Consider the following 57,671-nt stretch of genomic DNA (forward strand, 5'->3'; position numbering starts at 1 on the left):
ACGTCGCCCATTCAAGCGAAGCGCCGAAGCCCCAGGGGTCGTCGACCATGACCTTCTGGTTGCTGCGCCAGGTGATGTACACGTTCCAGAAGAACGGGATCATGGACGCGCCCAGCAGGAAGGACGCGTACGTGGAGAACTGGTTCATCCAGGTGAAGTTGTCCTGCGGCATGTAGTCCGCGTAGCGGCGGGGCATGCCCATGACACCCAGCCAGTGCTGGATCAGGAAGGTTCCGTGGAAGCCCAGGAACAGCATCCAGAAGTGGATCTTGCCCAGACGCTCGTTGAGCATCTTGCCGGTCCATTTCGGCCACCAGAAGTAGAAGCCGGCGAACATGGCGAACACGACGGTACCGAAGACGACGTAGTGGAAGTGCGCCACCACGAAGTAGGTGTCCGAGACGTGGAAGTCCAGCGGCGGCGACGCCAGGATGATGCCGGTGAGGCCACCGAAGAGGAACGTCACCAGGAAGCCGATGCTCCAGAGCATCGGGGTTTCAAAGGTGATGGAACCCCGCCACATGGTGCCGATCCAGTTGAAGAACTTCACGCCGGTGGGGACCGCAATCAACATCGTCATGAACGAGAAGAACGGCAGCAGGACCGAACCGGTGACGTACATGTGGTGGGCCCAGACGGTCACGGACAGGGCGGCGATGGCGATCGTGGCGTACACCAGACCCTTGTAACCGAAGATGGGCTTGCGGCTGAAGACCGGGAAGATCTCCGAGACGATGCCGAAGAACGGCAGCGCGATGATGTAAACCTCGGGGTGGCCGAAGAACCAGAAGAGGTGCTGCCAGAGCACGGCGCCGCCGTTTTCCGGGTCGAAGATGTGCGCACCGAAGCGGCGGTCCGCGCCGAGGGCGAACAGGGCTGCGGCGAGCGGCGGGAAAGCCATCAGCACCAGGATGGAGGTGACCAGGGCGTTCCAGGTGAAGATCGGCATCCGCCACATGGTCATGCCGGGGGCGCGCATGCAGATGATGGTGGTGATGAAGTTGACGGCGCCAAGAATGGTGCCGAAACCGGACAGCGCCAGGCCGAAGACCCAGAGGTCACCGCCGATGCCCGGGCTGAAGGTGGTGTTGGACAGCGGCGCGTAGGCGAACCAGCCGAACGACGCTGCGCCCTGCGGCGTGATGAAGCCGGAGACGGCGATGGTGGAGCCGAAGAGGAAGAACCAGAAGGCCAGTGCGTTCAGCCGCGGGAAGGCGACGTCGGGGGCACCGATCTGCAACGGCATCATCACGTTCGTGAAGCCGGCGAACAGCGGCGTCGCAAACATCAGCAGCATGACCGTGCCGTGCATGGTGAAGAGCTGGTTGTACTGTTCCTTGGTCTGCAGGATCTGCATCCCCGGTTCGAACAGCTCCGCCCGGATCAGCAAGGCCATCACGCCGCCGAGGCAGAAGAAAATGAAGGACGCGATCAGGTACATGAACCCGATGGTCTTGTGGTCGGTTGAGGTGATCCAGTTGACGACGATGCGTCCCTTGGACCGTGGTACTACGGGAGTCTCAAGGATCCCGGAGGGCTGAGAGTAGGTCGTTGCCACGTCGCGCTCCCCTTACTTTGTCTCGGTCGGGGCCGGGTTGCGGTCGTACTCTTCGCCGAGCAGCCCGGTGTTGCCGGCCTGGCGCAGTTGGTCCATGTGGGACGTGAACTCCGACTCGGAGACAACCTTCACGCGGAACAACATTTCGGAGTGGTACTCACCACAAAGTTCGGCGCATTTGCCGTCGTAGGTTCCCTCCTTGGTGGGGGTGAACCGGATGTAGTTGGTCTTGCCGGGGATCATGTCACGCTTCTGCAGGAAGGCGGGAACCCAGAAGGAGTGGATCACGTCGCGGGAGTTCAGCTCCAGGTCCACCGACTTGTTGACCGGCAGGTACAGCGTGGGCATTTTCTCCAGGTCCACGTCGTTGCCGGTGAGGTGGGTCTGGACGCCGGCCTCGTGGACGTCGCCGGTGACGACGTCGCCCTTCTTGTAGTTGAAGTCCCAGGCCCACTGCTTGCCGCGGACGTCGACGACGACATCGGCGGGCTGGTCGCGGTTGTCGATCGCCTGCTGGTCACGGTCGGTGAAGTAGAAGAACACCATGACCATAAACACGGGGATCGTCAGGTAGAAGACCTCGAGGGGCAGGTTGAAGCTGTTCTGGCGGGGGAAGCCAACGGTGCCCCTCCGCCGCCGGTAGGCAACGATGCACCAGATCATCAGGCCCCAGGTAATGACACCCACGGCCAGGGCGGCAATCCATGAGTTGACCCAGAGGTCCATGATGCGGTCAGTGTGGTTGGTGGTGCCACGCTCAGTGGGCAGCCACCCTTTCTGTACCTCTGGTGAACATCCAGTCAATGCCAACGCGCCGGCTAGTGCCAAGCCAGTGATCGTAGTGATCTGTTTGCGTCGGCTGCCGGTTCGGTTCTGCGAACTCACAGACGGCCCTTCCTACTTGTTGCTGTCGCCCGGCCGCCGTAGCGTTCCGGGCACACTAAAAGTTTTACTACTCGGTGTAGAGCTTACCGCTCCCCGCGAGTTTTCGCCCACATGTCCGCGCCGTGGGTCGCCGGTGTCTTTCAGGCTCCGGCAGACCTCCCCTGGACGGCACTAAGGCCGGGCTGGCGGCCCGGCCTTAGTCCTAGTGGAAGGAGTCCCCGCAGGCACAGGATCCGCCCGCGTTCGGGTTGTCGATCGTGAAGCCCTGCTTCGAGATGGTGTCCTCGAAGTCGATGCTGGCGCCGCTCAGATACGGGACGCTCATCTTGTCGACAACGACTTCGACGCCGTCGTAGTCGCGGACGGCGTCGCCCTCCAGCAGCCTCTCGTCGAAGTACAGCTGGTAGATCAGCCCGGAGCAGCCGCCGGGCTGCACGGCCACGCGGAGCCGAAGGTCGGTGCGGCCTTCCTGTTCCAGCAGGCTGCGGACCTTGCCGGCGGCGACGTCGGTCAGCTGGACCTCGTGGCTGGCCAGCTCCTGATCCGCCTGCACGGTGGTGTCGGCGCTGTGTTCATTGGTTGTAGTGCTCATGGCCTACCTTCTGACGACGGTCGTGGCGGCCCCGCCTGAGCGGCGCCTGCCCCTACTTATACGGTGTGGGCTATAGCTACATGCTACGTCGATCCGCGGTGTAGCTCTAACTCCTGACGTAACCGTCCAGGCAGCCTGGGTGTTCCCCGGGAGAGCGGGGTTGCACCGCAGCTCAGCCCAGGCCCTCCGCGTTCAGCCGGGCCAGCAAGAACGCCTCGGCGATGATCGCGTTCCGGAAGTCGCCCAGGTGCAGCGACTCGTTGGCGCTGTGCGCCCGGGAATCCGGGTCCTCCACCCCGGTGACGAGGATCTGCACGTCCGGGTACAGCTCGGTCAGGTCCGCGATGAACGGGATGGAACCGCCGATCCCGGTCTCGACGGCCGGCACGCCCCAGGCCTCGCCGAGGGCCCGGAGTGCCAGCCTGGCGGCCGCGGACGTCGTATCCGTCAGGAAGGCGTTACCCGACTCGCCCGGGGTGAACACCACCTCCGCGCCGAAGGGGGCGTGTGATTCCACGTGCCGCCGGACCGCTTCCATGGCCTGCGCCGGATCCTGGCCCGGCGCAAGCCGCAGGCTGAACTTGGCCCGGGCGCGCGGCAACAGGGTGTTCGACGCGACGTCCACCGCGGGGGCGTCAAACCCGATAATGGACAGCGCCGGCTTGGTCCAGAGGCGCGAGGCGATGGAACCGGTGCCCGCGAGCCGGACGCCGTCGAGTACGGAAGCATCCGCCCGGTACTCCTCCTCGGTCATGTCCACGGTGGCGTCGTCGCGTCCGACCAGCCCCTCGATTGCGACACTCCCCTGTTCATCGTGCAAGGTGGCGATGAGGCGTGCCAGCAGCGTCGGCGCGTCCAGCACGGGACCGCCGAACATGCCGGAGTGGACGGCGTGGTCGAGGACCTTGACCTCGATCGTGCCGTCCACAAGACCGCGCAGGCTGGTGGTGAGGGCCGGGACGCCCACCTTCCAGTTGGAGGAGTCGGCAACAACGATCACGTCGGAGCGCAGCAGTTCCTGGTGGGTTTCGAGGAAGGAACGGAAAGTGGGTGAGCCGGCCTCTTCCTCGCCCTCAAAGAAGAAGGTGACGCCGAGGCCCAACTCGTCCCCCAACACGCGGGAGACGGCGGAGTAGGCGGCGATGTGGGCCATAATGCCGGCCTTGTCATCCGCGGCGCCGCGGCCGTACAGACGCCCTTCACGCTCGACGGCGGTGAACGGCTCGGTCTCCCAGAGCGCCAGGTCGCCCGTCGGCTGGACGTCGTGGTGGGCGTAGAGCAGGATGGTGGGCTTGCCGGGGCCGGCCGGACGCCGGGCCACGACCGCGGGGCCGCCCGGGGTGCCGTCCTCCTTGTCGCAGCGGAGGATCCGGACGTCCTCGAAGCCGGCGGCCCGGACCAGCCCGGCTACGGCGTCCGCGCTGGCGTCCAGCGGGGCGGGATCGAAGCTGGGCCAGGCGATCCCGGGGATGGCGACGAGGTGTTTCAGCTGTTCCACGGTGGCATCGAAGGATTCGGTGACGGCGTGGCGGAGGGCGGCGGTGTCGATCGTGTCGGTGCCGGCGGCCGGGGCCTGCGGGATCCCTGCAGAAGAAGAAGTCATGGCCAAAACCCTACCGGTGTCCTCTCCCACGGCAAACAGCCTGCCGCGGCTGTCCGGGCGCCCGGGACCGCGTGCCGGGCGCGCTTCGACCGGGCCCTCCCCCGGCGCGGCCGCCGGCTCCCGGAGCCGGTGTACCGTGCGTCGTACCCGCTCCGCCGCAGGGTATTCTATATGGGTGTTTGGACGTAAAAAGGAAGCGCCGGCGGCGCAAGACATAGTTGACCAGCAGGTGGCCGAGGCGACAGCCCGGGCTGTCGCGATCGGCAAGGGCGCGCCCACGCCCAAGCGCAGCACCCAGGTCGCCGCACGGAAACGGCCGCTGGTTCCGGAGGACCGGAAGGCCTCCAAGGCCGCGGAACGGACCGCCATCGCCGACCAGCGGCTGAAGATGCGCCGCGCCATGGACACCGGGGACGAGAAGTTCCTGCCGCTGCGGGACAAGGGGCCGCAGAAGCGCTTCGCCCGCGACTATGTTGACGCCCGGGTCAGCCTGGGCGAATTCCTGATGTTCGGTGCCCTCGTCTTTGTCGTGATTTCCCTGGTGGTTCCGGCGGGCAGCGACCTGATGATCTATGTGCTGGGCGGTTTCTGGGTGATGTTCCTGGCGGTCTTCGTCGACGTTTTCATCCTGTCGCGGAAGCTCAAGAAGCGGTTGGCGGAGAAGTTCGGCGAGGTGGAGCGGGGCACCGTCTGGTACGGGTCCATGCGTTCCCTCCAGTTCCGCCGCCTGCGGATGCCCAAGCCCCAGGTCAAGCGCGGCGAGTTCCCGGCCTGAGATCGGCCCGAAGTACGGCCCCCGGCAGTTCAGCTGCCGGGGGCTTTCTGTGTCAGCGGCGGGCGGGGTGTTTGGCGAGCTGGCGGTTGATCCGGGCGGCCCAGAACGGGCCCTCGTAGAGGAAAGCGGTGTAGCCCTGCACCAGGGTGGCGCCGGCCTCCAGCCGTTCCCGTACGTCCTGGGCCGATTCCACTCCGCCCACCGACACCAGCGTGATCGCGCCGCCGGTCGCGCGGGACAGCCGTGCCAGCACATCCAGGGACCGCTTCTTCAGCGGTGCACCGGACAGGCCGCCGGCGCCGCAGGCTTCGACCTGCGCCGCGGCCGAGGCCAGTCCGGTCCGCGACACGGTGGTGTTCGTGGCGATGATTCCGTCCAGCCGCAGGTCAAGGGCCAGCCGGGCGACGTCGTCAATATCCTCGTCGCTGAGGTCCGGGGCGATTTTCACCAGCAGCGGCACGTGCCGTCCGGCCGCGGCGTCCGCGGCTTCCCCGACGGCGGCCAGCAGCGGACGCAGGGTTCCGACGTCCTGCAGCAGGCGGAGCCCGGGGGTGTTGGGTGAGCTGACGTTGACCACCAGGTAGTCCGCGGCCGGGGCCAGGCTGCGGGCGCTGATCAGATAATCCGCGGCCGCGTCCTCGAGTTCCACCACCTTGCTCTTGCCGATATTCACCCCGATCACCGGCCGGACACCCGGGTAGCGCCGCTGCAGCGCGGCGCGGGCCGCACGCAGCCGTGGGGCCACCGCCGCCGCCCCGTCGTTGTTGAAGCCCATCCGGTTGATCACGGCCCGGTCTTCGATCAGCCGGAACAGCCGGGGCGCCGGGTTGCCCGGCTGGGCCTGGCCGGTGATCGTGCCGACCTCCACGTGGCCGAAGCCCAGGTCCGTTAACGCTTCGATGCCGTGGCCCTCCTTGTCGAAGCCTGCGGCGAGCCCGAACGGCGACGGAAAGGTCAGGCCGAACGCCTCGGTGCGCAGGGCCGGCGATGGAGCGGTAAACCGGTGGAGCACCCGGCCGGCGCCGCAGCGGCCGGCCAGCCGGATGGCCCGGAAGCCAATTTTGTGGGCGCGCTCGGCGTCCATCCAGGAGAAGGCCAGCCGGAAGAAGGTGGGGTACACGCGCATGGTCCCTAGTTTTCCGGTTCAGGCCGCACAAACCAAAACGTGCGTCCTGCCAGGCCCGCCGACACCGGTCGGTATCCGTTCCGCCCCGGCAGCCGGGCGTTAGCATGAAGCCATGATCAGCGACGACGCGGACCCAGGCATCCGACCGGCGGCACCCGAACAGCGGCTGGCGGCGGACGTGGTCGTCGTCGGGGCCGGCCTGGCCGGGCTGGTGGCCGCGGCCGAGGCCTATGCGGCCGGGCGGCGCGTGGCGGTGCTGGACCAGGAGCCGGAAGCCTCGGCCGGCGGCCAGGCGCACTGGTCCTTTGGCGGGCTCTTCCTGGTCAACAGCCCGGAGCAGCGCCGGCTGGGCGTCCGCGACAGCGCGGACCTTGCCCTGTCCGACTGGCTGGCCTCTGCCGGGTTCGACCGGACCGAGGACAGCCACGCGCGGCAGTGGGCGGAGGCGTACGTGGACTTTGCGGCCGGTGAGAAGCGCGCCTGGCTCGCCGCCCTCGGCGTCCGGCTGTTCCCGCTCGTCCAGTGGGCCGAGCGGGGCGGCTATGGTCCCGACGGGCACGGCAACACCGTGCCGCGGTTCCACGTTGCCTGGGGCACCGGCCCGGCGCTGGTGGCTCCCTTCCTGGCGAAACTTCGGGAGGGCGTGGCGGCGGGCCGGGTGTCGCTGCACTTCCGGCACCGTGCGACCGAATTGACGACGTCGGCCGGCCGGGTGACGGGGGTGCGCGGCCACGTGCTGGTGGACAGCCGGGCTGCGCGCGGCGAAGAGTCGTCCCGGGCCGCCAGCGGCGCCTTCGAAGCCACTGCCGGGGCGGTGATCGTGACCAGCGGAGGCATCGGCGGGAACCACGGGGCGGTCCGTCGTCAATGGCCCGACGGCGCCGCGCCGGCGTACCTGCTGAGCGGTGTGCCGGCGTCGGTGGACGGCGAGTTCCTGGCCGCCGTCGCAGGTGCCGGCGGCCGCCTGATCAACGGCGACCGGATGTGGCACTACCCGGAAGGCATCCACAACCACAGCCCGGTCTGGCCACGGCACGGCATCCGGATCCTGCCCGGCCCCTCGGCCCTGTGGCTTGACGCCACCGGGACGATGCTGCCCCCGCCCCTCTTTCCCGGTTTCGACTCGCTCGGCGCCCTCCGGCACATCCTTGGCACCGGCCACAGCCACTCCTGGTTCGTGCTGAACAAGACCATCGCGCTCAAGGAATTCGCGCTCTCGGGCTCGGAGCAGAATCCGGACCTGACCGGCAAGGACATTCGACTGCTGGCTTCGCGGCTCAGACCCTCCGCTGATAGCCCGCTGCAACGGTTCCTGGACCGGGGCGTGGATTTCCTGCAGGCCGGCAATCCCCGGGAACTTGCCGGGAAAATGAACGGCCTCACCGGCACGCCGCTGATCGACGCCGCCGCGCTGGACGAGCTGGTCCGGGCACGGGACCGGCAGTTCGGCAGCGGCCTGGGTAAAGACCCGCAACTCGCGGCGATCCGGGCCGCCCGCCGCTTCGCGACGGACCGGATCATGCGGGTTGCGCCGCCGCACCGGTTGCTGGACCCCCGGCACGGTCCCCTGCTGGCTGTCCGCCTGTCCGTGCTCACCCGCAAGAGCCTCGGCGGCATCCAGACCGACCTGCGCTCGCGGGTGTTGGATGAAGCCGGCTCCCCGCTGCCTGGCCTGTTCGCCGCCGGAGAGGCGGCCGGCTTTGGCGGCGGCGGCATGCACGGTTACCGGGCCCTGGAGGGTACCTTCCTGGGCGGCTGCCTGTTCTCCGGCCGCACGGCAGGCCGCGCCGCCGCGGCAGCCCTGTAGCGGCACCGCGTTGGAGACCAACCGGGACCAGGCGGCGGCGCAGCCGCAATGGCAGGCCGACATCCTGGGCAATGACTTTGCGGCATGCGTCTTTCAGGCAGCCGGCGCCGACGGCGTCGAACGGACCGCCACCCTGGTCCGGCACGTCCCGGCCGCGGGGGCCGGTGCGGCACCGCGGCGCGCGGTCCTGTTCCTGCATGGGTGGAGCGATTACTTCTTCAACCAGGAGCTCGCCGCATTCTGGGCCGCGCAGGGTTTCGGGTTCTTCGCCCTGGACCTGCACCACCACGGCCGGAGCCAGCGGCCCGGCACGCGCGGCGGCTACGTGGCTGACCTGGCGGATTACGACGCCGAAATCAACCACGCGCTGCGTATCATCGGGTCCCTGGCCGCCGAGGGGGCCGCTCCCCCGCCGGTGACGGTGATGGGGCATTCCACCGGCGGCCTGATAGCCGCACTATGGGCCAGCCGGCACCCCGGGAGCGCCGCACAACTGGTCCTGGACAGCCCGTGGCTCGAGATGCACGGCAGCCCGGCCGTCCGTCTGGCGGCGCACGCCATGGTGGGGCCGTGGGCGCGGTGGCGTCCCGAAGCGGTGATCCCGCTTCCGGAGCGCGCCTTCTACTGGCGCAGCATCAGCAGCGCCGCAGAAGGAGAATGGGCCCTGGACGAGAACTACCGGCCGCCGAAAGCCTTTCCGGTCCGGGCCGGCTGGCTCCGCGCAGTCCTCGCCGGCCAGGCCCAGGTGGCGCGCGGACTCGAATTGGAGCTGCCGGTCCTGGTGATGATCTCCACTGCCAGCGCCAACGGCCTGGTCTGGCAGGAATCGATGCGGCGCACGGACGCGGTCCTGGACGTCAACACGATAGCCCTACGGGCACTGAACCTGGGGCGGACGGTCACCGTTGAACGCATCGACGGCGCCCTGCACGACGTCTTCCTCTCGGCCCCCGAGGTGCGCGCCGACGCCTATGCCCGGCTGGCCCGCTGGATCCGTGGGTACTGCTGACGACGGCGGCCGATAGGCCGGATCAGGCCTGGGCTGTCGGGGCTGCGGCGTCCACCGCACCGCCGTAGCGGCGGTCCCGCCGGGCGTAGATCTCCACCGCCTCCCAGAGGGTGCGGCGGTCCACATCAGGCCAGAGGGTATCCAGGAAGACGAATTCGGCGTAGGCCGACTGCCAGAGCATGAAGTTGGAAAGCCGCTGTTCGCCGGAACTGCGCAGGAACAGGTCCACGTCGGGCAGGTCGGGTTCATCCAGGTACTTCTGGATGGTCCGCTCGGTGATGGCGCCGGGCTTCAGCCGGCCGGCCGCCACCTCCTCGGCGATGGCGGACACCGCATCCGCAAGCTCCGCCCGGCCGCCGTAGTTGACGCACATGTTCAGGGTGCAGGTGGAATTGCCGCGGGTGTACTCCTCAGCCTCTTCGAGTTCCCGGATCACGGACCCCCACAGCCGCGGCCGCCTGCCGGACCACCGGATCCGGACGCCCCAGTCGTCCAGCTGGTTGCGCTGCCGGCGCAGCACGTCCTTGTTGAACCCCATCAGGAAGCGCACCTCCTCCGGCGAACGGCGCCAGTTCTCGGTGGAGAAGGCGTAGACGCTGACATGCTCGATGCCGAGCTCGATGGCCCCGGCCATCACGTCGAGCAGCGCCGGTTCGCCAGCCTTGTGCCCCTCAATCCTGGGCAGCCCGCGCTGGTTGGCCCAGCGGCCATTGCCGTCCATCACGATCGCCACGTGCCGGGGAATGAACTCCGCCGGGATGGCCGGCGGCACGGCACCGGAGGGGTGCGGGTATGGCGCCCGCACGGGGGTGGTGCGCTGCCGGACCGGATTCTTCGTTTTGCCCAAGGCCACAGTTACGTTCGCTCCACATGCTTGAGGGATTTCAGGACTCGTTCGAGGTGCCATTGCAGGTAGCTGGCCACCAGGCCGGCCGCCTCCCGGCGGTGGATCGGTTGGGAGGCGTCTGCCGCCGGCCAGTTGCCGGTCAGCAGCGCGCCCAGCAGCAGCACCGTCTCCGCCGCGGGCGCAGGCGAACCCGGCGGCCGGCACTCCGGGCAGACCATGCCGCCCAGCGGGGCGGAGAAGGCGGTGTGCGGGCCCGGGGCGCCGCAGCGGGCACAGACAGTGAAGCTCGGCGCCCAGCCGCCGGTGGCCAGGGCACGGAGCAGGTAGGAGTCCAGGATCAGCTCCGGGGCGTGGTCGCCGCGGCTCAGCGAGGCCAAGGCCCCCACCAGCAGGTTGTACTGGGCGGTACCGGCTTCGCCGTCGACGTCGGTGAGCTTTTCCGCCGTCTCGGTCATGGCGGCGGCGACGGTGTAACGGCCGTAGTCGGCGGCAATCCTGGAACCATACGCGCCCTTGGCGACGGCCTGGGTGACCACATCCAGGGTGCGGCCGGAGATCAGCTGCAGGTCCGCGACCATGAAGGGTTCCAGCCGGGCACCGAAGCGGCTGCTGGTGCGCCGGACGCCTTTGGCGACGGCCCGCACCTGCCCGTGGTGCTTGGTGAGCAGGGTGATGATGCGGTCCGCTTCGCCGAGCTTGTGGGTGCGCAGCACCACACCGTCGTCGCGGTAGGCGCGGGCAGCAAAGGAGGAAGGTTGGGCCACAGCTAATCTTCGCACTGACTGGCGGGAAAGGGTGCCACCGGGAAACCCCCCGCTGCGCCGCCGGTGATCCGGCAGCGCAGCGGGGGGCGGCGGGACCGCTTAGGCGCGGGCGTCCCGGATGGCGCGGTTGACGGCCGAAATGACGGCCTTGAGCGAGGCCATGGAGGTGTTGGCGTCGATGCCGACGCCCCACAGCACCCGCTCCCCCACGGCGCATTCGACGTAGGCGGCCGCCTGGGCGCTGCCGCCCTCGGACAGGGCGTGCTCGCTGTAATCCAGCACCCGCACATCCACGCCGTCCTCGCCGAGGATGCTCAAGAGTGCGGCGATTGGGCCGTTGCCGGTCCCGGTGCGGCGCACCTGCTTGCCGTCGACCTTGAGCGAGGCGGTCAGGGTCATCACGCCGTCCTCGTCGGATTCAGTGCTGACCGCGCCGAGCGCGTACCGGCCCCACTGGGCTTCGGCTGCGGCGGAGGGCAGGTACTCGTCCTGGAAGAGCTGCCACAGCTGGGCGCCGCTGACTTCGCCCCCCACGGTGTCCGTGCGGCGCTGGATGACGCCGGAGAACTCGATCTGCGCGCGCCGCGGCAGGTCCAGGTTGTGTTCGTTCTTCAGCAGGTAGGCCACGCCGCCCTTGCCGGACTGCGAGTTGACCCGGATCACGGCCTCGTAGCTGCGGCCGAGGTCCTTGGGGTCTACCGGCAGGTAGGGGACCTGCCATTCGTAGTCCGCCACGTCCTTGCCGGCGGCCGCGGCGTCCTTCTCCAGCGCTTCCAGGCCCTTTTTGATCGCGTCCTGGTGCGATCCGGAGAACGCGGTGAACACCAGGTCCCCGCCGTAGGGTGAGCGTTCCGCCACGGGCAGCTGGTTGCAGTACTCGACCGTGCGGCGGACCTCGTCGATGTCGGAGAAGTCGATCATCGGGTCGACGCCCTGCACGAACATGTTCAGGCCCAGGGTGACCAGGTCCACGTTGCCGGTCCGTTCGCCGTTGCCGAAGAGGCAGCCCTCGATCCGGTCCGCCCCGGCCAGGTAGCCCAGTTCCGCCGCTGCGACGCCGGTGCCGCGGTCGTTGTGCGGGTGCAGGGACAGGATGATGCCCTCCCGCGGGTGCAGGTGCCGGCTCATCCACTCGATGGAGTCGGCGTAGACGTTCGGGGTCGCCATTTCGACGGTGGCCGGCAGGTTGATGATCACCTGGCGGTCGGCGGAGGCTTCGAAGACGTCGGCAATGGCGTTGCAGACGCGGACGGCGTAGCTAAGTTCGGTGCCGGTGAAGGATTCCGGCGAGTACTCGTAGGTGATGTGCGTGTCCTGGAGGGTTTCCTCGTACTTCTTGCACAGCCGGGCACCCTGCAGGGCGATGTCGAGGATGCCGTCTTCGTCCTGGTTGAACACGACGCGGCGCTGCAGGACGGAGGTGGAGTTGTACAGGTGGACGATGGCCTGCTTGGCACCGACCAGCGATTCGTAGGTCCGCTCGATCAGGTGTTCCCGGGCCTGGGTCAGGACCTGGATGGTGACATCGTCCGGGATGTGCTGGCCCTCGATGAGCTGGCGGACGAAGTCAAAGTCCGTCTGCGACGCGGACGGGAAGCCGACCTCGATCTCCTTGTAGCCCATCCGGACCAGCAGGTCGAACATCTTCATTTTGCGGGCCGGGCTCATCGGGTCGATCAGTGCCTGGTTGCCGTCCCGGAGGTCAACCGCGCACCACCGCGGTGCCTTGGTGATGACCTTGTCCGGCCAGGTGCGGTCCGGCAGTTCGACCGTGATCAGGTCCTGGAAGGGGACGTAGCGGTGGACCGGCATTCCTGAGGGCTGCTGTGCGTTTCGCATGACAATCGGGGCCTTTTCTCTGATTCCTGGTGAAGGGAGGCCGGGCAACACTAACTCCGCAGCGAGGGTTGGCCTAGCGCTGGATCGCGTCCGAGGCCTCGCTGCGGCAGCTAAGAAGAAGCAGTTCTGCGCGCACAATTTCACACTAACACGGGTGCGTAAGATGAAGGGGCCATACCTCCGCACCGTCCACCATTCAGACGCTGTACCGGTCCCAGGCCGAGTACGGCTCCCCTTTCGAAGGAGCAGCAGTGCCGCTTTCCGGGATCGACCAGTCCACTATCGACGCCGGTGTCCGCCCCCAGGACGACCTTTACCGGCACTTCAACGGCGGCTGGCTGAAGTCCACGGCAATTCCGGATGACCGGCCGCTCGAAGGTGCCTTCACGGCCTTGCGTGACGGCGCCGAGCTGGCCGTTCAGGAGATTATCCTGGCGGCATCGGCCCGGGGCGAGGAAGCCGGCGGCGTCGAACGCAAGATCGGCGAGCTGTACAACAGCTTCATGGACGAGGCCGCCGTGGAGGCCAAAGGCGCCGAACCGATCCGGGACCGCCTCGCGGAGGTTTTCGCGACGGCTTCGGTCGCCGACCTCGTCCGGCTCACCGGACGGCTGTTCCGCGCCGACGTTTCGGGCCTCTTTTACCTCTACCCGGCTCCGGATGCGGGAAACCCGGACCGGGTCCTCCTCTACACCGGCCAGGGGGGCCTGGGCCTGCCGGACGAGTCCTATTACCGCGAGGAGAAGTTCGCACCCATCGTTCAGGCCTACCGCCGGCACGTTGCGACCATGTTCGGTCTGGCCGGCGTGGCCGACGCCGCTGCCGCTGCGGACCGGGTGGTGGAGCTGGAAACCGCCCTGGCGGCGCATCACTGGGACAAGGTCACGCTGCGTGATCCGCAGAAGACGTACAACCTGAAATCGGCCGAGGACGCCGCGCAGCTGTTCCCCCTGCTCTCGGACTGGTTCGACGCCGCGGGCGTAGCCCCGGACAAGCGGGCCGAGCTCGTGGTCAGCACCCCGGATTTCTTCGCCGGCGCCTCGTCCCTGCTGGAAACCGTCCCGCTGGCGAGCTGGCAGGAATGGCTCGCGCTGCGTGTGATCAGCGCGGCGGCCCCCTACCTTTCCGCGGCGTTCGTCGACGCCAACTTCGCCTTTTACGGCACCACCCTTAGCGGCACGCCGCGCAACCGGGACCGCTGGAAGCGCGGCGTCGCCGTCGTGGAGGCCGCCCTGGGCGAGGCGGTGGGACAGCTCTACGTGGCCAAGCATTTCCCTGAGGACCACAAAGAGTCGATGCGCGTCCTGGTGGCGAACCTGATCGAGGCGTACCGCAAATCCATCACTGGCCTTGCCTGGATGAGCGAGGTCACCAAAGCGGAGGCGCTCAAGAAGCTGGACTCCTTCCGGGCCAAGATCGGCTACCCGGACAAGTGGATCGACTACTCCGCCGTCGTCATCGACGCGGACGACCTGCTCGGAAACGTAGAGCGGGCGCACAACGCGGACGTCGACCGGCATCTCGACGAAGTGGGCCAGCCGGTGGACCGCCAGAAGTGGCTGATGACGCCGCAAACCGTCAACGCCTACTACCACCCGCTATTGAACGAGATCGTGTTCCCGGCCGCCATCCTGCAGCCGCCGTTCTTCACCGCCGGGGCCGACGACGCCGTCAATTACGGCGGGATCGGGGCAGTGATCGGCCACGAGATCGGTCACGGCTTCGACGACCAGGGCTCCCAGTACGACGGCAGCGGCCTGCTCCGGAACTGGTGGACCGAGGCGGACCGGGCCGCCTTTGAGGCGCTGACCTCCCGGCTGGTGGCTCAGTTCGAGGCGCTCTCCCCCGCGGAGGCACCCGGCCAGCACGTCAACGGCCGGCTGACCCTGGGTGAGAACATCGGCGACCTGGGTGGTCTCGCGATCGCCTACCAGGCCTACCAGCTCAGCCTTGGCGGCCAGGAGCCTCCGGTGCTGGACGGCCTTACCGGTGCCCAGCGCTTCTTCGCCTCCTGGGCCGCGGTCTGGCGGCAGGTGATCCGGAGCGAGGAAGCGGCGCGTCGGCTCGCCACGGATCCGCACTCGCCCAACGAGTTCCGCACCAACGGCATCGCCAAGAACCTGGACGCTTTCCACACCGCCTTCGGCACCACCGAAAGGGACGGCATGTGGCTGCCGCCGGAGGAGCGGGTCAGCATCTGGTAGCGGCGGCCCCGCCGGCCGCTAACGGCTGATCATCGCGGGGTTCGCCTGCTGGCAGACGGTGTCCCCGGCGGTCTGGTTGACGATGTCGGGGGGCAGCGTGGTGGCGGCGCCCGGCTGCTGGGCGCTGCCGGTGTAGTCGCTGCCCAGGTAAACCTGGACGCCGTTCACCCCGGCGGCGGGAAGCACCTGCGAGGACGGAACGCCCAGCAGCGTGGCCACATCGGCGGCGACGTCGGCGTAATTGGCGCCGTAATAGATGGCCGTGGTCGCCGTGGCGCGCGCTGTCAGCTGGCCTGTCTTGCTGAAGCCGGCTGCCTTCAGCGCGGCGAGGAGTTCCGTGGCGCGTGCCGGGTCACCCGAGCCGTTGGCCACCGTGACGGGCTGCAGCGCCCTGTCGTAGGCGGGCGCGGAGGGTGTCTCGCTGGCGGCGGGCCCGGCGCTGGCTGTCGGCGTATCCGTGGCCGACGGCGATGGTGACGCGCCGGGGTCCGTCAGGTCAACGTCCTTCCGCATCGCCGCGAACAGCTGCGAGGCTGCCGGCTCGGCCAGTTGGAGCCGGTTCGTGTCGGAGACGGCAGGTTCCGTCGGGGTAGCCACAAAGGCGACCTTCGCGACGTCGATGTCCTTGAGCCGGTTGGCCACCGTCAGCAGGGTGGGCACGGAGGCCAGCCCCTGGTCGATGGTCAGGTTTTTGGTGATGGCATCGGCGATGCTGAGCATCCGGCCCGGGTTGGTGAGGGTGCCATCGTCCTTGATTTTTCGCGTGAGCGAGCTGAGGAAACCCTGTTGGGCCTTGATCCGGCCGAGGTCGCCGCCGTCGCCGAACGCGTGCCGGGTACGGACGAAGGAGAGCGCCTGTTCGCCCTGGACGGAGGAGGTTCCCTTCGGCAGCCGGAGCCCGGAGTCCGGGTCGAAGATGGCGTCGCTGACGCAGACGTTGACGCCTCCGACGGCGTTGGACAGTTCCTTGACCGCGTTAAAGTCGGCCATCATGAAGTGGTCAATCTCCAGGCCGGTGAGCTTGTTGACGGTGTCCACCGCGCAGCCGATGCCCGCCTCGGACATGGCAGCGTTGATCATGACGTTGCTCTGCGCCTGATATTCCTGGTGGGTTTTCGGGTCGGTGCACTTCGGAATGTCGACCAGGAGGTCGCGCGGAAAGCTGATGACGTTGACGCGTTTGTTGTCCGCGGAGATGTCCATCAGCATCATCACGTCCGAGTGCCCGTAGCCGGAGGAGTCGTCCGCGCCGCCGTACTGGGAGTTCTTGCCTTCCCGGGTATCCGTTCCGAGGATCAGGATCTGCAGCCGGCCTTTCGCGTCGTCGGGCGCCGCTTCGGTGCGCGTGTTGCCCGCTCCGAGGGCCTCGGTGGTGATGTTCCCCTGCAGCCGGATGAACCAGTAGGCGCCAAAGGCAACGACTCCAACGAGCAGCACCGTAATGACGATGGTGGTGGCTTTGAGCCACGCGGGCGTGCGCCGGGGGGCACCGAGGTGGCGCGCCGGACCGACGGAATCATCCGTCGTGTGCCGGGCAGCAGCGTGCGACCGAACCGGGGTGCCGGTTCCGTCTACGCGGTTGTCTCGGGGTCGAGCCACAGGGGTGCCTTCCTTCGCGAACAGGAGTCAAGCTATTTTACGGGCCCAAACTGGGAAAACCCCGAGGGGCATGCCGGGACCGGGCCGTGGATCCAATCCACGGCCCGGTCCCGCGGCGGGGCGGAGCCCCGGCCCGCTCCCCCGCGGCGGGGCGGAGCCCCGGCCGGCTTAGAAGCCCAGCTTGACCAGTTGCTTCGGGTCGCGCTGCCAGTCCTTGGCGACCTTCACGTGCAGGTCAAGGTAGATGCGGGCGCCGAGGAGCGCCTCGATCCCCTTGCGTGCGGTGGTGCCCACCTCGCGAAGCCGGGCACCGCCTTTGCCGATGATGATGGCCTTTTGCGACGGCCGTTCCACGTACAAGTTGACCCGGACGTCCAGGAAGGGCCGGTCCTCCGGCCGGTCCTCGCGCGGGACAATCTCATCCACGACGACCGCGAGGGAGTGCGGCAGTTCGTCGCGGACGCCTTCCAGCGCCGCCTCGCGGATGAGTTCCGCGATCATTACCGCTTCGGGTTCATCCGTCAGGTGCCCGTCCGGGTAGAGCGGCGGCGACGGCGGCATGTGGCTGATCAGGACATCGGCGACGGTGCCAACCTGGAAGCCGTCCGTGGCGGAAACCGGCACAATGTCCTTCCAGCCGTCCTCGCCCAGCACCTCCCGGCCAAGCGCGGCGACCGCGAGCAGCTGTTCGGTCAGCGCCCGGCGGTCAACCGTATCGGCCTTGGTCACCACGGCAATCACCGGCTTGTTGCCGACGGCGGCAAGCTGCGCTGCGATGAACTTGTCGCCGGGACCGATCTTCTCGTTGGCCGGCAGGCAGAAGCCGATCGCGTCGACCTCGGCGAGGGTGTCCGCGACAAGTTCGTTCAGCCGCTTGCCCAGCAGGGTCCGCGGCCGGTGCAGGCCGGGGGTGTCGACCAGGATCAGCTGGGCGTCGTCCCGGTGCACGATGCCGCGGATGGTGTGGCGCGTGGTCTGCGGCTTGGCCGAGGTGATGGCCACCTTCTGGCCCACGAGCGCGTTGGTAAGGGTGGACTTGCCCGCGTTGGGCCGTCCCACCAGCACGGCGAAGCCGGCCCGGTACCCGCCGAAGGGCGCTTCGCCGTCGGCCTTATTCTGCTTGCTCACGTGGAACTCCCTGTTGCGTTGTTTTGGCCTCGTCGAGAAGCTCGTCAAGGTCAGTTTCTTCCTTTGGCACGATGGCCGCAATGATGTGGCTGACGCGGTTGCGGCGGCCCTCGAGCCGGTCCGCGCGGAGCCGCACGCCGTGGACGGTGACCGTGCTGCCGACGATCGGCACCCGGCCCAGGGCCTTCGCCAGCAGGCCGCCCACGGTGTCCACCTCGTCGTCGTCGAGTTCGAGGTCGAAGAGTTCGCCGAGGTCATCGATGCTCATCTTGGCGCTGACCCGGTAGCTGCCGTCGCCCAGGTCCACGGCTTCGGCCGCCTCGGTGTCGTACTCATCGACGATTTCGCCGACGATTTCCTCGATCAGGTCCTCCAGCGTGACCAGCCCGGCGGTGCCGCCGTACTCGTCGATGACGATCGCCACGTGCGTGGACTCCTTTTGGAGCTCGCGAAGCAGCTCGCTCACCGGCTTCGAGTCCGGCACATAGCGGACCTCCCGGGCCAGCGCGTCGACCACCGGCGGTTCCTCGCCGGGCGCCAGGTTGTGGATCACCGCGGCGACGTCCTTGAGGTAGACGATGCCGAGGATCTGGTCCGTGTTGTCGCCGATGACGGGGATCCGCGAGTATCCCGAGCGCAGGAAAAGGGACATGGCCCGGTGCAGGCTGGAGCCGGAGTCGATGCACAGGATGTCTGTCCGGGGAACCATGACGGACCGGACCAGCGTGTCGCCGAGGTCGAAGACCGACTGGATGAGTTCGGCCTCATTGTCTTCGATCACGTCGGACTCGGTGGCGCGATCGACCAGCTCGCGGAACTCCTCTTCGCTGAAGAAGGCCTCGTTGTCCGCCGGCGCCCCGGGAGCGACGGCGCTGCCGATCGTGACCAGCCAGCCCGGAATCGGTCCGAGCACCCAGCAGAGCCAGCGGATCAGCGGCGCGGAAAAGCGGACCACGCCGGCCGAGTGCACCCGTCCCAGCTGGCGCGGGGACACCCCGACGATCACGAACCCGAGCAGGGCCATGATCCCGGTGGCGGCCAGGCCTGCGAGCCAGACGTTGTCGAGCAGGCTGTGCAGCAGCGCGGTCACGGCCACGGCGGAGGCCATCTCGAACCAGACCCGCCAGAACCTGAGGGCGCGCAGGTGCGCCACCGGCTGGGCCAGGATCCGCTGCAGTGCGGTGCCGCGGCTGTGCAGGATTGCTTGTTCGGCGTCGTGCCGGGGAAGGAAGTTCAGGGCCGCTTCGGCGGCGGTCAGCACGGCGGCCACCCCGAGGAAGACCAGCGCCATGCCGGCCAGGATCAGTGGGGTCACTGAATCGTCTCTGCCGGGGCGTCCCTGCCGGTAAAGCCGGTGAGCAGCTCGCGCTGCAGCCCGAACATCTCTTCCTTCTCCTCAGGCTCGGCGTGGTCAAAGCCCAGCAGGTGCAGAATGCCGTGCGTGGTGAGCAGCAGCATTTCGTCCTGGGTGGAGTGGCCGGCGTTCTTCGCCTGCACCTCGGCCACCTGCGGGCAGATCGCAATATCGCCCAGCATGCCCTGCGGCGTGGGCTTGTCCGGGGTGCCGGGTGTGAGTTCGTCCATCGGCACGGACAGCACGTCGGTGGAGCCTGGCTCGTCCATCAGTTCGAGGTGGAGCTTCTCCATTGCCGGCTCGTCGACCAGCAGGATGGAGAGCTCCGCCTGCGGGTGGATGAAGAGCCGCTCGAAGACGTACCGGGCCAGCGCCACCAGTTCGGGTTCGTCGACCGCGACGCCGGATTCGTTGTTGACCTCGATGCTCATGCGCGTTCCCCCCGGTTTTCCCGGGCAACGGAATGCTTGACCCGGTTCCTCTGCTTTTCGTCCCAGATGCTGTAGGCGTTGACAATGTCGCCGACCAGCCGGTGCCGGACGACGTCGGAAGCATCCAGCACGGAGAAGTTAACGTCTTCAATGCCCTGCAGGATGTCTTCGACGATGCGCAGACCGGAGCGGGTCCCGAACGGCAGGTCCACCTGGGTGACGTCACCGGTGACCACCATCTTGGAGCCGAATCCCAGGCGGGTCAGGAACATCTTCATCTGTTCCGGCGTGGTGTTCTGGGCCTCGTCCAGGATGATGAATGCGTCGTTCAGGGTGCGGCCACGCATATAGGCCAGGGGGGCGACCTCGATCGTCCCGGCGGCCATCAGCCGCGGAATCGATTCCGGGTCCATCATGTCGTGCAGCGCGTCGTAGAGTGGGCGCAGGTACGGGTCGATCTTGTCGCTGAGGGTGCCGGGCAGGAAGCCGAGCCGCTCGCCGGCCTCGACAGCGGGCCGCGTGAGGATGATCCGGTTAACCTCTTTTTGCTGCAGCGCCTGGACCGCCTTGGCCATGGCCAGATAGGTCTTGCCCGTGCCTGCCGGTCCGATCCCGAAAATGACCGTGTTCGCATCGATCGCATCGACGTAGTTCTTCTGGTTCAGCGTCTTCGGCCGGATGGTCTTGCCGCGGCTGGACAGGATGTTGGTGGTGAGGACGTCCACGGGGTTCTGCAGCGACTGGCTGCGCAGCAGCGACACGAGCTGCTGCAGCACGGACGGCGTGATGACGGTGCCACGCGCCACCAGGCCGCGGACCTCGTTAAGCAGCCGCATGATCCGGGGCACCTCTGCGGCCGGGCCGCTGATGGACAGTTCATTGCCCCTGACATGGAAGTCGACGCCGGGAAACTGGGTCTCGATGAAGCGCAGGGCCTCGTCGTGGCTCCCAAGGGACTGGACCATCTGGTCGGAGTTGTCAAAGAGGACCACCTCCGTCCGCAGCCCTGGTAGGGAGTGGGGGAAGTCCCCTGCGGTGCGCCCGCCCGGGCCGAGCCGGGCCTTGCCGTTGGCTGCTTCAGTCATGGTGTTGGCCCGTGAGCCTCTGGTCCCCTCCAGTTGGGAAATTGTCTCGTCCCGCCGGTGCCGCGCCGACGGCGGATGTGCCGACGGCGGCTGTGTCGACGGCGGCTGTGCCCGCGGGTCCTCTTATCTTACGCCAGCGGGGCACGCAGCCGGTGCGCGGCCGGTCCCGGCCGGGGTTTAGGTATCAACTTCATATCGTCCTCATATCGTTCCCGTTGCAGTTCGCCAGACGGTGCGGAAAGCCGGCAGCAGCACTGTTCGGCTGTGTAATGCTGGATAGGGCGCAGCGGGCGGCGGCAGCGGAACAGCACCGCACGGCGCGTCCCCGGCGGCCACCAGCAGCACCAGCTGCACCGCCGTCGTCCTCGGGATCAGGGCGCCATCAGAACAGCACCGGGAACAGAAGAGGTTTCGGCAATCAGTCAGCGTGGAGCGAAGAAGGCAACAGTGGTCCGGCGTGCCCGCCGCGGCGTGCTGCTGCTGGTGCTGCCCGCTGCCTTGGCGCTGTCCGGGTGTGTGGCCACCCCGCAGCCGGGCATCACCAATTCGGACACCCCGTCCCGGACTGTCCCCGGCCCGGCCGCCGGCGTAGCGACCACCAGCGCACCGTTGGAATCCTCGCAGGCCTCGAACAAGGCCCCGGTGTACTGGATCGGGCGCAGCAACGATAACGTTTTTCTGTACCGCGAGTTCCGGGACGCCCCCGAACAGGACAATCCGGTCACCCGGGCGTTGCGGGTGATGATGTCGCAGAAGCCGCTGGACCCGGATTTCTTCACCCCCTGGCAGAATCCCAAGAAGCTTGCCACCTCGATTTCCGGCAAGAACGTGATTACCGTGGACGTTTCCGCCGACGCGTTCAACAGCAACCTCGACGCCGACATGGCCGAGCGGGCCATCCAGCAACTGGTTTACACCGCGACTGCGGCGGCTGCCAGCGCCGGCCTCACCGACACGGGCCAGCAGATCCAGGTGGTCATCCTGGTCGACGGGCACACCGACTATGTCGCGTTCAACCGGGTCCGGCTCGGCTCGCCCACGTCGCGCAGCGCCGGGATGGTGGCGCCGGTCTGGATCGTCGATCCGCAGGAAGGCGGCGAGCTCCCGGACGGCACGGTGAAAATTTCCGGCCGGAGCACGGTGCCCGGGGGCAAACTGCAGTGGGAGATCCAGCGGGTCACCGGCAGCACCAAAACCCCCTACCTGAACGGCTCCGTCACCGCGGGGACGGATACCGCCCAGCCGGGCCAGTTCACGCTCGCACTGAAGCTGGGGCCAGGCAGCTATGAGGCCCGGGTGTCGCAGCTGGACCCGAGCGGCAAGGTCCACGACCTCAACGTGGACACCCGCGGCTTCACCGTCCGCTAGGACGTGCGCTGCCAGCGCCCCAAAATGTCGCTGGCCAGCACGGTTGCGGCCGGCCCCGCCGTGGAGGACCGCAGCACATGATGGCCCAGCAGCGCGGTGACCGCGCCGGCGTCGCACAGCCTGGTCACCTCCCGCGGACTGATGCCGCCCTCCGGTCCTACGATCAGCAGGATTTCCTGGACGCCGGCCGGGCCGGACCCCTGCCAGGCCTCGAGGACCTGCCGGAGCGGACGCACCGCATCCTCGTGCAGGATCACTGCCAGGTCCGCTGCGGCGACGGCCGCCTGCAGGCCGGCGCTGTCGACGGCGGCCCGGACCTCCGGAATCCAGGTGCGGCGCGCCTGCTTCGCCGCCGCAGTCACCACTGACTGCCACTTGGCGTGTGCCTTGGCTGCGCGTTCGGGCTTCCACCGCACGATGGACCGCTCCGCCTGCCAGGGGATGACTGCGTCAATGCCCAGCTCAGTGGCAGTCTCGGCGCCGAGTTCGTCCCGGTCCCCCTTGGCCAGCGCCTGGACCAGGACCAACCGCAGCTCCGGCCGGGGTTCGGTGCTGGCTGCGGTGCACTCCACCGTCAGTTGCTGCGCCGCGGCGGCCGTGACGACCCCGCTGATGCGCCGGCCCGCGCCGTCGGCAATGTCCACCGGCTCACCCACGGAGAGCCGCTTGACGGTCACCGCGTGGCGGGCCTCGGCGCCCTCAAGGACGAACACGGATCCCGGGACCTGCTGGTCCAGGCTTCCGGCGGATGCAAAAAAGACCGGGTTGCTCACTGCTACAGGTTACCTAAGCCGGTCCCGGAGCTTGGCGAAGACGCCGCCGCTGGCGGCAAGCTTGCCGTCGGTGAACTGCTCGCCGCGAAGTTTCGCCAGCTGGCGCAGCAGGTCCTCCTGGGCGGCGTCGAGCTTGGCCGGGGTGTCTACCTGCAGGTGGACTTTGAGGTCTCCACGGCCGTAGCCGCGCAGATGCGTGACGCCCATGCCGCGCAGCGCGATGACCTCGCCGGACTGGGTGCCTGCCTTGACGTCAATCTCCTGCTGCCCGTCGAAGGTCTCCAGGGTCACCTCCGTGCCCAGGGCCGCGGCGGTCATCGGGATGTTGAGGCTGGCGTGCAGGTCATCCCCCTCACGCACGAAGGTGGGGTCGTTGTTAACCCGGATCTCCACGTACAGGTCCCCTGACGGTCCACCGGCCGGACCGGCTTCGCCCTGGCCGGAGAGCTGGATCCGGGTGCCGGTAGCGACGCCGGCGGGAACCTTGACCGTCAGCGATCGGCGGCTCCGGATGCGGCCCTGGCCTGCGCACTCATTGCAGGGGTCCTTGATCACGGTGCCGAAACCCTCACAGCTGCCGCAGGGAGCGGTCGTCATGACCTGGCCAAGGATGGAGCGCACGGCGCGCTGGACCTGGCCGCTGCCGCCGCAGATGTCGCAGCGCTCCGGGTGGCTGCCTTCGCGGCAGCAGGAACCCTCGCAGGTGGGGCAGGTGACGGCGGTGTCGACTTCGAGCTTCTTGTTGACCCCGAAGACCGCGTCACGCAGGTCGATCCGGACGCTGATCAGCGCATCCTGGCCGCGCCGGACCCGGGACGCCGGGCCGCCCTGGCCGGCGGCGCCGCCGAAGAAGGTCTCGAAGATGTCCTGGAAGGCGAAGCCCTGTCCGGCGTAGCCGCCGCCGAAGCCGTTGTCCGTCCCGTTTTCGTTGCCCGTGGTGTCATAGACCCGGCGTTTCTGCGGGTCGGAGAGCACCTCGTACGCGTGGGTGACGGCCTTGAAGCGTTCGGAGGCGTCCTCGCCGGGATTCACGTCCGGGTGCAGGCTCCGGGCTAGCTTGCGGTAGGCCTTCTTGATTTCCTCGCCCGTCGCTTCGCGGGAGACTCCAAGAACGTCGTAGTGGCTGGTCAAAGTGTGTATCTCTTCCTGGTTGAACTGCCGGTATAGGGCAAAACCTGTGACGGGTAAAACAGTTGCTGCCGGGCGGACTTCTTAGGGGCCCAAAATTCGCGACAGGTAGCGGGCCACCGCACGGACGGCGGCCATGGTGGTGGGATAGTCCATCCGGGTCGGACCCAGCACCCCCACCTTGGCCGTGGCGTCCGGGCCGTAGCCGGTGGCAACCACCGACGCTTCGGAGAGGCCGTCGTACGGGTTCTCCCGGCCGATGCTCACGGTAACGCCGCGAGGGTCCTGCACCATCTCGCTGAGCAGCCGCAACATCACCACCTGCTCTTCGAGGGCTTCGAGGACCGGACCGATGCTGAGCGGAAAATCCACGTTCGAGCGGGCCAGGTTCGCGGTGCCGGCCATGACCATCCGTTCCTCGCGGCTGCTCGCCGCCAGGGACTCGAGGCCCCGGGCCAGGGCATGCGCGGCGCTGCGGTGCGTCGGCGGACACGCGTCCGCCGTCGCCGGCAATGCCTGGGGCAGCAGGCTGAGCGGGCTGCCGGAGAGCCTGGCCAGGAACACGGCGCGCAGTTCCGCGAGGGGCTCGTGGGCGATGTCCTGGCCGACGTCGATCACCCGCTGCTCCACCTTGCCGCTGTCGGCGATCAGCACCGTCAGCACTTTACGGGGCGCCAGCAGGACAAATTCGATGTGCCGCACCCTGGCCCGGCTCAGCAGCGGATACTGCACGACGGCGACCTGGTTCGTCAGTTGCGCGAGCAGCCGGACCGTCCGGTCCAGCACGTCATCAAGGTCATCCGATCCCTCCAGCAGCGCCTGGATCGCCCGCCGTTCGGCGGCAGACAGCGGCTTGACGGCCGAGATCTGGTCCACGAACAGCCGGTAGCCCTTGTCGGTAGGGATCCGGCCGGCGCTGGTGTGCGGGGCCGTGATCAGACCCTCATCTTCCAGCGCAGCCATGTCGTTGCGGATCGTGGCGCTGGAGACGCCCAGATGGTGCCGTTCTACCAGCGCCTTGGATCCGACGGGTTCACGGGAATGAACGTAGTCCTCCACGATGGCACGCAGCACTTCGAGTTTCCGTGGCTCGCTCACGCACCGCCTCCAATCGACCCTCGTTCGGTTCGCCGGGTGCCGCGGGGCGGGATGGCCCGGCGGTCCCCGCGGTTAGCACTCGACATGCCTAAGTGCTAACCAGTCTAATATGACTCGCGCCGTTGTTAGCATTGGATCCGTTGCGGGCTCTGCGCCGCGGGCGGTGTTTCCGGACACAAAGCGGCCGGCGCGGGCCGTTTCGACCCCTGAAAATTCCGAATGCAAAGCAGTGTGTAGCCGATGTCGTACCAGAACTGGGGCCCGCAGGAGCTCTCCACGCCGGCCAAGGCCCAGCTGCCCGAGGTGCCGGTGCAGCGCGGCATGGTGCTCGAAGACGTGCAGTCCGGCTGGGTGGGGGCCGTTACCCGCGTCGAGAAGTCCGGCGGCATGTATGTGGTGGCCCTGGAAGACCGCCGGGGAAAGTCCCGTTCGTTCCGGCTGGGTTTCGGATTCCTGCTGGAGGGCCGGCCGATCAGGCTGATGCCGCCGGCTCCGAAGGTACCCGCCCCCGGTACCGCCACGGCAGCCCGGACCGCTTCCGGATCCGTCCGGGTGGCCGGCCAGCGGGCCCAGGTGGCCAAGGCCAGCCGGATCTGGGTGGAAGGCAAGCACGACGCCGAACTGGTGGAGAAAGTCTGGGGCGACGATCTGCGGGTGGAAGGCATCGTCGTCGAACCCCTGCACGGCATCGATGACCTGACGGGGGCTGTGCAGGCATTTTCCCCCGGCCCGGGCCGGCGGCTGGGGGTCCTGGTGGACCACCTCGTTCCGGACTCGAAGGAATCCCGGATCGCCGACGCCGTGATGGCTTCCCCCGGCGCCGCCGGCAACGTGCTCATCGTCGGCCACCCCTACGTGGACGTGTGGCAGGCCATCCGGCCGGCGGTGCTGGGGATCGAGCGCTGGCCGGTGATTCCGCGCGGGGTGGACTGGAAGACCGGCATCCTGACCGCATTCGGCTGGCCGCACAGCACCAAGGAGGACATCGGGCTGGGCTGGCAGAAGCTCCTCGGCGCGGTGCACAGCTACGCCGATCTGGAACCGTCGCTGCTGGGCCGGGTGGAAGAGGTCATCGACTTCCTCACCGAGCCCTAGCAAGGGGTGCGTGCTTCACTTCGCCGCCGGTACAAGTATTCTTGGAACGGCAGCCGTTGCTTTCGGGCGCGGCCGCAGTTCCTCCCGGTACCAAGGCACCACCGCAATCCAAAGGACGACACGTGGCAGAAGACGCACGCGAACACACGGACCATCAGGCCGGCTATGGCCAGTCGCCGTACCATGGCGTTCCGGCCAATGCCCTGCCGCTGACCGCCCGGGAAGACCGGCAGTGGGCCACGCTGGCGCACTTCGGCGGGATCCTCGGCTGCATCCCCGCGCTGCTGGTCTACCTGATCTTCAAGGACCGCGGACCGTTCACGGCGCAGGAGTCCAAGGAAGCCCTGAACTTCACGCTGCCCCCGACCATCGCGGCGGTCCTCGCGAACCTGCTGGTCTTTGTTCCGGTGGTCGGCAACCTGTTCGCCGTCCTGGCCACCCTGATTTGGATCGCCCTCGCCTGCTTCTCCGTGTCCGCCGGCATCCACGTCAACCGGGGCCAGCCGCACCGGTACACCTACAACCTGCGCTGGATCAAGTAACGGGTAACGGCAGGGACTAGTCCGGCAGGATCCGGCGGACCACGGCGTCCGCCAGCAGCCGTCCCTTGAGGGTCAGGACGAGCCGGCCCCGGAAAGCCTTCGCGGGGTCCACTAGGCCGTCGGCGATGAGCCCGGCCACGGCATGCCGCCCGGCCTCTCCCAGGCCGCCAAAGCCACCAAGGCCGGCGATAGACAGGCCCGTGACCAGCCGGGCCTCGAGCATGACACGCTCCACGTTGCGGGTTTCGCCGTCGAGGGTCTCCCGGCCGGCCGCGGGCGAGGCCCCGGAGGCCAGCCGCCCGGCGTAGGCGCTCGGATGCTTGACGTTCCACCAGCGCACGCCGCCCACGTGCGAATGCGCGCCCGGCCCGATGCCCCACCAGTCGTCTCCGCGCCAGTAGGCAAGGTTGTGCCGGCAGGCCTGCTCCGGGGTGCGGGCCCAGTTGCTGACCTCGTACCACTGGAGGCCGGCCGCGGAAATCAGGTCGTCGGCCAGTTCATACTTGGCGGCGTGGTCGTCGTCGTCGATGCCCGGGACCTGGCCGCGCCGGATCTGGGTCGCGAGTTTGGTGCCTTCCTCCACGATCAAGGCGTAGGCGCTGATGTGGTCGGGGCCGTAGGACAGGGCGGTTTCCAGCGAATAGCGCCAGTCCGCCATCGACTCCCCCGGTGTCCCGTAGATCAGGTCCAGGCTGACGGCCAGGCCCGCGTCGCGGGCCCACTGGACCGCCTGCGGCACCCGGCTGGGCGTGTGCGTGCGGTCCAGCACCTGGAGGACGTGGGGCACGGCGGACTGCATGCCGAAGGAGACCCGGGTGAAGCCGGCGTCGGCCAGCAGCTGGAGGGACTCGGGCGTGACGGAGTCCGGGTTCGCTTCGGTGGTGACCTCGGCGCCGGGTGCCAGGCCCCAGGTCTCCGCCGCTGCACCAAGGATGCGGGCCAGGTCCGCCGCCGGCAGCAGCGTGGGGGTGCCGCCGCCGAAGAACACGGTGCTGAGCCGGCGGTCCGGCAGACCGGAGGCTTTCAGCACACGCCCGGCGAAGCCCACTTCGGTGACGGCGGTGCCGGCGTAGGCGTCCTGGGAGGCCCCGCCGCCGAGCTCCGTGGCGGTGTAGGTGTTGAAGTCGCAGTAACCGCAGCGCACGGCGCAGAACGGGATGTGGACGTAGAGCCCGAAGGCCCGGTCCGCGGCGCCCTCCAGCGCCTGGCCGGGCAACAGCCCGTCCGACGGCGCGGGGTCCCCGAGCGGAAGCACGCTGGGCATGGCTACTTCTTGGCCTTGTCCTTGGCTTTGTCCTTGGACTCCTCGGTGGTGAGCGCGGCGATGAACGCCTCCTGCGGCACCTCCACGCGGCCCACCATCTTCATCCGCTTCTTGCCTTCCTTTTGCTTTTCCAGCAGCTTGCGCTTTCGGGTGATGTCGCCGCCGTAGCACTTGGCCAGGACGTCCTTGCGGATCGCGCGGATGCTTTCACGGGCGATGATCCGGGAGCCGATGGCTGCCTGGATGGGCACCTCGAACTGCTGGCGCGGGATGAGTTCGCGCAGCTTGCCGGTCATCATCACGCCGTAGGCGTAGGCCTTGTCACGGTGGGTGATGGCGCTGAAAGCGTCCACCTGTTCGCCCTGGAGCATGATGTCCACCTTGACCAGGTCCGCTACCTGGTCGCCGTCGGCCTTCCAGTCCAGCGAGCCGTAGCCGCGGGTCTTGGACTTGAGGATGTCGAAGAAGTCGAAGACGATCTCGGCCAGCGGCAGGCGGTAACGGATTTCCACCCGGTCCTCGGAGAGGTAGTCCATGCCGCCCATCACCCCGCGGCGGCTCTGGCACAGCTCCATGATGGCGCCGACGAATTCGTTGGGGGCCAGGATGGTGGCGGCGACCATCGGCTCGCGGACCTCGGAGACCTTCCCGGTGGGGTATTCGCTCGGGTTGGTGACGTGGACGACCTTCTTGTCCTCCAGGGTCACCTCGTACTCCACGTTCGGGGCGGTGGAGATCAGGTCCAGCTTGTACTCGCGTTCGAGCCGTTCCCGGGTGATTTCCAGGTGCAGCAGGCCCAGGAAGCCGACGCGGAAACCGAAGCCGAGGGCCGCGGAGGTTTCCGGTTCGTAGACCAGGGCGGCGTCATTGAGCATCAGTTTTTCCAGCGCGTCGCGGAGCACCGGGTAGTCGGTGCCGTCCAGCGGGTACAGGCCGGAGAAGACCATCGGCTTGGCGTCCGCGTAGCCGGGAAGCGAGCTGCTGGCCGGCTTGGCCAGGTTGGTGACCGTGTCGCCGACCTTGGACTGGCGGACGTCCTTCACGCCGGTGATCAGGTAGCCGACCTCGCCGACGCCCAGGCCCTTGGAGGGGGTGGGCTCCGGCGAGCTGACCCCGATCTCCAGCAGTTCGTGGGTGGCCCGGGTGGACATCATCTGGATGCGTTCGCGGGGGTGCAGCATGCCGTCGACCACGCGGACGTAGGTCACCACGCCGCGGTACGTGTCGTAGACGGAGTCGAAGATCATGGCCCGCGCGGGGGCTGCCGGGTCGCCGACCGGAGCGGGCAGGTCCCGGACGATCTTGTCCAGCAGGGCTTCAACGCCGACGCCGGTCTTGCCCGAGACGCGCAGCACCTCCTCCGGGTCGCCGCCGATCAGGTTCGCCAGTTCCTCCGCGTACTTCTCCGGCTGCGCTGCCGGCAGATCGATCTTGTTCAGGACGGGGATGATCGTGAGGTTGTTTTCCATGGCCAGGTAAAGGTTGGCAAGGGTCTGGGCCTCGATGCCCTGCGCGGCGTCCACCAGCAGCACCGCGCCCTCGCAGGCCGCCAGCGAACGGGAGACCTCATAGGTGAAGTCGACGTGGCCGGGGGTATCAATCATGTTCAGCGCGAAGCTGGTGCCATCGAGCTCCCACGGCATCCGGACGGCCTGGGACTTGATCGTGATGCCGCGTTCGCGCTCGATGTCCATCCGGTCCAGGTACTGGGCCTTCATGTCCCGGGACTGAACGACGCCGGTGTACTGGAGCATCCGGTCGGCCAGGGTGGACTTGCCGTGGTCAATATGCGCAATGATGCAGAAGTTCCGGATGAGGGCCGGATCTGTTGCGGCAGGCACCGGGGCGGTGCGGGCCATGGGAGACACGCAGGGTCCTTACTGTTGGCAATGCTGATGGGTTCTGGCGGTGGTGCTGCCGGCTTGTGCTGGAACCCTGTTCCGCGGACACGCACAGCCGCTGCGGCTCCTCGGAGCCATACACCGCACTTCTCGTTCCTATAGTCTCCCACGTCCCGGCAGCTTGCCCAGCATCCCGGACCGGATGCGTCCCCATCCCGGTAGGGTTTCCCCTATGGCCCTGAACCTGCGTTCGCTCGGAAATGCCCTCCGCGGCACCCTTCGCTTTCTCGACCGGCTGGGCGGTTCCCCCACCGCCAAACCGGGAGCACGGCCGCCGGCTGGGGGCCTGAGCGGGACCTATCCCGGCGACTTCCACGGCACCGCCAGGGTGCAGTACAGCCCCGCGGCCAATGGCCTGCCCGAACCCGGCGAAATCGTGTGGACCTGGGTGCCTTTCGAGGAAGACCACAGCCGGGGGAAGGACCGGCCGGTGCTCCTGGTCGGAACCCGTGGCAGCTACCTCCTTGGCCTGATGCTCACCAGCAAGGATCACGACGCCGACGAACGCCGCGCCGAGGATTACATCGACATTGGCACCGGCCCGTGGGACCGGCAGTGGCGGCCCAGTGAGGCGCGCCTGGACCGTGTGCTGCAGATCAGCCCGCGGGACGTGCGCCGCGAGGGGGCCATCCTGGACGCCGGCCGGTTCCGCAGCATCGCCGAGGCCCTGCGGACGCGGCGTGGCTGGTCCTAACGGCAGCGGATCGCCACCGGCAGCCCGTCTCTGCTATGATTTACAGCTGTGTGTCCGTGCAGGTCGACGGCCACAGATGGTTGGTCGCCATAGGTATCCCCACGCCGCTCAGTCAATGGCCAATCTGAAAGCCCTCTAGACCATTTTCCGCATTGAAAAAGAGAGTTCACACGTGGCTAATATCAAGTCCCAGAAGAAGCGCATCCTGACCAACGAGAAGGCCCGCCTGCGCAACAACGCAGTCCGGTCCGAACTGAAGACTGCCATCCGCGCCGTCAACACCGCCGTTGAGTCCACCGACAAGGATGCCGCGTCTGCTGCACTGGTTACTGCCAGCCGCAAGCTCGACAAGGCTGTCAGCAAGGGTGTTCTGCACAAGAACAACGCTGCAAACCGCAAGTCCGCGATCTCCAAGAAGGTCAACGCACTCTAAGGTTTTCCAGTTCAACTGAACTGATGATTGTGGCCGGCACCGCCAAGGTGCCGGTCACAGCCAGTTAACGCGGCTTTCGGTCCGGTCAGCGCCGGACCGAACCCGCGATGACCGTCACGGCGTGTTCAACGGCGTAGACCGGGTCCCGGGAGAGGCCCTTGACCTGGGCGTCGGCCTCGGCGGTGACCTGGATGGAGCGGGCCAGGCCTTCGGGCGTCCAGCGCCGCACGTCCCGCTGGGCATTTTCCACCAGCCAGGCCTGCATCCCCAGCTGCTTCGCGATCTGGCCGGACGAGCCCTGCGCGCCCGCCACCTTGGCCAGGGTGCGCAGCTTGGCGGCCAGCGCCGCGACGATCGGCACCGGGTCGGCACCGGTATCCAGGGCGTGCCGGAGGGTGGACAGCGCTAACGGGGCATTGCCGGCCATGGCCGCATCCGCAACCTTGAAGCCGCTGGCCTCCACCCGGCCGCCGTAGTAGCGGTCCACCATGTCGGCGTCCACCGCGGCGCTGGCATCGGCGATCAGCTGGTTGCAGGCGGCCGCGAGCTCGGCCAGCTGGGCGCCGACGGCGTTGACCAGCGCCTGCACGGCGTCGGGCTCGATCCGGCGCGAGGCTGCCTTGAATTCGGTGCTGACGAACGCCGCCTTTTCCGCGTCCTTTTTCAGCGGCTGGCAGTCGACCACCGGCCAGCCGCCCGCTTTGATGGCGTCCAGTAGTTTTTTGCCACGCACTCCCCCGCCGTGGCGCAGGACCAGGACGGCATCCGGCTCGGGCCGGTCCAGGTATTTCAGCGCGTCGGCCAGGAAGGCGTCGTTCATCGCCTCGAGGCCCTCGACCTCGATCAACTTGTGTTCGCCGAACAGGGACGGGCTGACGTTCATCGCCAATGTCCCGGGTTCGTAGCTGCCGGCATTCAGCCGGGTCACCTCGACGTCGGGCGCGGCGGCACGGACCTGTTGTCTGATCCGGTCCATCGCACGCGAACCCAGATAATCTTCGGGGCCGCCCACCAGCACCACCGCGGCCGGGGTTACATCACGCCAGGTGGCGGTGTTCGCGGACGCGGCCTTGGTGCGTTGGGTCTGGGCAGCAGCCACTGGTGATTCCTCCGGGGTGTTGGTGTACGGGTCTAAGCCTGCCACGGCGGCATCGGTCCACCAAGCCACGGCCCCGCCGGCGGCCCTGCGGCCGGCCGGCGGGTGGGCCGGTCTTTGGGTCGAAGGCCGCCGCCAGCCGGGCAGCGATCCAGTCGTGCCAGCCCAGCAGCAGGCGGCCGACGCCGGCCGGGTGGGTCAGCGACCAGGCAGCCAGCAGGGTGAGCGCCGACAGCACCGCCATGGTGACGGCGCCGAAGGTACCTTCCGGCCAGGGCAGCGCCGCTCCGGGCAGGCCCGCGAAAAAGCGGGCGACGCCGGCTACAGCGGAAGCGAACCAGCCCGCGGCGGCGATCGGCACCGCGGCGAGGGCGGGGGCCAGCGGCACGAGCGGCACCGCGGCTGTGCCGGCCAGTGTCACCGGTGCGACGAGCGGCGCCGCGGCCAGGTTGGCGGCCAGTGCATAGCTGCAGAACTGGGGCTGGAGCAGCACGATCACCGGCCCGCAGAACAACTGGGCGGACAGCGGAACCGCGACGCCGGCGGCCAGCGCCCGGGGCACCACGGCGGCCAACCAGCCCATCATGGTTCTGCCGGCCGCGACGATGCCGAGCGTGGCCAGCACCGACAGCAGGAAGCCGAAGTCGCCGGCCAGGGCCGGATCCGCCAGCAACAGCCCGGTAACCGCCAGGCAGAGCATGCTCAGGCCGCGGCCCGGCCGGCCGAACACCAGCGCGGCAAGGCCGATCGTGCCCATGACCGCGGCGCGCAGCACGCTGGCATCCGGTCCGACCATCAGCACGAACAGGACCAGCCCGCCGAGCGCGAGTCCGGCGGCCGCCGCGCGGGGAAGCCGCACGCTGCGGGCGGCGAAGAGGAGCGCGCCCATTATCAGGCTGCAGTTGGCTCCGCTGACCGCCGTGAGGTGCGTCATCCCCACCGTCTTCATGGCCACGGCCAGTTGCGGGTCCAGCGTTCCGGTGTCGCCGGTCACCATTCCCGGCAGCAGCCCGCGCGCATCCCCGGGAAGCGCCGCCGCGGCAGCGCTGAACCCGCTTCGCCAGAGCGCCGGGGCCATGGCCGGCTGGCCGCCGGGGGCGCGCGCCGGAGCCGAGGAGGCGGCAAGAATGCCCGCCGCGCCCGCGTCGCCTGCCGGTTTGAGTTTTCCGGTGGTCCGGATCCGCTCGCCGGGCCCGGCGGCTGCCCAGTCGGCGCCGCCGAGGACAACCACCGGCGCCCGGGTTTCGACCCGGCGGCCGTCCACGAGGAGGACCAGTAGGCTGGCCGGCACAGCCCACCGGTCGGCAGCTCCGCCGCGGCCCGGAGCGGGCAGCTGCCGCGGCACGCCGCTGACCTCAACCTCGGCGACGACTGAGGCGCCTGCGGCCACGGCGTCGGCAAGGGCACCGGCATGCCGGGGCACGGCGGCCACCGCGGCATGGGCGCCGGCAACGCAGCCAAGGAGCAGCGCCGTGGCGAGCGTGCCCCGGAGACTGGCTGCTGGCCGCCTCCTCCGACGGCCGGAGAGCAGCAGCAGCAGGGCTACGGCGGCCATCACCGCACCGAGACCAGCAAGCGCCGCCGGCCCCAGCCACCCTCCGGCCAGCGCGGTGCCCCAGACCAGCACGGCCGCGGGCACCAGCCGGAGGTCGGTCCTGCGGCGCCCCTGTTCCCCGGCTCCGGCAGGGGACGGCGAGGCCGGGCCCGTCGCCGGGAGGAGAGCGCCTCGGGCCGCCACCAGCCGGTGTTCCAATCCTGCCTTCACGGCGGCGGTGAGGTCCGCGACGAACCCGGGCTTCGTTGGGCTGCGCGCCGGTTCCCGCGAGGCTTCGGCCAGGGTCTGGGCGGCCGCGTTCCGCAGCACCTGCCAGCGGGGCGGCCGCGAGTCCGCCGGCATCTCAGACCCGCACCAGCGGTAAAAGTGCCGCGAGCAGTTTCGGGCCTACCCCGTCGACGGCGTCCAGTTCCTCGACGCTGCTGAACCTGCCGTGTTGCTTGCGCCAGTCCACGATGCGCTGGGCCAGCACCGGGCCGACCCGCGGCAAGGTGGCCAGCTGTTCGACGCCGGCGGTGTTCAGGTTGATCTTCTCAGCCTGCGGCCCGGCCCCGGCCGTCCCGGCTCCGCTGGACCCGTTCGGGGGAGCCGCCGTGGCGTCCTCGGGGCTTCCGCGCTCGGGGACGAGGATCTTCTGGCCGTCCTCGAGCAGTGCCGCGAGGTTGAGCCGGTCAAGGTCCGCGCCGGGAGTGCTTCCGCCGGCGGCCTTGATCGCCTCATGGAGCCGGCTGCCGAGGGGCAGCTCCAGCACCCCGGGACTGGCTACCGCCCCGGCGACGTGCACGAAGACCGTCCCGGCGGCCGCTGCCCCGGACCTCTCCGCCGGGGCCAGGGTCTCCGCCCCGGCGGTCCCGCGCGCCGGTTCGGATCCCGTCGGCCCACCGAGTGGCTGGACCCGGGGCGCGCCGTCGGCAGCCTGCCACCAGAACCAGCCACCCAACAGCACGCAGGCTAGCGCCAGCAATGCTGCCGCGCGTCGTCCGGTACGCCAACGCGCCGCAGCCGGCCTGCGCACGGCATCCGGCCCGACGTCGTCCATCGCAGCACCGCCCGCAGGGCCGGCCAACGCGGCGTCCGGCCCGGGGCCGGCGTGCGGACTGCCGGCGTCGAGCAAACCCGCCTGGCCGGCGGAGCCGAGGCTGGCCGCCCACCGGTGCCGGGCGCTGCCGTCGGCTCCGCCGCGGGCTCCGGTTCCGGGGTTGCGGCGCGACATGCACCCAGCCTAAAAGCGCTGACGGACCGGCCACCAGGCCCGGGCGGGGCTATGTGGACAGGCGCTTTGGGGTCCCCCCGGTGCCGTTCCCGGCCGGCGGGGTGCTGCTCTCCCCCACGATCACGGCGAGCACGCCCAGGCCCGCGTGGGCGGCCAGGACCGCGGGGAGCGAGCTGATCTGCACCGGCGGGCCGTCGGGCAGCCGCTGCTGCAGCCGGGCCGCGAGCTGCTCGGCCTCGGCCGGGTTGCCGAAGTGGTGAACCGCAAGCCTTGCATCCCCGGCGGGGCGGGACAACGCATCGGTGGCGGCGATCTCCTCCAGCCGGGCGATGGCCCGGGCGGCGGAGCGCACCTTTTCCAGCGGCACGACCTTGCCGTTCTCGACCGCCAGGAGCGGCTTGATCGAGAACATCGTGCCCCACAGCGAGGCTGCGGCGCCGATCCGGCCGCCGCGGCGCAGCTGCTCCAGGCTGGGCACATAAAAATAGACCCTGGTGCGGTCCAGCCGCTCCCGGGCGAAGGCGGTGACCTGCTGCGCGTCCCTGCCGTCGGCGGCCGCGACGACGGCGCTCTGGACACCCATCCCCTGCGCCATGCCAACGGTGCGGGAATCAAGGACCTCCACCGGGATCGGGACCCGCGAAGCGGCGAGCCGGGCGGAGTCCGGGGTGCCGGAGAGCTCACCGGAAATGTGGATCGAGACCACGGCATCGAAGCCGCGGGCGGCTGCGGCCCGGTAGGCGTTTTCGAACTGGCCCGGCGAGGGCCGTGACGTCTGTACCGGCCGGCCGCCGGCCAGCGCAACGGCGATGGTCTCGGCGATGTCGTCCTCGCCCTCGCCGTAGATGTCGGTGCCGACCATGACCGGCATCGGAACCACCGTCAATCGGCCGTCGGCGGTAAAGTCGCGGACCCAGTCCGCGGGCAGGGCTGCCGCGGAGTCGGTGACCACTGCCGTCCGCACGCTGCTGGCTGCCGGGAGGGGTTCGGCGGCCGCTCCGGGACTGCCGCCGGCCTGGCGCAGCCGGACGAGCCGCTCACGCAGCCACACCCAGCCCGGGGGCTCACGGTCTGGCACCAAGCACCTCCTGAAAGAGTTCCGGCCGCCGGCGGGTGCCGGCGGCCGGTAAACGGGTCCCGCTGGCTAGGCCGGCACGATGTTGACCAGTTTAGGGGCGCGCACGATCACGGTCCGGATGTCCCGGCCGTCGAGCGCTCGCTGCACATTTTCGGAGGCCAGCGCCAGCTCGCGGAGCTCGTCGTCGGCGATGCCCGGCGAGACCTCGAGCCGGTCCCGTACCTTGCCCTGGACCTGCACGACGGCGGTCACGGTGTCCTGCACCAGGAGCGCCTCGTCGTGGGTGGGCCAGCCGGCGTTGGCCACCGACGCCGGGTGTCCCAGCACGTTCCACAGGTCCTCGGCGGTGTACGGGGCGAACAGGCTCAGGATGACCGCGACGGCTTCCACGGCCTCGCGGACGGCCGGGTCCGCCCCGCCGGCAGCTGAGCCGGCAGCTGAGTCGATGGTCTTGCGGGTCGCGTTCACGAGTTCCATCAGCTTCGCGACCACCACATTGAACTTGTTGTGGTCCAGCAGCGCCTCGGCGTCGGCGATCGTGCGGTGCGTGACGGCGCGCAGGGCACGGTCACCGGTGGAGAAGTCGACGCCGGGCGCGCTGCTGACGTCCTGTCCCAGCCGCCAGGCCCGGGCCAGGAACTTCGCGGATCCCGACGGCGAGACGTCCGCCCAGTCGACGTCGTCCTCGGGCGGGGACGCGAAGATCATGGTCAGCCGTACGGCGTCGACGCCGAACCGGTCCAGCTGCTCGCCGAGGTCGACGCCGTTGCCCAGGGACTTGCTCATGGCCTTGCCGCCGTTGAGCACCTGGCCCTGGTTTAGCAGCGCGCGGAACGGTTCGTCGGCGTCGATCAGGCCGAGGTCATGGATGACTTTGGTAAAGAAACGGGCGTACAGAAGATGCAGGATGGCGTGCTCGACCCCGCCGACGTACTGTCCGACGGGCATCCAGTCGTTAATCTTCGCGGGATCGAACGGACCCTCGGTGTACTCCGGGGAGACAAACCGCAGGAAGTACCAGGACGAGTCCACGAACGTGTCCATGGTGTCGGTGTCGCGCTTGGCCGGGCCGTGGCACGCGGGGCATTCGACATTGACCCAGGCCTCGGCGGCGGCCAGCGGGGAGGTGCCCTTCGGGGAGAGGTCCTCGCCGCGCAGGTCTGCCGGCAGCGTGACGGGCAGCTGGTCGTCCGGGACCGGGACTTCACCGCAGGCCGGGCAGTGGATGATCGGGATCGGGGTGCCCCAGAAGCGCTGACGGCTCAGCAGCCAGTCCCGCAGCCGGAAGTTGACGAACTTCTCGCCGGAGCCCTGTTGCTCCAGGATCGCGATGGCGGCCGGGATCGCCTCGGCCTTGGGCAGTCCGTCGAGCGTGCCCGAATTGATCAGGGTGCCTTCGCCGGCGGTCGCCTTGCCGCTCGTAGCGGGGTCTTCCTCGCCGGTGTCAAGGACGGCCCGCACCGGGAGGTCAAAGGTCCGGGCGAAGTCGAGGTCACGCTGGTCGTGGGCGGGCACAGCCATGATGGCCCCGGTGCCGTAGTCGGCCAGGACATAGTCGGCAGCCCAGACCGGCAGCTTTTCGCCGTTGAGCGGATTGACCGCGTAGCGGCCGGTGAAGACGCCGGTCTTCTCCCGCTCGGTGGACTGCCGCTCGATCTCCGAGAGCGCCTTCACCTGTTCGCGGTAGGCCTCCAGGGCAGGGGCCTGTTCGTCGGTGACGAGTTCGACGGCGATCGGGGCATCGGCGGCGACGACGAAGAACGTCGCGCCGTACAGGGTGTCCGGGCGGGTGGTGAAGACGGTGACGTCCTGGGCCGGCTTTCCGCCGTCGGCCTCGATCACAAACGTGACGTGGGCGCCCTCGGACCGGCCGATCCAGTTTTTCTGCATGGCGAGGACCCGCTCGGGCCAGTGGCCGCGCAGTTCAGCCATGTCATCGAGCAGCCGGTCGGCGTAGTCGGTGATCTTGAAGTACCACTGGTTCAGGGACTTCTTGGTGACCGCGGTTCCGCACCGCTCGCAGGCCCCGTTGACGACCTGTTCGTTGGCCAGGACGGTCTGGTCCTTGGGGCACCAGTTCACCGGCGAATTCTTGCGGTAGGCCAGGCCGCGCTCGTAGAAGCGCTTGAACAGCCACTGGGTCCAGCGGTAGTACTCGGGGTCGGAGGTGTGCAGCCGGCGGGACCAGTCGACCGAGATGGCGTACCGCTTGAACGAGGCGGCCTGCGTGTCGATGTTGGCGTAGGTCCACTCGCTCGGGTGCGCGTTGCGCTTGATGGCGGCGTTTTCTGCGGGCAGGCCGAATGAGTCCCAGCCGATCGGGTGGAGCACGTCAAAGCCCTTTTGGCGCAGGTAGCGCGCGACGACGTCGCCCATGGCGAACGCTTCGGCGTGGCCCATGTGCAGGTCGCCGGAGGGGTAAGGGAACATGTCCAGCACGTAGCGGCGCTCCTTGGACCCGTCATCGACGGGCGTGAAGACCTTGAGGTCTTCCCACACCTGCGGCCATTTGGCCTCCATCGCGGCGAAGCTGTAGCTGCCCTCCTCGGGGCCTTCGCCCGCGGCGGCTGCTGCTGTTCCGGTCTCTGTCTCCGGCTGAACGCTCACTGCTGGCCTCTTCTGTTCTTTCGATCTGGTCCGATCAGGACGGGTCGCGCCTGATCCGTTGGTCCCCTGCTCCGGTCCCGCACTTCGTCCCGGACACACAAAAGCCCCTCACACGGAGGGGCTGCCGCTCGACAATCCGGGTTTCGTCGGGATGCCGGGCGGCTAGCTAAGCAGGAGGATCGCACGCATACGACTACTTTAGCGCACCGGCCAACTCCCTTTCTGTAAGTCGCCCCCGAGCGGCTGAAGTGCGGACGCATGGAAGAGGGAGGCCGCACCCCGCCAGGGTGTGGTGGGCACCGCGAAGCGGGCGGGGCGGGTGCGGCCTCCCTCGACAGAGGCTGAACCCTACTTCACGTCCTCGTCGACCCAGCCCATGGACTTGGTGACGGCCTTCTTCCAGAGCCGCAGCTGGCGGTCCCGCTCACCGGCGTCCATGGTGGGCTCCCACCGCTTGTCCTCCGCCCAGTAGTTGCCGACTTCCTCGGTGTCCTTCCAGAAACCGACGGCCAGGCCCGCGGCGTAGGCGGCACCCAGGGCGGTGGTCTCGACGATCTTCGGGCGGATGACCGGGATGCCGAGGATGTCGGCCTGGAACTGCATCAGCGCGTCGTTGGCGACCATGCCGCCGTCGACCCGCAGGTCCTCCATGTCCACTCCGGAGTCGGCGTTGGCGGCGTCGAGCACCTCGCGGGTCTGGAAGGCCGTGGCCTCCAGGGCGGCCCGGGCAATGTGTCCCTTGTTGACGAAGCGGGTCAGTCCCACGATGACGCCGCGGGCGTCGCTCTGCCAGTAGGGTGCGAACAGGCCGGAGAAGGCCGGGACGATGTAGACCCCGCCGTTGTCCTCGACCGTCTTCGCCAGCGTCTCGACCTCGGGCGCGGACGAGATCATGCCGAGGTTGTCCCGGAGCCACTGGATCAGGGATCCGGTGACGGCGATGGAGCCTTCCAGCGCGTAGACCGGCTTCGCGTCGCCGATCTTGTAGCAGACGGTGGTCAGCAGGCCGTTCTTGGAGTGCACGATCTCTTCGCCGGTGTTGACGATCATGAAGTTGCCGGTGCCGTAGGTGTTCTTGGCTCCGCCCTTCGCGAAGGCGGCCTGGCCGAACGTGGCCGCCTGCTGGTCGCCAAGGATCCCGGCGACCGGAACCTCGCGCAGCAGCTGGGAGGTGTGCACGGTGCCGTAGACCTCGGAGGATGACTTGATGGCGGGCAGCATGGACTTCGGCACCCCGAACGCGGCCAGGATCTCGTCATCCCAGCTGAGCGTTTCGAGGTCCATGAACATGGTCCGGGAGGCGTTGGTGACGTCCGTGATGTGCACGCCGCCGTCGGTGCCGCCGGTCAGGTTCCAGGTCACCCAGCTGTCCGTGTTGCCGAAGAGGAGGTCGCCCGCCTCGGCCTTGGCGCGGGCACCCTCGACGTTGTCCAGGATCCATTTGATCTTGGTTCCGGAGAAGTAGGTCGCCAGCGGCAGGCCGACCTTCTGCTTGAACCGCTCGACGCCGCCGTCGGCGGCCAGTTCGTCCACGATGGACTGGGTGCGGGTGTCCTGCCACACGATGGCGTTGTAGACGGCCTTGCCGGTGGTCTTGTCCCAGACCACCGCGGTCTCACGCTGGTTGGTGATGCCGACCGCGGCGATGTCGTGCCGGGTGAGGTTCGCCTTGGACAGCGCGCTGCCGATCACCTCGCGGGTGTTGTCCCAGATCTCGGCCGGGTCGTGTTCCACCCATCCGGCCTTCGGGAAAATCTGCTCGTGCTCCTTCTGCCCGCTGGAGACGATGTTTCCGTCGTGGTCAAAAACGATTGCACGGGTGCTCGTGGTTCCCTGGTCAATCGCGATTACATACTGGTTCATGGTGACGTCCTTGTCTGGTTGGCCTGGCAGTGGTGTTTGATGCGGAATCGTAAGGGCGATACGGAAGTGCTGGGTGTCGGGGCCGCCGGGTTACGCCGCGGCGGCGGTGGCGATGATCGGGACCACCGCTGCGACGATGCCCGCGAGGGAGCCACCGACCAGCGGACCCACGACCGGGATCCAGGAGTAGCTCCAGTCCGAGGAACCCTTGCCCTTGATGGGCAGCAGGGCGTGCGCGATCCGTGGCCCCAGGTCACGGGCGGGGTTGATGGCGTAACCGGTGGGACCACCGAGCGACACGCCGATGCCGACCACGAGCAGGGCCACGGACAGCGGGCCGAGGCCGGAGGGGGTTCCGCCGAACGTGAGGATGACGAAGACCAAGACGAAGGTGCCAATGATTTCCGTGATCAGGTTCCACGAGGTGGAGCGGATGGCGGGGCCGGTCGAGAATACGCCCAGCTTGCTGGCGGGCTCGGGTTCGGCGTCGAAGTGCTGCTTGTGCGCCAGCCACATCACGACGGCACCCAGGAAGGCGCCGAGCATTTCGCCGCCGAAATAGGTCAGGGTGGAGCCGAAGTCGACGGCGACGCCGGGGGCGTACTCCTTCTTGCCGTTAAGCAGCAGGCCCATGGTCACCGCCGGGTTCAGGTGCGCGCCCGATTTGGCGGCGACGTAAACGCCGCAGAAGACGGCAATGCCCCATCCCCAGGTGACCATCAGGAACCCGCCGTTGTTGCCCTTGGTGCCTCTAAGCGCCACGTTGGCCACAACGCCGCAACCCAGCAGGGTCAGCATCGCGGTGCCGAATACTTCGGACAGGAAAACAATTCCGAGAGACATCTTTGACTCCTCTATTTTCTGTTGTCAGCCCTTCGCGAGTTTGAAGGGCCAGGGCCGGCAACGGTTTTCGCGTTGCCGGCCGGCCACTGCCGGGCCCGCTGGCCCCGCAGTCCGTGCACCCGGGCTAACCCATCCGGGCATACATTCGCTCAGGCGACCAGGCTGTGGACCTGGACGCCGTGGAACTTTCGAAGCACCTCCTGGGCGTGGTTGATCTCGGCGGTCCGCGCGGCCGCGTCCCAGCCCAGCGGAGCGGCCAGGATCTCTGCCACCTCGTTCAGCAGCTCACCGGTGACCAGGCCGCGGAAGGCGAGCGAGGTCCGCCGTACCAGGACGTCGATCAGGTGCCCGAGCTGTTCGTGCCGGGCCATGAATTCCAGTTCCCGCACGCTGAGTTCACGGGTGGAGTGCAATGGCCGGTCAGTTCCGGCGTCGAGGAAGGCGATGACATCCGCGGCACGGGTGCCGTAGCGGGTCAGCAGGCCGGCGGTCCGGTCCGCATCGCGGCCGGCGCCCATGTGGGCCTTGATCCACCGCTGGACGCCCTCGTCGCTGTCCGGGAAGCCGGCGCCGCCGCCGATGGCGAGCTGAGCCGTCGAAACTTTCCGGTGCATCCCGAGCTCGGCCAGGACATCATTGCTGAGGTGTTCGGCCAGGGCGCGGAAGGTGGTCCATTTCCCGCCCACCAGGCTGAGGACCACGGCGCCGGCGGTCTTCGCTTCCCCGCCGGTGCGCGCGGGACCGTGACGTTCAATCCGGTAGTCGCGGCTGACGAATCCGGGCTGGGTGGCGTCGTGCCGGGGCAGCGGACGGACCCCGGAGAAGGTGTAGACGATCTGCTCGCGGGCGACCGCGATGTCCGGGAACACGTGGCCGATGAGGTCGAAAAAGTAATCGATTTCGTCCTCGGTGCAGACCGCGTCCTCGGCCATGTCGGCGTCGACGTCGGTGGTGCCGACCAGGACGCGGTCGCCCATTGGATAGATCAGCACGATCCGGCCGTCGGTGTGCTCGAAGAAGATTTCCCGCCCGGCGCAGGCCTGCAGCAGTTCCGGGTGGTCCAGCACGATGTGCGAGCCCTTCGTGCCGCCCATGAAGGCCGTGTCGGCGCCCATGGCCTGGTTCGTCAGGTCCACCCACGCCCCGGTCGTGTTCACCACGACGTCGGCGCTGAAATCGAAGACCTCGCCGGTGATTTCGTCCCGGAGCGTGACGGTGCCGCCGTTCCGGGCGGGGCCGGAGGTACCGTTCCCGGGCTTCGGGTCCGCCGCGGACACGAGGGAAAGGTAGTTGCTGGCGCGGGCGCCGTTGCCTGCCGCCTCCCCGGCTTTCTCGCCGTCCTGGAGCACGTCCAGCGTGAGCCGCTCGGGGTTGTGGACGGAGGCGTCAAAGTAGGTGGCGGTGTACTTGATTCCAGGGTGCAGCCGGGGCAGTTCGGCCAGCGCACGTTTGCGGCCGCGGAACTGGTGGCGCGGTACCGTTCCGCCGTCCCGGGAGAACGAGTCGTAGATGCTCAGGCCAAGCTTGATCAGGAAGGCGCCGCGTTCCTTCGGCGCGCCCCGCTGCTTGTGGGTCAGGAAGCGCAACGGCGCCGCGAGGACGCCGGAGAAGGTGCTGAAGATGGGAATGGTGGTCTGCAGCGGCTTGACGTAATGCGGGGCGATGCGCAGCAGCCTGTTGCGTTCGACGACGGACTCCCGGACCAGGCGGAATTCTCCGTTTTCGAGGTACCGGATGCCGCCGTGGATCATGTGCGAGGATGCGCCGCTGGCGCCCTGGCAGAAGTCGCCGCGTTCGACCAGGGCCACGTCGACGCCCTGGAGGGCCAAGTCGCGGAAGGTTCCGACTCCGTTGATGCCACCGCCGATGATCAGCACTTGCGCGTGCGGACGGTTCCGCAGCTGCTCAACGGAGGTGCGCGCCGTGTTCGATGCCGGATGGCCGGACGAATCCTTCATTCCCAAAACTGCTCCCTGGGGCTTGGTTCTGCGCGCCGCGCCACAGGCGCGTCGCCGTTCAAGACTATTCTTTGGAGTAATGGAAAATGGAGTCAAGCTCTATGCACATACGTGCAGATCGGAGGTGGCATGTCCCCGGCCCGCCAGTCAGACGCCCTCAGGGCGGCCCAGCTGTATTACCTCCAGGACCTCAAAATGGACGCCATCGCCCGGGAGTTACGCACTTCGCGGTCCACGGTGTCCAGGCTGCTCGCAGCCGCCCGTGACTCCGGGCTGGTCCAGATCCAGATCCGCAGCCCGCTGGATACCGGACCGGAACTGGCGAGCATGATCCGTGCCCAGTACAAGGTGGACGTGCACGTTGTCCCGGTGGTCGACACCCTCAATGAGGCCGAGACACTGGACCGGGTCGCCATGCACGCAGCGCGGACCATCGGGCCGCTGGTCGATTCGAACGCGATCATCGGGGTGGCGTGGGGGTCAACGCTCAGTGCGGTGAGCAGGCACCTGACCCGGAAGATCACGCACGACAGCACCATCGTCCAGCTCAACGGCGCCGGCAACATGCAGACCACCGGCATCACCTACGCCTCGGACATCATGCGTCGCTTCGGCAGCGCCTACGGCGCCAGGGTGGAGCAGTTCCCGGTGCCGGCCTTCTTCGACCACGCCGAAACCAAGAAGGCGATGTGGAATGAACGGAGCGTGCAACGCATCCTGGACCTGCAGGCGCGGATGAGCATCGCCATCTTCGGGGTCGGATCGGTCGACGCCGACTATCCCAGCCACGTCTATGCCGGCGGCTACCTGGATGAGGACGACCTGAGCATCCTGGCGGGCTCCGACGTCGTCGGCGACGTCGCAACAGTCTTCTTCCGGGCCGACGGTTCGTCGGACGGAATCACCCTCAACGAGCGGTCCACGGGTCCGGATTTGGCCCAGCTGCGTCTGGTCCGGCGGCGGATCTGCGTAGTGTCCGGCGCGTCCAAGATCAATGGTCTGCGCGGCGCGCTGGCGGCCGGCCTGGCGACCGACCTGATCCTCGACGAGGCCACCGCCCGGCGCCTGGTCGGCAGCCCGGGCCTGTCCTGACGGCCGGTCCGCGCCGGCCTGCACCCGTACCGGCGGTTGGACTGGGTAGAGTCGTTGCTATGAGAATCCCCTCCCGGCTCACCCTGAATAACGGCGTGCTGATGGACCGTCTGGGGTTCGGGCTCTACAAGGTGCCCGCCGAGCACGCTGCCGGGCTGGTCACCACGGCCCTGGAGGCGGGCTACCGCCACTTTGACACTGCGGCGATGTACGGCAATGAGGCCGGCGTCGGGAAGGCGATCGGGGCGTTGTCCGCGTTTGAGGGCCCGGCCGGAGGGTCCGGTGAACTGCACCCGGCGCTGACCAGGGATGACCTGTTCGTCACCACAAAACTATGGAACGACGACCAGGGCTACGACGCGACGCTGCGGGCCTTCGACACCTCCATCGCCCAACTGGGGCTCGAGTATGTCGATCTCTACCTGATCCACTGGCCCTGCGCCCGGCGCGGGCTCTATACCGAAAGCTACCGCGCCCTCGAGTTGCTGTACCGGGAAGGCAGGGTGCGCGCCATCGGAGTCTCGAATTTCCAGCCTGCGCACCTGGGCCGCCTGCTCCAGGGCGCCGAGGTTGTTCCCGCCGTCAATCAAATCGAACTGCACCCGTGGCTGCAGCAGACCGAACTGCGCGCCCTGCACGCTTCCCTGGGCATCACCACTGAGGCCTGGAGCCCGCTGGGCCGCGGTCAGGTACTGCTGGACCCGGTAGTGCTCGAGCTTGCCGCCGCGCACCGGCGGACCGCGGCGCAAATCATCCTGCGCTGGCATCTGGAGCTGGGCAACGTTGTCATTCCCAAGGCCAGCTCGTCAGCCAGGATCCGGGAGAACCACGACATCTTCCGGTTCAGCCTCAGCACGACGGACCTGGACGCCCTGGCTGCCCTGGACCGCGGCTTCCGCACCGGTTCAAACCCCGACGACGTGAACTAGGACCGAACGAATGGAACGTGTGGCCACCGGATCCTCTCCCCAGACTCCCCTGCCCCGGACTCCGCTGCTCAGCGCCGCCCTGGAAACCCGCAGCAGCGCCGCGGCTGTGGACCTGCACGGCACCCGGGTGGCGTACTGGACGTACGAGCCGCTCCACGAAACCGCCGCCACCCGGACGATTCTGGTGGTCCACGGCTTTCGCGGCGACCACCACGGCCTGCTCCGGGTCGCGGACCAGCTGCCGGAGATGCGCCTCATCATGCCCGACCTCCCCGGCTTCGGTGCCTCCGGGGCTTTCCCGCCCGGCGGACACAGCGTCGCCGGTTACGGCAGGTTTGTCGCTGACTTCATGGCCGCGCTGGGGCTTGGACCGGACACCGTGCTGCTGGGACACTCGTTCGGGTCCATCGTTGCGAGCCACTTCGTAGCGGACCATCAGGGTGCAGTCAGCGAACTGATCCTGGTCAACCCCATCGCCGCGCCGGCGCTGGAAGGGCCCAAAGGGCTGATGACCAAGGCAGCGGTGCTGTACTACGAGGCGGCGGCACGGCTCCCCCGCGGCGTAGGGAATGCGCTGCTGCGCAACCGGCTGATCGTCCGGGTGATGAGCGAAACCATGGCCAAAACCCGGGACAAGGCGCTGCGGCAGTTTGTCCACGACCAGCACAACGCGTATTTCTCCGCGTTCGCCGACCGGGACAGCTTGCTCGAGGCCTTCAAGGCATCGGTGGGCAGCAACGTCGCCGAGGTGGCACCGCGGTTGACCCTGCCCGTCCTGCTGGTGGCCGGCGAACTGGACGAAATCGCGGCCCTGCCGGACCAGCACAAACTGCTGCCGCTGCTGCCGGACGGAACGCTGGAAGTCATTCCCGGCGTCGGGCACCTGATCCATTACGAAACTCCGGAGGCCGCCGCCGGCTTCATCCGGGAATTCCTGAAAGGCCATGCTGCGTGAGAATCCTGATTGACGCCCGCTTCACCCGGCTGGACCACCATGACGGGATCAGCCGCTACGGCGCCAGCCTCATTGCCGCCGCCGCGAAGATCGCCGACGTCTCGATGCTGATCAGCGACACCCGTCAACTGGCGCTGTTGCCCGAGGTCCCCTACACCCTGATAAACAGCCCGCTGTCCCCGGCCGAGCTGTTCGTTGCTGCCAAGGTCAACCAGATCGGGGCCGACGTGGTGGTGTGCCCCATGCAGACCATGGGCAGCTGGGGCCGGAAGTATGCGCTGGTGCTGACCCTGCACGACCTGATCTATTACGAGCACCCGGCTCCCCCCGGCTTCCTCCCGGCTCCGGTCCGCGTACTGTGGCGGCTGTATCACAAGGCCTTTTGGCCGCAGCGGGTACTGCTGAACCGGGCGGACGTCGTTGCGACCATCAGCTCGACCACCGAGGCGCTGATGGCGAAGTACCGGCTCACCAAACGGCCGGTCCGGATCGTGGGGAACGCCCCGCAGCCTGGGCTCACCCCGCGCGATCCGGGTGCCGGCGCAGACCCGACGCTGCTGTACATGGGTTCGTTCATGCCCTACAAAAATGTCGAGACGTTGATCCGTGGCATGGCGGAGCTGCCCGGGATGACGCTGCACCTGCTCAGCCGCATCACTCCGGAACGCCGGGCCGAGCTTGTTGCGCTGGCGCCGGCCCAGGCGAATATCGTCTTCCACAACGGCGTGACGGACGCCGAATACGAGGCCCTGCTGGCCCGGACCACCGCCCTGGTGAGCCTCTCCAGGGCCGAGGGTTACGGGCTGCCGCTGGTGGAGGCCATGTCGCACGGCACACCGGTGATCGCCAGCGACATCCCGATCTTCCGTGAGGTGGGCGGCAGCGCGGTCAGTTACGTCGCCCCGGACTCCCCGTCCGCCTTTGCCGCCGCGGTCCGGGAATTGGAAGACCAGGAGCTCTGGAAGGACCGGTCCGGCCGTTCGGTGCAGCGCGCCGCCGAGTTCAGCTGGGATGAGTCCGCCCGCAGGCTGCTCGCGGTCGCCGAAGAGGCCGTGGCACTGCGCGGTCGTAAAAGGGCCCGTCAACGCGGCTAAAAGCGCCACCGTTTCGTTGGTTCCGTGCCAACTCGACGGGCGCGGACGTCGAACGCGCAGCGGACCGTCGAAACGGCCCGGCCCCAGGACGTCGAGCTAGAGGACGTCGACGCCGTCGAGCCGCAGTTGCACGGGGTCATCGGTGCGTTTGGCCGCCGCCGCAGCCTTGACCGCGCGCATCGTTTTGGTGGCCGCGGCGGCCTGCGCGTACGGGATAAACAGCAGGGTCCGGACGTCTTCGCCGCTCTCCCGGGCGCTGCCACCGCGGCCGGGGGCCGCGCCGGAACCAGCCGCGCCGATTGCTGCCGGCGCGGCGCCAACGCCGGCCACCGGGGCGGGGCCGGCGCTGCGCAGCACGATCCCCTGCTTCGCCAGCGACTGCTCGACGGCGTGGCTAAAGTGCCCGACGGCGGTCCTGCCACCGGTGATGGTGGCAATCCGGACCGCCGGCGGCAGCGACAGCTCCTGCCGCAGGGCCAGCTCCCGGCCCGCGAAGCCGGCCGGATCCCAGCGCAGCAGCGCGCCGACGCCGGCGGTGTCCTCGGCCGTGATGACCACCAGCCCGCCGACGGCGGCGGGGCGCACCAGGGCCGCGGCGTTGAACCACCGGCGGACAGCGTCCTCCCCCGCCCGGAGGTTTTCGCGGCGCAGCAACGAATCACCATCGAGCAACAGTGCCGCCGCGTAGCCGTCGGCGGCCACCGGCTCCGCCCCCACGGTGGCGACGATCAGCGCCTTCGTGGCCGGAACAGTGGCAAGGACCCGGTCGCCGGAGGAATGCAGCACCGGGGTGCCCGGGAACGCCCGCCCCAGTTCCTCGGCGGTCCGGAGCGCGCCGGTGGCTCCGCGGCGAAGCCGTACCCCGTTGCAGTGCACGCAACGCCACCCGGGTGCGGCGGTGGAACACCAGCGGCACACGGGCACCGCGGCGCTTCCGGACGGTCCGGAAATGGCCAGCGGCCCGTTGCAGGCCGTGCAGCGCGCCGGTTCGCGGCAGCGTTCGCAGGCCAGTGACGGCGCGTACCCGGCCCGGGCCACCTGCACAAGCACGGGACCACGTTCCAGGCCTTCCTTGGCGGCGCGCCAGGCGGCTGCGGGCAGCCGGGCGATCCTGGCCAGCGGGTCACGTTCCTGCTCGAAGCTGTCAGCGGTGTTCAGCACGCGTGGCACGGTGCGGCGCACCACCGCCCGCTGCGCCTCGACCGCACTGGCCCAGCCGGACTCCACCAGGCGCTGGGTCTCGGTGCTGCGGGCGTGCCCGGCCAACAGACAGGCCGCGCCTTCCTGCGCGGCACGAAGCAGGAGGACCTCGCGCGTGTGGGCGTACGGGGAGCGCTGTTCGATATGCAGGTCATCGCCGTCGTCCCAGCAGACCACCAGGCCCAGCTTCCGGACCGGGGTGTAGGCGGCGGAGCGGGTGCCCACAGCGACGCCGGCCGCGCCGCTGAGGATGCGCAGGTAGTTCCGGTACCGCGGCGTCGGGCCGTCGTCGGCGCTCAGCCGGGCGACGTCGTCGGCGGGCAGCAATTCCAGCAGCGCGGCCTCGGCCCGGTCCAGGTCCCGGTAGTCCGGCACCACGACGACGGCGCCGCGGCCGGAGCGGCGGACCGTGGCGACGGCTTCGGCCACCAGCCGGGGCCAGCCACCCGGGCCGAACCCCTGCAAGGCGCTTAACACTGCCCGCGGAGACCCGCCATCCGCCAGGTGCTGCAGGAAGGCCGGGCCGTTCCGGTAGTCCGGCCACCCGGCCGGCGGCCCGGCGGGCAGCGGTCCCGCTGCCTCGGCCGGGACGAAAAGGGACGGGTCCAGCACGCCTTCGGGTGCGAACTCTTTTTCCAGTTTGGCCATCCGGGGCGGGACGGCGACGCGGAGCACGTCGCTGACCGTACCGGCATAGCGTGCGGCGACCCGGGCGGCCAGTTCGGAGACCTGCCCGGTCAGGACCGGCAACGGCGAGATGACTTTGTACAGCGGCACCAAAGTCTGGCCCGCCTCGGAGCCGCCGGTGCGTTCGAGCAGGTAGCCGCCCAGTTCCTGGCCGTTGAACTTGACCTTCACCCGGACCCCTGGCCGGGCAGCGGTGTCCAGTTCGGCGGGCACGCTGTAGTCGAAGGGCCGGTCCAGGTGCGGGAGCGACGATTCCAGCAGGACCCGGGCCACCGGCAGCTCGGCGGCAAGCGCCGGTCCCGCGGCCGCCGCGGAGGCGGGGAAGCCGTGCAGCAGCGAGAGCTGGAGTGGCTCATCCGGCGCCACGGCGCCGCCACGGTGCTCAGTCACAGCATCTGCCTCCCTTCAGCGGCCTCTCGTGCCCGGCAGCGCCCACCCGGGCGGTTACCAGTGACAAGCTGGAGCCAGGCCACCGGACGGCGGCCTGGCTCCAGCAGATCACGAGGCCCGGACATTCGGCGGCCGGCCACGGACCCTAAGCGTTAAAGAACGCCTTCAGTTCGTCTACCCGGTCCAGGCGCTCCCAGGTGAAATCGGGGTCTTCGCGGCCGAAGTGGCCGTGGGCCGCCGTCTTCGCATAGATCGGGCGCTTGAGGTCCAACGCGTCGATGATGGCCCGGGGGCGCAGGTCGAAGATCTCCGCAATCGCGGCGCTGATCCTGGCCGGGTCAACGGTCTCGGTGCCGAAGGTCTCAACGTAGGTGCCGACGGGACGGGCCTGCCCGATTGCATAGGCGATCTGGATTTCGGCGCGCTTGGCGAGACCCGCTGCCACCACGTTCTTGGCGACCCAGCGCATCGCGTACGCCGCCGAGCGGTCCACCTTGGACGGATCCTTGCCGGAGAACGCGCCGCCGCCGTGCCGGGCCATGCCGCCGTACGTATCGACGATGATCTTGCGTCCGGTCAGTCCCGCATCGCCGACCGGGCCGCCAATGACGAAAGCGCCTGCCGGGTTGAGGATGCTGCGGGCCCGTGAGGTGTCCAGGTTGGACAGGGCCATGACCGGGTTGACGACGTGCTCTGCCAGGTCCGCGCGGAGCTGGTCCAGGCTGGCGCCCTCGGCGTGCTGGCTGGAGATCACCACGGTCTCGACCGAGACCGGACGGTCGCCGTCGTAGCCCACGGTGACCTGGGTCTTGCCGTCGGGCCGCAGGTACTCCAGCTGGCCCGACTTGCGGACCTCGGTGAGGCGTTCGGACAACCGGTGCGCCAGCCAGATCGGGACCGGCATGTAGGACGGGGTCTCGTCACTGGCGTACCCGAACATGAGGCCCTGGTCGCCGGCGCCCTGCAGGTCGTAGTCGTCTTCCTGACGGCCTTCGCGCGCCTCCAGCGAGTTGAACACGCCGCCGGCAATGTCGTTGGACTGCTGCCCGATCGAGACGGACACCCCGCAGCGGGCGCCGTCGAAGCCGTTGGCCGAGGAGTCGTAACCGATCCCGAGGATGGTTTCGCGGACGATCTGCGGAATTTCGACATACGCGTCCGTGGTCACTTCACCGGCAACGTGCACCAGGCCCGTGGTGGCCAGCGTTTCGACCGCAACGCGGGACTCGGGGTCTTTCGTCAACAGTGCGTCGAGGATGGCGTCGCTGATCTGGTCGCAGATCTTGTCGGGATGCCCTTCGGTCACCGACTCGGACGTGAAAAGCCGGAGCGCGGCGGGCGCAGACCCGTGGAAATCTGGAATGTGCAGCGGTAAAGTCACTCAATTACCTTACTTGTTCGAAAACGGACGACCGGCGGCCTGGGTCCCCTTGCCGGGGAGAGCTTAATTACGCAGCGCTCAAACCGGCGGGACGAGCCGGCTCAACTCGGCGCTGACGCGGTCAATGACGGCAGCCGCGACGTCGGCCTTGGACCCCGACGCCTCTTGGGGTTCGGAGCCGGTTCGCGAAAGGATGACTACGTCGTTGTGGTCCTGGCCGAAGCCCCGGTCCGTTCCCACCTGGTTGACCACCAGCAGGTCACAGCCCTTGCGGCGCAGCTTGGCGGCCGCGTATTCAAGGACGTCCCCGTCGGCGTCGCCGGTCTCCGCCGCGAACCCGACAATGAGCTGGTTCCGGGACGCGACGTCCCGGACCTCGACGAGTTCGCGCAGGATGTCCGGGGTGCGGACCAGGGTGATCACCGGGTCGGCGGTGTCATCCCGCTTTTTGATCTTGGTTGCGGAAATGTCGGCCGGACGGAAGTCCGCCACGGCGGCGGCCATGATGATGACGTCGGAGTCCGCCGCGGCGTGCAGTGCCGCCTCGCGCAGTTCCAGCGCGGTTTCGACGCGCACGACGTCGACGCCGTCGGGGGCGGGAACGTCCATGTGCGCAGCCAGCAGCCGGACCCGGGCGCCGGCGGCCTGTGCGGCCACGGCCAGGGCAACCCCCTGCTTGCCGGAGGAGCGGTTGCCGAGGAACCGGACGGGATCCAGGGGTTCGCGGGTGCCGCCGGCGCTGACCGTCACGGTGAGACCGGCCAGCGGCCGGGGCTCAGCCGGAGCCGGGGGCGCGTCCGGTGCCGGCAGCCCGGGGACCGCGGGGACGTCGGCGGCGCCCGCCAGTGCCAGCGCGGCGGTGAAGATGGCTTCGGGCTCGGGCAGCCGGCCCGGTCCGGAGTCTTTGCCGGTGAGCCGGCCGGTGGCGGGTTCGAGGACGGTGACGCCCCGGCTCCGCAACGCCTCGACGTTGGCCTGGGTCGCCGGGTGCCGCCACATTTCGGTGTGCATGGCCGGGGCCATGAGGACCGGTCCGCGCGCCATCAGCAGCGTGTTGGTCAGCAGATCGTTGGCCTGCCCGCCCGCCGCCCGGGCCAGCAGGTCCGCCGTGGCCGGGGCGATGACGATCAGGTCCGCCTCGTGGCCCAGCCGGACATGGTTCACCGTGTGCACATCGTCGAAAACGCTGTTGCTGACCGGATGCCCGGACAGGGCCTCCCAGGTGGCAACCCCAACGAACCGGGTGGCGGCTTCGGTGGGAATGACGGTGACGTCATGGCCTGCTTCAGTAAAAAGCCGGAGGAGCGACGCCACCTTGTAGGCGGCAATCCCTCCCCCGACTCCGAGGACTATGCGCACGTGACCTCCGTCAGGGGGCAGAGTTGCTACTCTGCCGGGGCTTCGATCGGAGTGGAGACCAGCTTGCCTTCGTTGATCTCGCGCAGCGCGATCGACAGCGACTTCTCGTTCAGCTTGGTGTCGACCAGCGGGCCGACGTATTCGAACAGGCCCTCGTGCAGCTGGGCGTAGTACGCGTTGATCTGCCGGGCGCGCTTGGCGCCGAAAATCACCAGTCCGTACTTCGAATCGGCAGCCTTCAGCAGCTCGTCGATCGGCGGGTTGATGATGCCTTCAAGGTTCGTGGACACGAATTCTCCAAATTCTAGCGGGCCGATCCGACCCTGCGGTTAGTGCGGGTGCGGGGTCAGCCCCATGAGTGAAACAAGCTCGTCCGCTGCCCGACGGACGTCATCATTGATGACGGTATGGTCGAACTCCGGTTCAGCGGCTAGTTCTACTTTACCGGTTTCCAGCCGCCGCTGCTGTTCCGCGGCGGATTCCGTGCCGCGGCCGACCAGCCGGCGCACCAATTCTTCCCAGCTGGGCGGGGCCAGAAAGACGAACTGCGCCTCGGGGACGGCCTGCCGCACCTGGCGTGCGCCCTGCAGATCGATCTCCAGGAGCACCGAACGGCCTTCGGCGATGGCGGCGTCGACCGTGCTTTTCAGCGTCCCGTAGGTGTTCTGCCCGTGCACCACGGCCCACTCCAGGAATTCGCCGGCCGCGACGAGGGATTCGAACTCGTCCTGGGACTTGAAGTAGTAATGCACCCCGTCGACCTCGCCGGGCCGCGGCGCGCGGGTGGTGGCCGAAACGGAAAGCCAGACTTCCGGATAGTTGTCCCGGATGTAGGTGGACACGGTGCCTTTGCCGACAGCCGTCGGGCCGGCGAGGACTGTCAGTCCCGGTTTCTTGCTCACATATTCCTTTGGACGCTCGGGGCAGCCCGGCGGACCGGGCTATTTCTCATCTATAAAATCTACCAGCGCCCGGCGCTGGTGGACCCCAAGGCCCCGGACCCGCCGGGAAGCCGCGATCCCGAGCCGCTCCATGATGGCCGCGGCGCGCACCTGCCCGATCCCGGGCAGCGCCTCCAGCAGTTCGACCACCCGCATCCGGGCGATCGCCTCGTCGGTCTCGCCCGCGCTGAGCAGTTCCGCGCTGGTCAGCTCCCCCGACTTGAGCCGCTCTTTGGCCACCGACCGTGCCGTGCGCGCCGCCGCGGCCTTCTTCAGGGCGTCGGAACGCTCCTGCGGTGTGAGGGGTCGCAAGCTCACTGGGTCCTCCCTGCGTAGTGTCCTGAACCTACCGTTTGGGGGCGCCGGAAAGCAATGGACGGCCCGGCGCCGCGCCGCCTCCGGGACGGGCTACGCGGCGCGGAGCCCGTCCCGGGTGCGCAGGGCGGCGTCGCGCAGGGCAGCGGGCGCCGGGCCGGCGGCCAGGATGTCGCGGCTGGACGTGCCGAGGACCTGGCCGTAGGCGGCGCCGAACGTCCGGCGGAGGTCGTCCGCGGTGGCGCCCTGCGCTCCGAGCCCGGGTGCCAGAATCGGTCCGCGGACGGCGGCAAGGTCCACGCCGAGGTCCGTCAGCGCCGAACCGACGGTCGCCCCGACCACCAGGCCCACGGATCCCAGCGCGCCGTCGTACCTGCGGTTTTCGGCGGCGGCGGCGACGGCAATCCGCCGCGCCACCGAGTCGGCGCCGCCGACGTGCTGCACCGACGCGCCTTCCGGGTTCGAGGTCAGGGCCAGGACGAAGACGCCCCGGCCGGTCCCGGCGGCCAGGTCCAGCGCCGGCCGGAGCGATTCGAAGCCGAGATAGGGGCTCAGGGTGACCGCGTCCGCGGCCAGCGCTGAGCCGTCCCGCAGCCAGGCGTCCGCGTAGGCCGCCATGGTGGAGCCGATGTCGCCGCGCTTGGCGTCGGCGATGCTGAGGACCCCGGCAGCCGCGGCCGCGGCCAGCAGACGCTCCAGCACCGCGATGCCGGCCGAGCCGTGGCGTTCGTACAACGCCACCTGCGGCTTGACCGCGGCAGCGAGCGGGGCCACCGCCTCGAGCACGGTGCGCGAGAAGCGCTCCAGCCCGGCGGCGTCGTCGTCCAGTCCCCACCGCTGCAACAGGGCAGGATGCGGGTCGATGCCGACGCAGAGCGGTCCGCGCTCAGCCATGGCCCGGCCCAGCCGGGAGCCAAAGGACTCCCGGCCGGCGGGCTGAGCGGCATCCCGCGTATCAGGCATGCTGCTCGACGGTTTCCGCCGCCCCGGCTTCCCGCTCCTGCATGGCCTGCTGTGAGGCTGCGAGGGCGGCGGCGTGGTCCTGCAGGCTGGTGACGGACCATTCATAGGTCCGCATGGCCTCGATGGCCTGGACCGCCGCATTGAACTCGGCCACCGTGGTGATGCAGGGAATGCCGATCGAGGTGGCGGCGGCCCGGATCTCATAGCCGTCACCGCGGGCTTCGCCACCGGAGGGGGTGTTGAAGACCATGTCGATCTCACCGGCGATGATCAGGTCCGCGATGGTGCCTTCGCCCTCGGCGCTGGAGCCTTCGGCGACCTTGCGGACCGTGGTGGCCTGAAGGCCGTTGCGGCGCAGCACGTCGGCCGTGCCGCCGGTCGAGACGATCTCGAAGCCGAGGTCGGAGAGGCGCTTGACCGCCATCAGGAAAGCGCGCTTGTCCCGGTTCGCGACGGATACGAAGACCTTGCCCTCGGTGGGGAGCGGGTTGTTGGCCGCCGCCTGGCTCTTGGCGAACGCTGTGTCGAAGTGCTTGTCAATGCCCATGACCTCGCCGGTGGAGCGCATTTCCGGGCCCAGCAGGGAGTCCACGACCTTGCCTTCAAGGGTGCGGAAGCGGCTGAACGGCAGGACCGCCTCCTTGACGGCCACCGGGGCGTCCACAGGCAGCGTGGAGCCGTCGCCGGATTCGGGCAGCATCTTGTAGGCGCTCCGGAGCTGGTGGATGGTGACGCCGGTGCCGATCAGTGCGGCAGCCTTCGCCATCTGCACGCCGGTGGCCTTGGACACGAACGGTACGGTGCGGGAGGCGCGCGGGTTGGCTTCGAGCACGTACAGCACGTCGGAGGCGAGAGCGAACTGGATGTTGATCAGGCCCCGCACGCCGACGCCGTCGGCAATGGCGCGCGTCGCGGTCCGGACCCGGTCGATCACGTTGTTGCCCAGGGTGATCGGGGGCAGCACGCAGGCGGAGTCACCGGAGTGGATCCCGGCTTCCTCGATGTGTTCCATGATGCCGCCGATGTACAGGTCGGTGCCGTCAAAGAGGGCGTCGACGTCGATCTCCACGGCGTCCTCGAGGAACCGGTCGATCAGGACCGGGTGGTCCGAGGTGATTTCGGTGGCGTTGGCGATGTAGCGGGAGAGGTTCGGCTCGTCGTAGACGATCTCCATGCCGCGGCCGCCCAGGACGTAGGACGGCCGGACCAGGACCGGGTAGCCGATCTCATCGGCGATCTTCTTGGCGTCCTCAAAGGAGACTGCGGTACCGTTCTTCGGCGCGACCAGTCCGGCGTTGTCCAGGACCCGGGAGAACTCGCCGCGGTGTTCGGCCAGGTCGATGGCTTCCGGTGAAGTGCCGAGGATCGGCACGCCGGCGTCGGCGAGCTGCTGCGCAAGCTTCAGCGGCGTCTGGCCGCCGAGCTGGACGAAGACGCCCATCACGCCGCCGGTGCGTTCCTCGGCGGCGATGACCTCGAGCACGTCCTCCAAAGTGAGCGGTTCGAAGTACAGCCTGGTGGAGATGTCGTAGTCGGTGGACACTGTCTCCGGGTTGCAGTTGACCATCACGGTCTCGTAGCCGGCCTTGCGCAGCGCCAACGAGGCGTGCACGCAGGAGTAATCGAATTCGATGCCCTGGCCGATCCGGTTCGGCCCGGAGCCGAGGATGATGATGGACGGCTTGGCGTGCAGCTCCACTTCGTCCTCCAGGTCATAGGAGGAGTAGTGGTACGGCGTGTAGGCCGCGAACTCGGCCGCGCAGGTGTCCACCGTCTTGTAGACCGGGCGGACCCCCAGGGCCTGCCGGACGCCGCGGACCACGTCTTCGCTGTGGTGCGTCAGGGCGCCGATCTGTTCGTCGGAGAAGCCGTGCCGCTTGGCGCGCTCCAGCATCTCACGGCTCAGGGCGCTGGCGCCGCGGATCTCCTGGGAGATCTCGTTCAGCAGCTGCAGCTGGTCCAGGTACCAGGGGTCGATTTTCGTCGCTTCGAAGAGCTGCTCCACGGTGGCGCCGCCGAGCAGGGCGCGCTGGACCTGGTGCAGGCGTTCGGTGGTGGGCCGCTTGGCCTTTTCGATCAGTTCCGGGACTTCCCATTCCGGGACCGGGCCGAAGTCCAGCTGGGAGCCCTTCTGCTCAAGGGAGCGCAGCGCCTTCTGCAGGGCTTCGGTGAAGTTACGGCCGATCGCCATGGCCTCGCCCACCGACTTCATGGTGGTGGTGAGGGTGGGGTCAGCGGCGGGGAATTTCTCGAAGGCGAAGCGCGGGACCTTCACCACAACATAGTCGAGCGTCGGTTCGAAGGAGGCGGGCGTCTTCTGCGTGATGTCGTTCGGGATCTCGTCCAGGGTGTAGCCGAGCGAGAGCTTGGTGGCGATCTTGGCAATCGCGAAGCCGGTGGCCTTGGAGGCCAGCGCCGAGGAGCGGGAGACGCGCGGGTTCATTTCGATCACGACGACGCGGCCGGTGTCGGGTTCGACGGCGAACTGGATGTTGCAGCCGCCGGTGTCGACGCCCACTTCGCGGATGACGGCGATCGAGATGTCGCGGAGCCGCTGGTATTCGCGGTCCGTGAGGGTCAGTGCCGGGGCGACGGTGATCGAGTCGCCCGTGTGCACGCCGACCGGGTCGAAGTTCTCGATGGAGCAGACCACTACGACGTTGTCGTTCTTGTCCCGCATCATTTCGAGCTCGTATTCCTTCCAGCCGAGGATGCTCTCTTCGAGCAGCACCTCGGTGGTGGGGCTGTACTGCAGGCCCTGGCCGACGATCCGGCGGAGGTCGTTCTCGTCGTAGGCGAGGCCGGAGCCCAGGCCGCCCATGGTGAAGGAGGGCCGGACGACCATCGGGTAGCCGAGGTCAACGGCCGCGGTGAGGGCCTCGTCGATGGTGTGGATGATGTGGCTGCGGGCGGATTCGGCGCCGCAGCGCTCCACGACTCCCTTGAATTTTTCCCGGTCCTCGCCGAGTTCGATCGCGGCGATGTTGGCGCCGATGAGCTCCACGTTGTACTTCTCCAGTACCCCGTTCTTGTCCAGCGCGATCGCGGTGTTGAGTGCGGTCTGGCCGCCCAGGGTGGGCAGGAGCGCATCGGGGCGTTCCTTGGCGATGATCTTCTCGACCACCTCGGGGGTGATCGGTTCGATGTAGGTGGCGTCGGCGAACTCGGGGTCGGTCATGATGGTGGCCGGGTTGGAGTTGACCAGGATGACGCGCAGGCCTTCGTCCTTGAGGACGCGCAGTGCCTGGGT

Annotated in this window: 47 protein-coding genes (2 of these 47 only partly in view); 13 read left to right on the forward strand and 34 right to left on the reverse strand. The window is 68.6% G+C overall.

The genetic code is table 11. The annotated features are described in order from the left end of the window. From ctaD to AC3ANP_RS14315, 4 genes are all read right to left on the reverse strand, one after another. Window positions 1-1,558 carry the 5' portion of an aa3-type cytochrome oxidase subunit I gene (gene ctaD / locus AC3ANP_RS14300; RefSeq protein ID WP_488330811.1) on the reverse strand. Its footprint begins 167 nt before the window's first position, so only the first 1,558 of its 1,725 coding nucleotides appear in the window; it begins with the start codon at window positions 1,556-1,558; its stop codon lies off the left edge, out of view. Window positions 1,559-1,570: 12 nt separating this feature from the next. Then, window positions 1,571-2,443 (reverse strand): aa3-type cytochrome oxidase subunit II, encoded by an 873-nt coding sequence (gene ctaC / locus AC3ANP_RS14305; protein ID WP_488330812.1) that lies wholly within the window; start codon window positions 2,441-2,443, stop codon window positions 1,571-1,573. A 202-nt stretch (window positions 2,444-2,645) separates the two neighbouring features. Next, window positions 2,646-3,035 carry a HesB/IscA family protein gene (locus AC3ANP_RS14310; protein ID WP_354236247.1) on the reverse strand — a complete coding sequence of 130 codons (390 nt, stop codon included), beginning with the start codon at window positions 3,033-3,035 and terminating at the stop codon, window positions 2,646-2,648. Window positions 3,036-3,207: 172 nt separating this feature from the next. Further along, window positions 3,208-4,638 carry a M20/M25/M40 family metallo-hydrolase gene (locus AC3ANP_RS14315; protein ID WP_488330813.1) on the reverse strand — a complete coding sequence of 477 codons (1,431 nt, stop codon included), beginning with the start codon at window positions 4,636-4,638 and terminating at the stop codon, window positions 3,208-3,210. Between the two features lie 175 nt (window positions 4,639-4,813). On the opposite strand from AC3ANP_RS14315, the gene AC3ANP_RS14320 reads away from it, so the two are divergent. Beyond that, window positions 4,814-5,413, forward strand: coding sequence for a DUF3043 domain-containing protein (locus AC3ANP_RS14320; protein ID WP_488330814.1), 600 nt, complete (start codon window positions 4,814-4,816; stop codon window positions 5,411-5,413). 52 nt (window positions 5,414-5,465) lie between these two features. Here AC3ANP_RS14320 and AC3ANP_RS14325 read toward each other — a convergent pair whose 3' ends face one another. Continuing rightward, window positions 5,466-6,539, reverse strand: a complete 1,074-nt coding sequence (locus AC3ANP_RS14325) for a quinone-dependent dihydroorotate dehydrogenase (RefSeq protein ID WP_488330815.1) — start codon at window positions 6,537-6,539, stop codon at window positions 5,466-5,468. A 112-nt stretch (window positions 6,540-6,651) separates the two neighbouring features. Between AC3ANP_RS14325 and AC3ANP_RS14330 the strand changes: the two genes are divergently transcribed. Then, window positions 6,652-8,346 carry an FAD-binding dehydrogenase gene (locus AC3ANP_RS14330; protein ID WP_488330816.1) on the forward strand — a complete coding sequence of 565 codons (1,695 nt, stop codon included), beginning with the start codon at window positions 6,652-6,654 and terminating at the stop codon, window positions 8,344-8,346. 10 nt (window positions 8,347-8,356) lie between these two features. Further along, window positions 8,357-9,355, forward strand: a complete 999-nt coding sequence (locus tag AC3ANP_RS14335; protein ID WP_488330817.1) for an alpha/beta hydrolase — start codon at window positions 8,357-8,359, stop codon at window positions 9,353-9,355. Window positions 9,356-9,377: 22 nt separating this feature from the next. Here AC3ANP_RS14335 and AC3ANP_RS14340 read toward each other — a convergent pair whose 3' ends face one another. The 3 genes from AC3ANP_RS14340 to leuA all read right to left on the reverse strand — a co-directional run bounded on the left by AC3ANP_RS14340 (window position 9,378) and on the right by leuA (window position 12,805). Beyond that, a complete protein-coding gene (locus AC3ANP_RS14340) occupies window positions 9,378-10,208 on the reverse strand; it encodes an isoprenyl transferase (protein ID WP_488330818.1) in 831 nt (276 codons plus the stop codon). A 2-nt stretch (window positions 10,209-10,210) separates the two neighbouring features. Then, window positions 10,211-10,966: a DNA repair protein RecO gene (gene recO / locus AC3ANP_RS14345; RefSeq protein WP_488330819.1), complete on the reverse strand. Its 756-nt coding sequence runs from the start codon at window positions 10,964-10,966 to the stop codon at window positions 10,211-10,213. A gap of 99 nt (window positions 10,967-11,065) precedes the next feature. Further along, window positions 11,066-12,805, reverse strand: a complete 1,740-nt coding sequence (leuA, locus tag AC3ANP_RS14350; protein WP_488330820.1) for a 2-isopropylmalate synthase — start codon at window positions 12,803-12,805, stop codon at window positions 11,066-11,068. Window positions 12,806-13,056: 251 nt separating this feature from the next. On the opposite strand from leuA, the gene AC3ANP_RS14355 reads away from it, so the two are divergent. Beyond that, window positions 13,057-15,009, forward strand: coding sequence for a M13 family metallopeptidase (locus AC3ANP_RS14355; RefSeq protein ID WP_488330821.1), 1,953 nt, complete (start codon window positions 13,057-13,059; stop codon window positions 15,007-15,009). Window positions 15,010-15,027: 18 nt separating this feature from the next. Here AC3ANP_RS14355 and AC3ANP_RS14360 read toward each other — a convergent pair whose 3' ends face one another. The 5 genes from AC3ANP_RS14360 to AC3ANP_RS14380 all read right to left on the reverse strand — a co-directional run bounded on the left by AC3ANP_RS14360 (window position 15,028) and on the right by AC3ANP_RS14380 (window position 20,606). Further along, complete coding sequence (locus AC3ANP_RS14360) at window positions 15,028-16,608, reverse strand: LCP family protein (protein WP_488330822.1); 1,581 nt, start codon at window positions 16,606-16,608, stop codon at window positions 15,028-15,030. Window positions 16,609-16,776: 168 nt separating this feature from the next. Next, on the reverse strand, window positions 16,777-17,736 hold the full coding sequence (gene era / locus AC3ANP_RS14365) for a GTPase Era (RefSeq protein ID WP_488330823.1): 960 nt from the start codon (window positions 17,734-17,736) through the stop codon (window positions 16,777-16,779). Further along, window positions 17,720-19,051 (reverse strand): hemolysin family protein, encoded by a 1,332-nt coding sequence (locus tag AC3ANP_RS14370; RefSeq protein ID WP_488330824.1) that lies wholly within the window; start codon window positions 19,049-19,051, stop codon window positions 17,720-17,722. Before AC3ANP_RS14370 ends, era begins: the two co-directional genes overlap by 17 nt. Then, window positions 19,048-19,521, reverse strand: coding sequence for an rRNA maturation RNase YbeY (gene ybeY, locus AC3ANP_RS14375; protein WP_488330825.1), 474 nt, complete (start codon window positions 19,519-19,521; stop codon window positions 19,048-19,050). The genes AC3ANP_RS14370 and ybeY overlap by 4 nt, the downstream gene beginning before the upstream one ends. Continuing rightward, window positions 19,518-20,606 carry a PhoH family protein gene (locus AC3ANP_RS14380; RefSeq protein ID WP_488330826.1) on the reverse strand — a complete coding sequence of 363 codons (1,089 nt, stop codon included), beginning with the start codon at window positions 20,604-20,606 and terminating at the stop codon, window positions 19,518-19,520. Before AC3ANP_RS14380 ends, ybeY begins: the two co-directional genes overlap by 4 nt. 447 nt (window positions 20,607-21,053) lie before the next feature. Between AC3ANP_RS14380 and AC3ANP_RS14385 the strand changes: the two genes are divergently transcribed. After that, the gene (locus AC3ANP_RS14385; RefSeq protein WP_488330827.1) at window positions 21,054-21,974 is read left to right on the forward strand and encodes a GerMN domain-containing protein; all 921 of its coding nucleotides are present in this window, start codon (window positions 21,054-21,056) and stop codon (window positions 21,972-21,974) included. Here AC3ANP_RS14385 and AC3ANP_RS14390 read toward each other — a convergent pair. The 3 genes from AC3ANP_RS14390 to hrcA all read right to left on the reverse strand — a co-directional run bounded on the left by AC3ANP_RS14390 (window position 21,971) and on the right by hrcA (window position 24,973). Beyond that, entirely contained in the window at window positions 21,971-22,747 is a 777-nt protein-coding gene (locus AC3ANP_RS14390; protein ID WP_488330828.1) for a 16S rRNA (uracil(1498)-N(3))-methyltransferase, read from the reverse strand. The two genes, AC3ANP_RS14385 and AC3ANP_RS14390, sit on opposite strands and share 4 nt — an antisense overlap. 9 nt (window positions 22,748-22,756) lie before the next feature. Continuing rightward, window positions 22,757-23,878 carry a molecular chaperone DnaJ gene (dnaJ, locus tag AC3ANP_RS14395; RefSeq protein ID WP_488330829.1) on the reverse strand — a complete coding sequence of 374 codons (1,122 nt, stop codon included), beginning with the start codon at window positions 23,876-23,878 and terminating at the stop codon, window positions 22,757-22,759. 81 nt (window positions 23,879-23,959) lie between these two features. Further along, window positions 23,960-24,973 (reverse strand): heat-inducible transcriptional repressor HrcA, encoded by a 1,014-nt coding sequence (gene hrcA / locus AC3ANP_RS14400; RefSeq protein WP_488330830.1) that lies wholly within the window; start codon window positions 24,971-24,973, stop codon window positions 23,960-23,962. A 240-nt stretch (window positions 24,974-25,213) separates the two neighbouring features. Here hrcA and AC3ANP_RS14405 point away from each other — a divergent pair, with 240 nt between their 5' ends. Then, on the forward strand, window positions 25,214-26,068 hold the full coding sequence (locus AC3ANP_RS14405) for a DUF3097 domain-containing protein (protein ID WP_488330831.1): 855 nt from the start codon (window positions 25,214-25,216) through the stop codon (window positions 26,066-26,068). Window positions 26,069-26,190: 122 nt separating this feature from the next. After that, window positions 26,191-26,610 (forward strand): DUF4870 domain-containing protein, encoded by a 420-nt coding sequence (locus AC3ANP_RS14410; RefSeq protein WP_488330832.1) that lies wholly within the window; start codon window positions 26,191-26,193, stop codon window positions 26,608-26,610. Window positions 26,611-26,626: 16 nt separating this feature from the next. On the opposite strand, the gene hemW is transcribed toward AC3ANP_RS14410, so the two are convergent. Together hemW and lepA are read right to left on the reverse strand one after the other, a co-directional pair. Next, window positions 26,627-27,874 (reverse strand): radical SAM family heme chaperone HemW, encoded by a 1,248-nt coding sequence (hemW, locus tag AC3ANP_RS14415; RefSeq protein WP_488330833.1) that lies wholly within the window; start codon window positions 27,872-27,874, stop codon window positions 26,627-26,629. 2 nt (window positions 27,875-27,876) lie between these two features. After that, window positions 27,877-29,742, reverse strand: a complete 1,866-nt coding sequence (gene lepA / locus AC3ANP_RS14420) for a translation elongation factor 4 (protein WP_488330834.1) — start codon at window positions 29,740-29,742, stop codon at window positions 27,877-27,879. A 205-nt stretch (window positions 29,743-29,947) separates the two neighbouring features. Between lepA and AC3ANP_RS14425 the strand changes: the two genes are divergently transcribed. Both AC3ANP_RS14425 and rpsT read left to right on the forward strand, forming a co-directional pair. After that, entirely contained in the window at window positions 29,948-30,469 is a 522-nt protein-coding gene (locus AC3ANP_RS14425; protein ID WP_488330835.1) for a type II toxin-antitoxin system PemK/MazF family toxin, read from the forward strand. A 172-nt stretch (window positions 30,470-30,641) separates the two neighbouring features. After that, entirely contained in the window at window positions 30,642-30,902 is a 261-nt protein-coding gene (rpsT, locus tag AC3ANP_RS14430) for a 30S ribosomal protein S20 (RefSeq protein ID WP_488330836.1), read from the forward strand. Window positions 30,903-30,987: 85 nt separating this feature from the next. On the opposite strand, the gene holA is transcribed toward rpsT, so the two are convergent. The 8 genes from holA to AC3ANP_RS14470 form a co-directional block, all read right to left on the reverse strand. Continuing rightward, complete coding sequence (gene holA, locus AC3ANP_RS14435) at window positions 30,988-32,001, reverse strand: DNA polymerase III subunit delta (protein ID WP_488330837.1); 1,014 nt, start codon at window positions 31,999-32,001, stop codon at window positions 30,988-30,990. Continuing rightward, a complete protein-coding gene (locus AC3ANP_RS14440) occupies window positions 31,940-33,895 on the reverse strand; it encodes a ComEC/Rec2 family competence protein (protein ID WP_488330838.1) in 1,956 nt (651 codons plus the stop codon). The genes holA and AC3ANP_RS14440 overlap by 62 nt, the downstream gene beginning before the upstream one ends. Before the next feature lies 1 nt (window position 33,896). Further along, complete coding sequence (locus tag AC3ANP_RS14445; RefSeq protein ID WP_488330839.1) at window positions 33,897-34,766, reverse strand: ComEA family DNA-binding protein; 870 nt, start codon at window positions 34,764-34,766, stop codon at window positions 33,897-33,899. A gap of 49 nt (window positions 34,767-34,815) precedes the next feature. Continuing rightward, complete coding sequence (locus tag AC3ANP_RS14450) at window positions 34,816-35,844, reverse strand: DegV family protein (protein WP_488330840.1); 1,029 nt, start codon at window positions 35,842-35,844, stop codon at window positions 34,816-34,818. Between the two features lie 66 nt (window positions 35,845-35,910). Continuing rightward, entirely contained in the window at window positions 35,911-38,451 is a 2,541-nt protein-coding gene (gene leuS / locus AC3ANP_RS14455; protein ID WP_488330841.1) for a leucine--tRNA ligase, read from the reverse strand. 348 nt (window positions 38,452-38,799) lie between these two features. Beyond that, the gene (gene glpK, locus AC3ANP_RS14460; RefSeq protein WP_488330842.1) at window positions 38,800-40,314 is read right to left on the reverse strand and encodes a glycerol kinase GlpK; all 1,515 of its coding nucleotides are present in this window, start codon (window positions 40,312-40,314) and stop codon (window positions 38,800-38,802) included. Window positions 40,315-40,404: 90 nt separating this feature from the next. Further along, window positions 40,405-41,157: an MIP/aquaporin family protein gene (locus AC3ANP_RS14465; RefSeq protein WP_488330843.1), complete on the reverse strand. Its 753-nt coding sequence runs from the start codon at window positions 41,155-41,157 to the stop codon at window positions 40,405-40,407. A 149-nt stretch (window positions 41,158-41,306) separates the two neighbouring features. Continuing rightward, window positions 41,307-43,115 carry a glycerol-3-phosphate dehydrogenase/oxidase gene (locus AC3ANP_RS14470; RefSeq protein WP_488330844.1) on the reverse strand — a complete coding sequence of 603 codons (1,809 nt, stop codon included), beginning with the start codon at window positions 43,113-43,115 and terminating at the stop codon, window positions 41,307-41,309. Window positions 43,116-43,244: 129 nt separating this feature from the next. On the opposite strand from AC3ANP_RS14470, the gene AC3ANP_RS14475 reads away from it, so the two are divergent. From AC3ANP_RS14475 to AC3ANP_RS14490, 4 genes are read left to right on the forward strand one after another with little or no spacing between them, the layout of a single operon-like run. Beyond that, window positions 43,245-44,207, forward strand: a complete 963-nt coding sequence (locus tag AC3ANP_RS14475; RefSeq protein WP_488330845.1) for a sugar-binding transcriptional regulator — start codon at window positions 43,245-43,247, stop codon at window positions 44,205-44,207. A gap of 59 nt (window positions 44,208-44,266) precedes the next feature. Then, a complete protein-coding gene (locus AC3ANP_RS14480; protein WP_488330846.1) occupies window positions 44,267-45,136 on the forward strand; it encodes an aldo/keto reductase in 870 nt (289 codons plus the stop codon). A 10-nt stretch (window positions 45,137-45,146) separates the two neighbouring features. After that, on the forward strand, window positions 45,147-46,091 hold the full coding sequence (locus tag AC3ANP_RS14485; protein ID WP_488330847.1) for an alpha/beta fold hydrolase: 945 nt from the start codon (window positions 45,147-45,149) through the stop codon (window positions 46,089-46,091). Further along, window positions 46,088-47,185 (forward strand): glycosyltransferase family 4 protein, encoded by a 1,098-nt coding sequence (locus AC3ANP_RS14490; protein WP_488330848.1) that lies wholly within the window; start codon window positions 46,088-46,090, stop codon window positions 47,183-47,185. Before AC3ANP_RS14485 ends, AC3ANP_RS14490 begins: the two co-directional genes overlap by 4 nt. 96 nt (window positions 47,186-47,281) lie before the next feature. Here AC3ANP_RS14490 and AC3ANP_RS14495 read toward each other — a convergent pair whose 3' ends face one another. From AC3ANP_RS14495 to carB, 8 genes are all read right to left on the reverse strand, one after another. Next, window positions 47,282-49,462, reverse strand: coding sequence for a primosomal protein N' (locus tag AC3ANP_RS14495; RefSeq protein WP_488330849.1), 2,181 nt, complete (start codon window positions 49,460-49,462; stop codon window positions 47,282-47,284). A gap of 145 nt (window positions 49,463-49,607) precedes the next feature. Beyond that, a complete protein-coding gene (gene metK, locus AC3ANP_RS14500; RefSeq protein WP_488330850.1) occupies window positions 49,608-50,843 on the reverse strand; it encodes a methionine adenosyltransferase in 1,236 nt (411 codons plus the stop codon). A gap of 78 nt (window positions 50,844-50,921) precedes the next feature. Then, window positions 50,922-52,202 carry a bifunctional phosphopantothenoylcysteine decarboxylase/phosphopantothenate synthase gene (locus AC3ANP_RS14505; protein ID WP_488330851.1) on the reverse strand — a complete coding sequence of 427 codons (1,281 nt, stop codon included), beginning with the start codon at window positions 52,200-52,202 and terminating at the stop codon, window positions 50,922-50,924. Window positions 52,203-52,228: 26 nt separating this feature from the next. Continuing rightward, window positions 52,229-52,492, reverse strand: coding sequence for a DNA-directed RNA polymerase subunit omega (rpoZ, locus tag AC3ANP_RS14510; RefSeq protein ID WP_056739201.1), 264 nt, complete (start codon window positions 52,490-52,492; stop codon window positions 52,229-52,231). 39 nt (window positions 52,493-52,531) lie between these two features. Continuing rightward, entirely contained in the window at window positions 52,532-53,104 is a 573-nt protein-coding gene (gene gmk / locus AC3ANP_RS14515) for a guanylate kinase (RefSeq protein ID WP_488330852.1), read from the reverse strand. A gap of 39 nt (window positions 53,105-53,143) precedes the next feature. Continuing rightward, a complete protein-coding gene (mihF, locus tag AC3ANP_RS14520) occupies window positions 53,144-53,461 on the reverse strand; it encodes an integration host factor, actinobacterial type (RefSeq protein ID WP_488330853.1) in 318 nt (105 codons plus the stop codon). 90 nt (window positions 53,462-53,551) lie between these two features. Next, on the reverse strand, window positions 53,552-54,421 hold the full coding sequence (gene pyrF, locus AC3ANP_RS14525) for an orotidine-5'-phosphate decarboxylase (protein WP_488330854.1): 870 nt from the start codon (window positions 54,419-54,421) through the stop codon (window positions 53,552-53,554). After that, on the reverse strand, window positions 54,414-57,671 hold the 3' portion of the coding sequence (gene carB, locus AC3ANP_RS14530) for a carbamoyl-phosphate synthase large subunit (RefSeq protein WP_488330855.1). The gene runs 90 nt beyond the window's last position; 3,258 of the gene's 3,348 nt are visible here — the last part of the coding sequence; its start codon lies off the right edge, out of view; its stop codon occupies window positions 54,414-54,416. The genes pyrF and carB overlap by 8 nt, the downstream gene beginning before the upstream one ends.

The sequence above is a fragment of the Arthrobacter sp. JB02-1C genome, from assembly GCF_057748045.1.

Coding starts and splice junctions, on each gene's coding strand:
- AC3ANP_RS14310 (WP_354236247.1), bottom strand. CDS start 3,035: ATGAGCACTACAACCAATGAACACAGCGCCGACACCACCGTGCAGGCG.
- AC3ANP_RS14315 (WP_488330813.1), bottom strand. CDS start 4,638: ATGACTTCTTCTTCTGCAGGGATCCCGCAGGCCCCGGCCGCCGGCACC.
- AC3ANP_RS14325 (WP_488330815.1), bottom strand. CDS start 6,539: ATGCGCGTGTACCCCACCTTCTTCCGGCTGGCCTTCTCCTGGATGGAC.
- AC3ANP_RS14330 (WP_488330816.1), top strand. CDS start 6,652: ATGATCAGCGACGACGCGGACCCAGGCATCCGACCGGCGGCACCCGAA.
- leuA (WP_488330820.1), bottom strand. CDS start 12,805: ATGCGAAACGCACAGCAGCCCTCAGGAATGCCGGTCCACCGCTACGTC.
- ybeY (WP_488330825.1), bottom strand. CDS start 19,521: ATGAGCATCGAGGTCAACAACGAATCCGGCGTCGCGGTCGACGAACCC.
- AC3ANP_RS14380 (WP_488330826.1), bottom strand. CDS start 20,606: ATGACTGAAGCAGCCAACGGCAAGGCCCGGCTCGGCCCGGGCGGGCGC.
- AC3ANP_RS14405 (WP_488330831.1), top strand. CDS start 25,214: ATGTCGTACCAGAACTGGGGCCCGCAGGAGCTCTCCACGCCGGCCAAG.
- hemW (WP_488330833.1), bottom strand. CDS start 27,874: ATGCCCAGCGTGCTTCCGCTCGGGGACCCCGCGCCGTCGGACGGGCTG.
- AC3ANP_RS14425 (WP_488330835.1), top strand. CDS start 29,948: ATGGCCCTGAACCTGCGTTCGCTCGGAAATGCCCTCCGCGGCACCCTT.
- AC3ANP_RS14440 (WP_488330838.1), bottom strand. CDS start 33,895: ATGCCGGCGGACTCGCGGCCGCCCCGCTGGCAGGTGCTGCGGAACGCG.
- AC3ANP_RS14445 (WP_488330839.1), bottom strand. CDS start 34,766: ATGTCGCGCCGCAACCCCGGAACCGGAGCCCGCGGCGGAGCCGACGGC.
- glpK (WP_488330842.1), bottom strand. CDS start 40,314: ATGAACCAGTATGTAATCGCGATTGACCAGGGAACCACGAGCACCCGT.
- AC3ANP_RS14465 (WP_488330843.1), bottom strand. CDS start 41,157: ATGTCTCTCGGAATTGTTTTCCTGTCCGAAGTATTCGGCACCGCGATG.
- AC3ANP_RS14470 (WP_488330844.1), bottom strand. CDS start 43,115: ATGAAGGATTCGTCCGGCCATCCGGCATCGAACACGGCGCGCACCTCC.
- AC3ANP_RS14475 (WP_488330845.1), top strand. CDS start 43,245: ATGTCCCCGGCCCGCCAGTCAGACGCCCTCAGGGCGGCCCAGCTGTAT.
- AC3ANP_RS14480 (WP_488330846.1), top strand. CDS start 44,267: ATGAGAATCCCCTCCCGGCTCACCCTGAATAACGGCGTGCTGATGGAC.
- AC3ANP_RS14485 (WP_488330847.1), top strand. CDS start 45,147: ATGGAACGTGTGGCCACCGGATCCTCTCCCCAGACTCCCCTGCCCCGG.
- pyrF (WP_488330854.1), bottom strand. CDS start 54,421: ATGCCTGATACGCGGGATGCCGCTCAGCCCGCCGGCCGGGAGTCCTTT.